This window comes from Aestuarium zhoushanense (genome assembly GCF_056431045.1).
Map to the genome: position 1 here is coordinate 48,824 of NZ_JBWKMA010000012.1, position 53,677 is coordinate 102,500.

General features: G+C 59.1%; 63 protein-coding genes and 1 tRNA gene (1 of these 64 only partly in view). 18 read left to right on the plus strand and 46 right to left on the minus strand.

Going from position 1 to position 53,677, the window contains the following annotated elements; translation table 11 throughout:
* The first annotated feature begins 87 nt into the window (after nucleotides 1-87).
* The 3 genes from pdhA to AC07ED_RS04870 are packed head-to-tail and all read left to right on the plus strand — an operon-like array spanning nucleotide 88 to nucleotide 3,774.
* Nucleotides 88-1,077: a pyruvate dehydrogenase (acetyl-transferring) E1 component subunit alpha gene (gene pdhA, locus AC07ED_RS04860; protein WP_067545602.1), complete on the plus strand. Its 990-nt coding sequence runs from the start codon at nucleotides 88-90 to the stop codon at nucleotides 1,075-1,077.
* Nucleotides 1,078-1,098: 21 nt separating this feature from the next.
* On the plus strand, nucleotides 1,099-2,463 hold the full coding sequence (locus tag AC07ED_RS04865; protein WP_105234872.1) for a pyruvate dehydrogenase complex E1 component subunit beta: 1,365 nt from the start codon (nucleotides 1,099-1,101) through the stop codon (nucleotides 2,461-2,463).
* A gap of 12 nt (nucleotides 2,464-2,475) precedes the next feature.
* Nucleotides 2,476-3,774 (plus strand): pyruvate dehydrogenase complex dihydrolipoamide acetyltransferase, encoded by a 1,299-nt coding sequence (locus AC07ED_RS04870; RefSeq protein ID WP_105234871.1) that lies wholly within the window; start codon nucleotides 2,476-2,478, stop codon nucleotides 3,772-3,774.
* Nucleotides 3,775-3,822: 48 nt separating this feature from the next.
* Here the strand turns inward: AC07ED_RS04870 and AC07ED_RS04875 are convergent, their stop codons facing one another.
* Complete coding sequence (locus tag AC07ED_RS04875) at nucleotides 3,823-4,329, minus strand: GNAT family N-acetyltransferase (RefSeq protein ID WP_105234870.1); 507 nt, start codon at nucleotides 4,327-4,329, stop codon at nucleotides 3,823-3,825.
* A gap of 148 nt (nucleotides 4,330-4,477) precedes the next feature.
* On the opposite strand from AC07ED_RS04875, the gene AC07ED_RS04880 reads away from it, so the two are divergent.
* Nucleotides 4,478-4,825, plus strand: coding sequence for a carboxymuconolactone decarboxylase family protein (locus tag AC07ED_RS04880; RefSeq protein ID WP_105234869.1), 348 nt, complete (start codon nucleotides 4,478-4,480; stop codon nucleotides 4,823-4,825).
* Here AC07ED_RS04880 and cysE read toward each other — a convergent pair.
* From cysE to fabF, 21 genes are all read right to left on the minus strand, one after another.
* Nucleotides 4,822-5,640, minus strand: a complete 819-nt coding sequence (gene cysE, locus AC07ED_RS04885; RefSeq protein WP_105234868.1) for a serine O-acetyltransferase — start codon at nucleotides 5,638-5,640, stop codon at nucleotides 4,822-4,824. The two genes, AC07ED_RS04880 and cysE, sit on opposite strands and share 4 nt — an antisense overlap.
* Nucleotides 5,641-5,720: 80 nt before the next feature.
* Nucleotides 5,721-6,011, minus strand: coding sequence for a DUF7742 family protein (locus AC07ED_RS04890; RefSeq protein WP_105234867.1), 291 nt, complete (start codon nucleotides 6,009-6,011; stop codon nucleotides 5,721-5,723).
* Nucleotides 6,011-9,847, minus strand: a complete 3,837-nt coding sequence (locus tag AC07ED_RS04895) for a baseplate multidomain protein megatron (protein WP_105234866.1) — start codon at nucleotides 9,845-9,847, stop codon at nucleotides 6,011-6,013. Before AC07ED_RS04895 ends, AC07ED_RS04890 begins: the two co-directional genes overlap by 1 nt.
* Nucleotides 9,847-10,281, minus strand: coding sequence for a C40 family peptidase (locus AC07ED_RS04900; RefSeq protein WP_105234865.1), 435 nt, complete (start codon nucleotides 10,279-10,281; stop codon nucleotides 9,847-9,849). Before AC07ED_RS04900 ends, AC07ED_RS04895 begins: the two co-directional genes overlap by 1 nt.
* On the minus strand, nucleotides 10,278-11,147 hold the full coding sequence (locus tag AC07ED_RS04905) for a DUF2163 domain-containing protein (RefSeq protein WP_105234864.1): 870 nt from the start codon (nucleotides 11,145-11,147) through the stop codon (nucleotides 10,278-10,280). The genes AC07ED_RS04900 and AC07ED_RS04905 overlap by 4 nt, the downstream gene beginning before the upstream one ends.
* Complete coding sequence (locus AC07ED_RS04910) at nucleotides 11,144-11,776, minus strand: DUF2460 domain-containing protein (protein ID WP_105234863.1); 633 nt, start codon at nucleotides 11,774-11,776, stop codon at nucleotides 11,144-11,146. Before AC07ED_RS04910 ends, AC07ED_RS04905 begins: the two co-directional genes overlap by 4 nt.
* A 10-nt stretch (nucleotides 11,777-11,786) precedes the next feature.
* Complete coding sequence (locus tag AC07ED_RS04915; protein WP_105234862.1) at nucleotides 11,787-12,446, minus strand: phage tail tape measure protein; 660 nt, start codon at nucleotides 12,444-12,446, stop codon at nucleotides 11,787-11,789.
* On the minus strand, nucleotides 12,443-12,628 hold the full coding sequence (locus tag AC07ED_RS04920) for a rcc01693 family protein (RefSeq protein WP_105234861.1): 186 nt from the start codon (nucleotides 12,626-12,628) through the stop codon (nucleotides 12,443-12,445). Before AC07ED_RS04920 ends, AC07ED_RS04915 begins: the two co-directional genes overlap by 4 nt.
* Nucleotides 12,629-12,943, minus strand: a complete 315-nt coding sequence (locus AC07ED_RS04925) for a gene transfer agent family protein (protein ID WP_105234860.1) — start codon at nucleotides 12,941-12,943, stop codon at nucleotides 12,629-12,631.
* On the minus strand, nucleotides 12,943-13,359 hold the full coding sequence (locus AC07ED_RS04930) for a phage major tail protein, TP901-1 family (RefSeq protein WP_105234859.1): 417 nt from the start codon (nucleotides 13,357-13,359) through the stop codon (nucleotides 12,943-12,945). The genes AC07ED_RS04925 and AC07ED_RS04930 overlap by 1 nt, the downstream gene beginning before the upstream one ends.
* Before the next feature lie 23 nt (nucleotides 13,360-13,382).
* Nucleotides 13,383-13,778, minus strand: coding sequence for a DUF3168 domain-containing protein (locus AC07ED_RS04935; RefSeq protein WP_105234858.1), 396 nt, complete (start codon nucleotides 13,776-13,778; stop codon nucleotides 13,383-13,385).
* Entirely contained in the window at nucleotides 13,775-14,113 is a 339-nt protein-coding gene (locus AC07ED_RS04940; RefSeq protein WP_105234857.1) for a head-tail adaptor protein, read from the minus strand. The genes AC07ED_RS04935 and AC07ED_RS04940 overlap by 4 nt, the downstream gene beginning before the upstream one ends.
* On the minus strand, nucleotides 14,110-14,703 hold the full coding sequence (locus AC07ED_RS04945) for a head-tail connector protein (RefSeq protein WP_105234856.1): 594 nt from the start codon (nucleotides 14,701-14,703) through the stop codon (nucleotides 14,110-14,112). Before AC07ED_RS04945 ends, AC07ED_RS04940 begins: the two co-directional genes overlap by 4 nt.
* A gap of 132 nt (nucleotides 14,704-14,835) precedes the next feature.
* Nucleotides 14,836-16,017 carry a phage major capsid protein gene (locus AC07ED_RS04950; protein WP_105234855.1) on the minus strand — a complete coding sequence of 394 codons (1,182 nt, stop codon included), beginning with the start codon at nucleotides 16,015-16,017 and terminating at the stop codon, nucleotides 14,836-14,838.
* Nucleotides 16,018-16,041: 24 nt separating this feature from the next.
* Nucleotides 16,042-16,572, minus strand: a complete 531-nt coding sequence (locus AC07ED_RS04955) for an HK97 family phage prohead protease (RefSeq protein ID WP_105236332.1) — start codon at nucleotides 16,570-16,572, stop codon at nucleotides 16,042-16,044.
* Between the two features lie 4 nt (nucleotides 16,573-16,576).
* Nucleotides 16,577-16,765 (minus strand): hypothetical protein, encoded by a 189-nt coding sequence (locus AC07ED_RS04960; RefSeq protein ID WP_105234854.1) that lies wholly within the window; start codon nucleotides 16,763-16,765, stop codon nucleotides 16,577-16,579.
* Nucleotides 16,755-17,933: a phage portal protein gene (locus tag AC07ED_RS04965; protein WP_105234853.1), complete on the minus strand. Its 1,179-nt coding sequence runs from the start codon at nucleotides 17,931-17,933 to the stop codon at nucleotides 16,755-16,757. The genes AC07ED_RS04960 and AC07ED_RS04965 overlap by 11 nt, the downstream gene beginning before the upstream one ends.
* A gap of 105 nt (nucleotides 17,934-18,038) precedes the next feature.
* Entirely contained in the window at nucleotides 18,039-19,412 is a 1,374-nt protein-coding gene (locus AC07ED_RS04970; protein ID WP_105234852.1) for a DNA-packaging protein, read from the minus strand.
* Nucleotides 19,318-19,647 (minus strand): hypothetical protein, encoded by a 330-nt coding sequence (locus tag AC07ED_RS04975; protein WP_067545653.1) that lies wholly within the window; start codon nucleotides 19,645-19,647, stop codon nucleotides 19,318-19,320. The genes AC07ED_RS04970 and AC07ED_RS04975 overlap by 95 nt, the downstream gene beginning before the upstream one ends.
* 133 nt (nucleotides 19,648-19,780) lie before the next feature.
* Nucleotides 19,781-20,935 (minus strand): endolytic transglycosylase MltG, encoded by a 1,155-nt coding sequence (gene mltG, locus AC07ED_RS04980; RefSeq protein WP_105234851.1) that lies wholly within the window; start codon nucleotides 20,933-20,935, stop codon nucleotides 19,781-19,783.
* Nucleotides 20,935-22,194: a beta-ketoacyl-ACP synthase II gene (gene fabF, locus AC07ED_RS04985; RefSeq protein ID WP_067545659.1), complete on the minus strand. Its 1,260-nt coding sequence runs from the start codon at nucleotides 22,192-22,194 to the stop codon at nucleotides 20,935-20,937. Before fabF ends, mltG begins: the two co-directional genes overlap by 1 nt.
* A 133-nt stretch (nucleotides 22,195-22,327) precedes the next feature.
* Here fabF and AC07ED_RS04990 point away from each other — a divergent pair, with 133 nt between their 5' ends.
* Nucleotides 22,328-23,263 carry a PilZ domain-containing protein gene (locus tag AC07ED_RS04990; protein ID WP_478241906.1) on the plus strand — a complete coding sequence of 312 codons (936 nt, stop codon included), beginning with the start codon at nucleotides 22,328-22,330 and terminating at the stop codon, nucleotides 23,261-23,263.
* On the opposite strand, the gene AC07ED_RS04995 is transcribed toward AC07ED_RS04990, so the two are convergent.
* From AC07ED_RS04995 to AC07ED_RS05015, 5 genes are all read right to left on the minus strand, one after another.
* On the minus strand, nucleotides 23,264-23,497 hold the full coding sequence (locus AC07ED_RS04995) for an acyl carrier protein (protein WP_067545664.1): 234 nt from the start codon (nucleotides 23,495-23,497) through the stop codon (nucleotides 23,264-23,266). It abuts the gene before it with no gap.
* 160 nt (nucleotides 23,498-23,657) lie between these two features.
* On the minus strand, nucleotides 23,658-24,248 hold the full coding sequence (locus tag AC07ED_RS05000; protein WP_105234849.1) for a TetR/AcrR family transcriptional regulator: 591 nt from the start codon (nucleotides 24,246-24,248) through the stop codon (nucleotides 23,658-23,660).
* A gap of 123 nt (nucleotides 24,249-24,371) precedes the next feature.
* A complete protein-coding gene (fabG, locus tag AC07ED_RS05005; RefSeq protein ID WP_105234848.1) occupies nucleotides 24,372-25,109 on the minus strand; it encodes a 3-oxoacyl-[acyl-carrier-protein] reductase in 738 nt (245 codons plus the stop codon).
* Between the two features lie 39 nt (nucleotides 25,110-25,148).
* Entirely contained in the window at nucleotides 25,149-26,087 is a 939-nt protein-coding gene (fabD, locus tag AC07ED_RS05010) for an ACP S-malonyltransferase (protein ID WP_105234847.1), read from the minus strand.
* Nucleotides 26,088-26,209: 122 nt separating this feature from the next.
* A complete protein-coding gene (locus AC07ED_RS05015; protein ID WP_105234846.1) occupies nucleotides 26,210-26,797 on the minus strand; it encodes a hypothetical protein in 588 nt (195 codons plus the stop codon).
* Between the two features lie 291 nt (nucleotides 26,798-27,088).
* On the opposite strand from AC07ED_RS05015, the gene rpsF reads away from it, so the two are divergent.
* From rpsF to rplI, 3 genes are read left to right on the plus strand one after another with little or no spacing between them, the layout of a single operon-like run.
* Nucleotides 27,089-27,469, plus strand: a complete 381-nt coding sequence (gene rpsF, locus AC07ED_RS05020) for a 30S ribosomal protein S6 (protein ID WP_105234845.1) — start codon at nucleotides 27,089-27,091, stop codon at nucleotides 27,467-27,469.
* A 25-nt stretch (nucleotides 27,470-27,494) separates the two neighbouring features.
* Entirely contained in the window at nucleotides 27,495-27,722 is a 228-nt protein-coding gene (gene rpsR / locus AC07ED_RS05025; protein ID WP_067545682.1) for a 30S ribosomal protein S18, read from the plus strand.
* A 12-nt stretch (nucleotides 27,723-27,734) separates the two neighbouring features.
* Nucleotides 27,735-28,316, plus strand: a complete 582-nt coding sequence (gene rplI / locus AC07ED_RS05030) for a 50S ribosomal protein L9 (protein WP_067545686.1) — start codon at nucleotides 27,735-27,737, stop codon at nucleotides 28,314-28,316.
* A gap of 63 nt (nucleotides 28,317-28,379) precedes the next feature.
* Here rplI and AC07ED_RS05035 read toward each other — a convergent pair whose 3' ends face one another.
* The 3 genes from AC07ED_RS05035 to AC07ED_RS05045 form a co-directional block, all read right to left on the minus strand.
* Nucleotides 28,380-28,853 (minus strand): hypothetical protein, encoded by a 474-nt coding sequence (locus tag AC07ED_RS05035; protein WP_105234844.1) that lies wholly within the window; start codon nucleotides 28,851-28,853, stop codon nucleotides 28,380-28,382.
* Nucleotides 28,854-28,998: 145 nt separating this feature from the next.
* Nucleotides 28,999-30,324, minus strand: coding sequence for a trigger factor (gene tig / locus AC07ED_RS05040; protein ID WP_105234843.1), 1,326 nt, complete (start codon nucleotides 30,322-30,324; stop codon nucleotides 28,999-29,001).
* 239 nt (nucleotides 30,325-30,563) lie between these two features.
* Nucleotides 30,564-30,648, minus strand: a tRNA-Leu gene (locus AC07ED_RS05045).
* A gap of 207 nt (nucleotides 30,649-30,855) precedes the next feature.
* Here AC07ED_RS05045 and AC07ED_RS05050 point away from each other — a divergent pair.
* Nucleotides 30,856-31,320, plus strand: coding sequence for a Hint domain-containing protein (locus AC07ED_RS05050; protein WP_105234842.1), 465 nt, complete (start codon nucleotides 30,856-30,858; stop codon nucleotides 31,318-31,320).
* Between the two features lie 51 nt (nucleotides 31,321-31,371).
* Here the strand turns inward: AC07ED_RS05050 and AC07ED_RS05055 are convergent, their stop codons facing one another.
* On the minus strand, nucleotides 31,372-32,916 hold the full coding sequence (locus AC07ED_RS05055; RefSeq protein ID WP_478241910.1) for an NAD(P)H-hydrate dehydratase: 1,545 nt from the start codon (nucleotides 32,914-32,916) through the stop codon (nucleotides 31,372-31,374).
* A gap of 142 nt (nucleotides 32,917-33,058) precedes the next feature.
* On the opposite strand from AC07ED_RS05055, the gene AC07ED_RS05060 reads away from it, so the two are divergent.
* From AC07ED_RS05060 to AC07ED_RS05070, 3 genes are all read left to right on the plus strand, one after another.
* Nucleotides 33,059-33,397: a P-II family nitrogen regulator gene (locus AC07ED_RS05060; protein ID WP_067545695.1), complete on the plus strand. Its 339-nt coding sequence runs from the start codon at nucleotides 33,059-33,061 to the stop codon at nucleotides 33,395-33,397.
* Nucleotides 33,398-33,432: 35 nt separating this feature from the next.
* Nucleotides 33,433-34,839, plus strand: coding sequence for a type I glutamate--ammonia ligase (gene glnA / locus AC07ED_RS05065; protein WP_105234841.1), 1,407 nt, complete (start codon nucleotides 33,433-33,435; stop codon nucleotides 34,837-34,839).
* Between the two features lie 155 nt (nucleotides 34,840-34,994).
* A complete protein-coding gene (locus tag AC07ED_RS05070; protein WP_158664498.1) occupies nucleotides 34,995-35,177 on the plus strand; it encodes a hypothetical protein in 183 nt (60 codons plus the stop codon).
* Here AC07ED_RS05070 and AC07ED_RS05075 read toward each other — a convergent pair whose 3' ends face one another.
* Complete coding sequence (locus tag AC07ED_RS05075; RefSeq protein WP_105234840.1) at nucleotides 35,178-35,903, minus strand: heme-dependent oxidative N-demethylase family protein; 726 nt, start codon at nucleotides 35,901-35,903, stop codon at nucleotides 35,178-35,180. It lies immediately after the preceding gene.
* 8 nt (nucleotides 35,904-35,911) lie between these two features.
* Nucleotides 35,912-36,796 carry an endonuclease/exonuclease/phosphatase family protein gene (locus tag AC07ED_RS05080; RefSeq protein WP_105234839.1) on the minus strand — a complete coding sequence of 295 codons (885 nt, stop codon included), beginning with the start codon at nucleotides 36,794-36,796 and terminating at the stop codon, nucleotides 35,912-35,914.
* A gap of 197 nt (nucleotides 36,797-36,993) precedes the next feature.
* Between AC07ED_RS05080 and purB the strand changes: the two genes are divergently transcribed.
* The 3 genes from purB (at nucleotide 36,994) to AC07ED_RS05095 (ending at nucleotide 40,414) form a co-directional block, all read left to right on the plus strand.
* Nucleotides 36,994-38,298 (plus strand): adenylosuccinate lyase, encoded by a 1,305-nt coding sequence (purB, locus tag AC07ED_RS05085; RefSeq protein WP_105234838.1) that lies wholly within the window; start codon nucleotides 36,994-36,996, stop codon nucleotides 38,296-38,298.
* Nucleotides 38,299-38,388: 90 nt separating this feature from the next.
* Nucleotides 38,389-39,420: a FliG C-terminal domain-containing protein gene (locus AC07ED_RS05090; protein ID WP_105234837.1), complete on the plus strand. Its 1,032-nt coding sequence runs from the start codon at nucleotides 38,389-38,391 to the stop codon at nucleotides 39,418-39,420.
* A gap of 67 nt (nucleotides 39,421-39,487) precedes the next feature.
* Nucleotides 39,488-40,414 (plus strand): lysophospholipid acyltransferase family protein, encoded by a 927-nt coding sequence (locus AC07ED_RS05095; protein ID WP_105234836.1) that lies wholly within the window; start codon nucleotides 39,488-39,490, stop codon nucleotides 40,412-40,414.
* Here AC07ED_RS05095 and AC07ED_RS05100 read toward each other — a convergent pair.
* Together AC07ED_RS05100 and AC07ED_RS05105 are read right to left on the minus strand one after the other, a co-directional pair.
* Nucleotides 40,366-41,070, minus strand: coding sequence for a DUF1223 domain-containing protein (locus AC07ED_RS05100; protein WP_105234835.1), 705 nt, complete (start codon nucleotides 41,068-41,070; stop codon nucleotides 40,366-40,368). The two genes, AC07ED_RS05095 and AC07ED_RS05100, sit on opposite strands and share 49 nt — an antisense overlap.
* 133 nt (nucleotides 41,071-41,203) lie before the next feature.
* A complete protein-coding gene (locus AC07ED_RS05105; protein WP_105234834.1) occupies nucleotides 41,204-42,295 on the minus strand; it encodes a Hint domain-containing protein in 1,092 nt (363 codons plus the stop codon).
* Nucleotides 42,296-42,514: 219 nt separating this feature from the next.
* Between AC07ED_RS05105 and AC07ED_RS05110 the strand changes: the two genes are divergently transcribed.
* Entirely contained in the window at nucleotides 42,515-42,979 is a 465-nt protein-coding gene (locus AC07ED_RS05110; protein WP_105234833.1) for a DUF7684 family protein, read from the plus strand.
* Here AC07ED_RS05110 and AC07ED_RS05115 read toward each other — a convergent pair whose 3' ends face one another.
* The 9 genes from AC07ED_RS05115 to yajC all read right to left on the minus strand — a co-directional run bounded on the left by AC07ED_RS05115 (nucleotide 42,980) and on the right by yajC (nucleotide 49,041).
* Nucleotides 42,980-43,519, minus strand: a complete 540-nt coding sequence (locus tag AC07ED_RS05115; protein ID WP_105234832.1) for a DsbE family thiol:disulfide interchange protein — start codon at nucleotides 43,517-43,519, stop codon at nucleotides 42,980-42,982.
* Nucleotides 43,512-43,661, minus strand: a complete 150-nt coding sequence (gene ccmD, locus AC07ED_RS05120) for a heme exporter protein CcmD (protein WP_105234831.1) — start codon at nucleotides 43,659-43,661, stop codon at nucleotides 43,512-43,514. The genes AC07ED_RS05115 and ccmD overlap by 8 nt, the downstream gene beginning before the upstream one ends.
* Entirely contained in the window at nucleotides 43,658-44,389 is a 732-nt protein-coding gene (gene ccmC, locus AC07ED_RS05125) for a heme ABC transporter permease CcmC (protein WP_105234830.1), read from the minus strand. Before ccmC ends, ccmD begins: the two co-directional genes overlap by 4 nt.
* A gap of 19 nt (nucleotides 44,390-44,408) precedes the next feature.
* Nucleotides 44,409-45,065: a heme exporter protein CcmB gene (gene ccmB / locus AC07ED_RS05130; protein WP_105234829.1), complete on the minus strand. Its 657-nt coding sequence runs from the start codon at nucleotides 45,063-45,065 to the stop codon at nucleotides 44,409-44,411.
* Nucleotides 45,062-45,679, minus strand: a complete 618-nt coding sequence (gene ccmA, locus AC07ED_RS05135; RefSeq protein ID WP_105234828.1) for a heme ABC exporter ATP-binding protein CcmA — start codon at nucleotides 45,677-45,679, stop codon at nucleotides 45,062-45,064. Before ccmA ends, ccmB begins: the two co-directional genes overlap by 4 nt.
* Nucleotides 45,679-46,032, minus strand: a complete 354-nt coding sequence (locus AC07ED_RS05140; RefSeq protein WP_105234827.1) for an Mth938-like domain-containing protein — start codon at nucleotides 46,030-46,032, stop codon at nucleotides 45,679-45,681. Before AC07ED_RS05140 ends, ccmA begins: the two co-directional genes overlap by 1 nt.
* Before the next feature lie 78 nt (nucleotides 46,033-46,110).
* Nucleotides 46,111-47,079, minus strand: coding sequence for a protein translocase subunit SecF (gene secF, locus AC07ED_RS05145; RefSeq protein WP_105234826.1), 969 nt, complete (start codon nucleotides 47,077-47,079; stop codon nucleotides 46,111-46,113).
* A gap of 3 nt (nucleotides 47,080-47,082) precedes the next feature.
* A complete protein-coding gene (gene secD / locus AC07ED_RS05150; RefSeq protein WP_105234825.1) occupies nucleotides 47,083-48,744 on the minus strand; it encodes a protein translocase subunit SecD in 1,662 nt (553 codons plus the stop codon).
* A gap of 15 nt (nucleotides 48,745-48,759) precedes the next feature.
* The gene (gene yajC / locus AC07ED_RS05155; RefSeq protein ID WP_105234824.1) at nucleotides 48,760-49,041 is read right to left on the minus strand and encodes a preprotein translocase subunit YajC; all 282 of its coding nucleotides are present in this window, start codon (nucleotides 49,039-49,041) and stop codon (nucleotides 48,760-48,762) included.
* Between the two features lie 261 nt (nucleotides 49,042-49,302).
* Here yajC and serS point away from each other — a divergent pair, with 261 nt between their 5' ends.
* Both serS and AC07ED_RS05165 read left to right on the plus strand, forming a co-directional pair.
* Nucleotides 49,303-50,595, plus strand: a complete 1,293-nt coding sequence (serS, locus tag AC07ED_RS05160; protein ID WP_105234822.1) for a serine--tRNA ligase — start codon at nucleotides 49,303-49,305, stop codon at nucleotides 50,593-50,595.
* Between the two features lie 40 nt (nucleotides 50,596-50,635).
* Nucleotides 50,636-51,340: a tryptophan-rich sensory protein gene (locus tag AC07ED_RS05165; protein ID WP_105234821.1), complete on the plus strand. Its 705-nt coding sequence runs from the start codon at nucleotides 50,636-50,638 to the stop codon at nucleotides 51,338-51,340.
* Here AC07ED_RS05165 and der read toward each other — a convergent pair.
* Both der and AC07ED_RS05175 read right to left on the minus strand, forming a co-directional pair.
* Nucleotides 51,318-52,790 carry a ribosome biogenesis GTPase Der gene (gene der, locus AC07ED_RS05170; RefSeq protein ID WP_105234820.1) on the minus strand — a complete coding sequence of 491 codons (1,473 nt, stop codon included), beginning with the start codon at nucleotides 52,788-52,790 and terminating at the stop codon, nucleotides 51,318-51,320. The genes AC07ED_RS05165 and der overlap by 23 nt on opposite strands.
* 48 nt (nucleotides 52,791-52,838) lie before the next feature.
* Nucleotides 52,839-53,677: the 3' portion of a PQQ-like beta-propeller repeat protein gene (locus AC07ED_RS05175; RefSeq protein WP_105234819.1), read on the minus strand. Its footprint extends 469 nt past the window's final position; the window shows 839 of its 1,308 coding nt (coding positions 470-1,308); its start codon lies beyond the right edge, outside the window; the stop codon is at nucleotides 52,839-52,841.

Here is a 53,677-nt window from a genome sequence, read left to right on the forward strand (position 1 = left end):
TGACCGATATTGACACTCGCTTTATAAATCCCAATCCTGTATAGATAGTTTAACACTAAACTATCGCCATCACAGGACGGAGGACCTATGGCCGCTAGAAAACCAGCCGCACAGGCAAACGTGTCCAAGGAAGAGCTGCTGAGCTACTACCGTGACATGCTTCTCATCCGCCGCTTCGAAGAAAAGGCCGGCCAGCTTTATGGCATGGGTCTTATCGGCGGCTTCTGTCACCTCTACATCGGTCAAGAAGCGGTCGTCGTCGGCCTCGAAGCTTGCACCAAAGAGGGCGACAAACGCGTCACCTCCTACCGCGACCACGGTCACATGCTCGCATGTGGTATGGATGCAAACGGTGTGATGGCAGAACTTACCGGCCGCGAAGGTGGCTACTCCAAAGGTAAGGGCGGCTCCATGCACATGTTCTCCAAGGAAAAGCACTTCTACGGCGGCCACGGCATCGTTGGCGCTCAGGTGCCGCTTGGTGCAGGTCTGGCCTTCTCGGACAAATACCGTGGCAACGACAACGTCACCTTCGCCTACTTCGGCGATGGCGCTGCGAACCAAGGTCAGGTCTACGAGACCTACAACATGGCGGAACTCTGGGACCTTCCGGTGATCTTCGTCATCGAAAACAACCAATACGCTATGGGCACATCTGTTGCTCGTTCGACCAAATCGACCTCGCTCTACGGTCGCGGCGAAGCTTACGGCATCAAAGGCGAAGAAGTTGACGGCATGTCCGTCCTCGCCGTCAAAGAGGCTGGCGAACGCGCTGTTGCGCACTGCCGCGCAGGCAAAGGCCCCTACATCCTAGAGGTCAAAACCTATCGCTACCGTGGCCACTCCATGTCGGACCCTGCGAAATACCGGACCCGCGAAGAAGTGCAGAAAATGCGCGAAGAGCGTGACCCGATCGAACAGATCCGTGCGATGTTGCTCACGGGCAGCCATGCTTCCGAGGACGATCTGAAAAAGATCGACAAGGAAATCAAAGACATCGTGAACGAGTCCGCCGAATTCGCGAAAACCAGCCCGGAACCAGCTCTTGATGAGCTGTGGACCGACATTTACGCGTAAGATCGAGAGAGGACATCACACATGGCAACCGAAATTCTCATGCCCGCCCTCTCTCCGACGATGGAAGAAGGCACTCTGGCCAAATGGCTGAAAAAAGAGGGCGACACCATTTCTGCGGGTGACATCATCGCAGAGATCGAAACCGACAAAGCTACGATGGAGTTCGAGGCCGTCGACGAAGGCATCATGGGCAAAATCCTGATCGCTGAAGGCACCGAAAACGTCAAAGTGAACACCCCTATCGCTGTTCTCGTTGAAGAAGGCGAAGAGGTTCCTGCGGACGCTGGCCAATCGGCTCCTGCGGCTGAGGCTGCTGCCCCTGTTGCAGCGGCCCCTGCCTCTGCGGCGGCCGCTCCTGCGGCACCCAAGGTCGACCAGTCCCCTGACTGGCCCGAAGGCACCCCAATGAAAACCCAAACCGTCCGCGAAGCTCTGCGCGACGCGATGGCCGAAGAAATGCGCCGCGACCCCGACGTATTCCTCATGGGTGAAGAAGTCGGCGAATACCAAGGGGCTTATAAAATCTCCCAAGGTATGCTGGACGAATTCGGCTCTAAGCGCGTCATCGACACGCCGATCACCGAACACGGCTTTGCAGGTATCGCGACGGGTGCTGCATTTGGCGGTCTAAAACCGATCGTTGAATTCATGACCTTCAACTTTGCGATGCAGGCGATCGACCACATCATCAACTCTGCTGCTAAGACGCTCTATATGTCTGGCGGTCAGATGGGTGCGCCGATGGTCTTCCGTGGCCCGAACGGTGCAGCGGCTCGTGTGGGCGCGCAGCACTCGCAGGACTACGCAGCATGGTATGCGCAAATCCCTGGCCTCAAGGTCGTCATGCCCTACTCGGCTGCTGACTACAAAGGTCTGATGAAACAGGCAATCCGCGATCCGAACCCTGTGATCTTCCTCGAGAACGAAATCCTCTACGGTAAATCGTTCGAGGTTCCTGTGCTCGACGATTTCACCATCCCGTTCGGCAAAGCCAAAGTCTGCCGCTCTGGTAACGACGTGACCATCGTGTCCTTCGGCATCGGCATGACCTACGCCCTCGAAGCCGCTGAAAAGCTGGCCGAAGAAGGCATCGACGCTGAAGTCATCGACCTGCGCACCCTGCGTCCGTTGGACTACGACACCGTGCTTGCATCGGTGATGAAGACCAACCGCATGATCACCGTCGAAGAAGGCTGGCCCGTTGGCTCTATCGGCAACCACCTGTCGGCATATGTCATGACCCACGCGTTCGACTACCTCGACGCGCCTGTCCTGAACTGCACCGGCAAGGACGTTCCGATGCCCTACGCGGCAAACCTCGAAAAGCACGCTCTTGTCACCACGGCTGAAGTCATCGACGCCGTGAAGCAAGTCACCTACCGCTAAGGAGACAGAGAAATGGCTACAGAAATTCTCATGCCCGCCCTGTCCCCCACGATGGAGGAAGGCACGCTGGCCAAATGGCTGGTCAAAGAGGGCGACGAAGTAAAATCGGGCGACATCATCGCTGAGATCGAAACCGACAAAGCCACCATGGAATTCGAAGCCGTGGACGAAGGCATCGTCGGCAAGATCGTCATCGCTGAGGGCACCGAGGGCGTTAAGGTCAACAGCCTGATCGCAATCCTCGTCGAAGAGGGCGAAGAGGTTCCAGCAGCGGGCGCATCTGCACCTGCTGCGGCCCCTGCGGCGGCGGCTCCTGTCGCGGCGACGGCTCCTGCGGCTGCGGCACCTGCCCCAGCAGCACCTGTCAAAGACGGCAACCGCGTCTTTGCATCGCCACTCGCGCGGCGCATCGCAGGTCAAAAAGGTCTCGACCTGTCTGCCATCGCTGGCTCTGGCCCGCGTGGTCGCATCGTGAAATCGGACGTTGAAGGTGCAACCGCTGCACCCAAAGCTGCCGCTCCTGCTGCCGCTGCGACCGAGGCTCCCAAGGCTGCGGCTCCTGCTGCTGCCATGGCCCAAGGTCCGTCCACCGATGCCGTGCTCAAAATGTACGAAGGCACCGATTTCGAGGAAGTCAAACTCGACGGTATGCGCAAAACCATCGCTGCCCGCCTCACCGAGGCAAAGCAGTCGGTTCCGCACTTCTACCTGCGCCGCGACATCGAACTGGACGATCTGCTTGCCTTCCGTGCTCAGCTCAATGCGAAACTCGGCGACCGTGGCGTCAAACTCTCGGTCAACGATTTCATCATCAAAGCCTGCGCATTGGCCCTGCAACAAATCCCAGAAGCCAACGCCGTTTGGGCTGGCGACCGCGTGCTGAAGTTCAAAAACTCCGACGTGGCTGTGGCTGTAGCCATCGAAGGCGGCTTGTTCACTCCAGTTCTCAAAAACTCGGACAGCAAATCGCTCTCGGCTCTGTCGGCAGAGATGAAAGACCTCGCCAAACGTGCCCGCGACCGCAAACTCGCGCCGCATGAATATCAGGGCGGTTCGTTCGCAATCTCGAACCTCGGCATGTTCGGCATCGACAACTTCGACGCCATCATCAACCCGCCGCACTCTGGCATCCTCGCCGTTGGCGCGGGCGTGAAGAAACCTGTGGTTGGCGCTGACGACCAGATCAAAGTGGCGACCGTCATGTCCGTCACCCTCTCCGTTGACCACCGCGTGATCGACGGCGCACTGGGCGCACAACTCCTCGAGGCAATCAAAGCGAACCTCGAAAACCCGATTGCGATGCTGGCCTAATCAGCAGCCTTTCAAAACGAAAACGCCCCCGATTTCGGGGGCGTTTTTTTATGGCGCGAGCCGATCATCCAAGGTCAGTTGCAGGAACAACATATCCAGCCATCGCCCGAATTTCTTACCGACTTGTGGCATCCGCGCGACCTCTACAAATCCCATGCGTTCGTGCAGACGCACGGACCCTGTGTTTCCCGCCTCAACACTCGCGATCATCGCATGAAGCCCCTGTTCCCGTGCCCGATCAATGATCGCCTGCATAAGTTTCGGCCCCAGCCCCTGCCCTTGATACTCTGGCAACAGATAGACCGAATGTTCGACGGTCAGATCATAGCCATCCTTGCCGCGAAACGTGCCGTAAGTCGAATATCCCGCCGCCACGCCATCGACCTCTCCGATAAACACAGGGAACCCCGCCGCGCGTCGTTCCGCCAGAAACGCAAGACGGTTCGCCTCGTCCACAAGGATATCCGTCCAGAGCGCGGTGCCGTTCAGAACCTCATGGTTATAAATCTGCGTGAGAAAGCCCGCATCGGCATCGGTGGCGTCGCGAATGATCATCTGGTGTCTCCGTCTTTTGCCCGAACTGAACCCCGTTTTCACCGCCCCCGCAAGGGCCGTTGAAAAACATTCCAACTCTTTGATCTATCGCAAGGTTTACCCCCACCAGACTGCTATGCATCGGGTGACCAATCAAAAGAGGCGCGACATGGACTGGAAAGACTACCTAGCCAATACCACCAAACTGACCAAAGACTTCCGCAAGGCCCAACCCGACGTGGGCAAGGCCTTTACCGATATGCACCGCGCAGTTCTGCATGACGGCGCGTTGTCGGTAAAACATAAGGAATTACAAGCGATTGTCGTGGGCATCGTGACCCATTGCGCCGATTGCATCGGGTTCCACCTACAGGGCGCCGTCCGCGCAGGCGCCACCCGCGCAGAGCTTGAGGAAACCATCGCCACCTGCATCCTGATGGGCGGCGGACCTGCATATATGTATGGGATGAAGGCGCTAGAGGCCTACGACCAGCTGGTGGGTGAAGGAGAGGGTTAACCCTCTCCCATGCATTTTTTCAGCAGTTGATCCATAGAGACGGAGGGCTGGTCACATCCAGCTTCTCCGACGATCTTGGCGGGGACACCCGCCACGGTCTTGCAGCAGGGCACATCGTTCAGCACGACCGACCCCGCAGCGATACGGCTACGATCCCCGATCTTAATGTTGCCGAGCACCGACGCACCAGCGCCGATCAACACGCCATCACCGATTTTCGGGTGACGATCTTCGTCCTCTTTGCCCGTGCCGCCCAGCGTCACAGTGTGCAGGATCGATACGTTATCACCAACGACCGCCGTTTCACCGATCACGATGGAGTGGGCGTGGTCGATCATGATCCCGCGGCCGATACGGGCCGCAGGGTGAATATCGACGCCAAAGGTTTCAGAGATGCGCATCTGTAGGAAATACGCCATATCCTTGCGCCCCTGCTGCCAGAGGTAATGGCCCAAACGATAGGCCTGAACCGCCTGATACCCCTTAAAATAAAGGAGAGGATGCAGGAAACGGTGGCAGGCTGGGTCGCGTTCGTAGGTCGCGACAAGATCCGCACGCGCCGCAGCGGTCAGATCGGGTGCAGCCTCATAGGCGTCATCCGCAATCTCACGCAGCAATTGTTCCGACATCTCAGCCGAGGCAAGCTTCATCGACACGCGGTAGGCCAGCGCGTCCTGAAACCGATGATGGTGCAGGATACATTGGTGCAGCAGGCTCCCCATCAGAGGTTCGGTTTTGATCGCGTCCTCTGCTTCCGAACAGATACGGTCCCAAACGGGATCGATTTCAGCCAGTTTTGTTTTCGGGTTTGCCATGGTCAGGCTCCTGCGTTTTCTCGCGTCAGACTACCCTACTTAGGACATTTCGTCCAAGAATAAACCCGTGATCGTTTATATCACCGATTTTGATGGCGCGAGGCGATATAGGTTTGAAGCAAAACACTTAGCGCGTTGTGAAACCCTTCTGGGGTCGGGTAACGGATGGGTGCGCGGGGCAATCGGATGGCGCGGTCATGGAGCGTCCCATTACCCCAGTCAGGATGCGCCCGCCCCGTGCGTTTGCGGTATTTGTCGGCAAGCCGCGCCTGCGTGATCATCATAGCCGCGAGGTCTGGCCAATCGCGGTCAGGGCGCGCCAGCAATGCCCGCGCCCCCTGTTCCAGATCAGCCAGCAACACCGCCCGCATCACGCCACCCAAAGCGACCGATACGGCCCCGCGCCATAGCGGTCCGACAGTTGCGCGACCTGCACGGTGTAGTCCCCTGTCACACCATCCGCCGCTTTGTCAGCCGCTGAATAGGTGAACTCTGGCACAGCTACGATCACCTCGCGTTTCAGGTCGCCAGAGCCAAAGATCCGCACCACATAGGCTTCGCGATCCTCGCCCAAGGGCACCTCTGCCGCGTCCCAGCTATCGCCATCCACCCGCGTTCGCCGCACCCAGGTCGTCACCTCTCCCGTCGAGGTCAGATGACACACGGGATAAGGCCTCAACCCCGCGCCCGCGAACCCGCTGGTCACCGTCTGATAGGTCGGGTCATCATAGCCACGGGTCGCAGGACCAAAGCGGTAGCTGCGTGTGACACCGCGCAGGGTGCTCGGGTAATCAGGCTGAACGAGCGCCCCGTCCAAGAGCACCACCATTGATCCCGCAGGACGGAATAGCGCCTCCGTTCCCTGCTGCCCCCTCAGCCGCAACCGCAGGTCATAGGTGTTTGGCGCAACGAGCACGGCCTCTTGGAACTGGAACACCTCCCAGCCGTCCGCGCTGCCATCCCCAATGGCAATCGCATTGCGGCCCGACAGAACGCCAAGGCGATCCGTCGACGATAGCGCCCCCCGCACCAATCGCACCCGAAGCGCGGCCCCATGATCCCACCGTCCGGCCATCGCGGGGTCAAGCGGGGTCAACGTGGTGCCAATCGTGGCAGGCCGCTCTGCGGTGACGGCGAGCCTGTAATCACTGTCGGTTTCCGAATGATAGAGCGCGACCGCCCCCGGCCAATGGACCGCCGTCGCCGCAAAATGCGGGGCATGGGCGACCTCTGTTCCCGTGAGCAATGGCAGGTCAAGGAACACGCCCGTCACTGGCAAAGGCGCCGTGATCGGTGCAACCGTCTCTGCCAGATCATCGACCAAGGACGGGATATAGGCGTCGGTATCAATCCGCGTCGCCTCTGCCTCTTGGCCCAAGGATTGTGTCATCCGATCAATACGATAGCTGTCACCGTTCAACGTCACCACATCCCCCGCAGCGACATCAATCCGCGAAGGTGGCAGGGCAAATGTCACCGTGTCCCGCGCCATACGCTGTTCGGTCAACCAACGGTCGGTGATCTGGCTCGCCTCGGCTGAGGTCAGGACAACGCCCGCCTCGGACCGCGCAACGGACTGCGCCCCACCCGCAAGGCTCGCCTCGGCCAGACGAGTGTCATAGCTGCCGTCGGCACCCACGTAGGACAGACGGATTCTACCCGCAACTTCGGCCTCGGGCGCGCGAATGTGTTCCATGGCAGAGAACCGATCGCCGATCACCAGATCATCAGGGGAAAGCCTCACCCCATGCGTTGGCGTGCGGGTGACAAAGGTCAGTTTCCCATCCCGTTCGGTCACATCAAACCCATAGGCCAACATCAACGGCTGCAAAGCGGCCCGCGCCGTGTCGGTCTGGTCGATCATATAGCCACGGAGCACACCATAAAGGCGGCTCACATCGACCTCTGCCACCCCTGCCCGCTGGCAGATGTCAGCCACCGCTTGGGCGAGGCTACGGGCCGACAAACGACCGTTCATCCAATGTCCGCGCGCATAATTCGCCCCATCCGACCAGAGGTCGCGATTGTTGGGAAACGCAGGATAAGGTCGCGCGTCCCATGCCCAAAGGCATGCCAGCGACATATCCACCATCGCGCCACCGTAAACGGGCGACACGGGGTTCGCGGCAGGGTCCGCATAATGGTCGTGGATCGCTGTGATATAGGCCGCTTGCAGGGCATCATCGCGGCCCCCGGTCGAATAATACGGCAGGCCCGACTCCGACGATTTCGGGTCGAGGAATTTGTTCGGCTGGTTTGTCCCCTTATCAATCGCCGCACAGCCGTATTCGGTAAAGACGATGGGTTTCGACATGGGCACCCAATCGGTCGGAGTCTCCTGCTTAACACCGCCAATTCGGTTGTAGTGGGGGTTGGACCACCAATTGCGAATGTCCTTGGGTCGCCAAATCCAAGGCTCGCCCTCTCCATCGGTGATCGGTGTGCGGATTTGCGCGGCGCGGGCCTCGGGCGAGTGGTAATACCAATCATAAAGCTCTCCGCCTTCGACGTTGGAACGCAGGTAATCGAGGTTGCGAATATCGCCCCACTCTGCGTCAAGGTGATCCAACCCATCGCGCCAATCAGAGAGCGGCAGGTAGTTATCAATCCCGATGAAATCGATATTCGGGTCAGCCCAGAGCGCGTCGAGGTGAAACACCTTATCCGCCGTGCTCGCAGGCTGCATCCCGTGATATTCGGACCAGTCGGCGGCATAGGTGATCTTGGCATTGGGCAGGATCGCTTTGACATCGGCCGCAAGTTGGCGCAATTGGTCGACCGCTGGGAACCCGTTTGTCCCGCGAATTTCGGTAAGGCCTCGTAGTTCAGAGCCGATACAGAACACGCCGACACCGCCTGCCGCCGCACAGAGGTGCGCGTAGTGGAGGATGAAGCGGCGGTAGCTCCATTCCGCTGGACCAATGTAGGTGACCGACGTGCCGTTGATCACGAAATCGCTGGCTTGCGCGGTGCCGAAAAACGCCGCAACCTCGGCCTCTGCGAGGGCGGTTTGATCGGGCGTTCCGGATTGTGTGGGCGCAAGCGACAGAGTGATCCGACCGCGCCAAGGTAGCGCGGGTTGGGTGGCAGAACCCCACGGATCGGGCAGAGTGTTATCCAACAATTGCTCCATCAGAACAAAGGGATAAAACACAGGGCTGATGCCACGCGCGGTCAAAGATTGGATCGCTTGCACCACGGATTGGTCGGTGGGCGTGCCGCCGTAAACGGGGCGGTCATCGGCATAAGGCACGAGGCCAGCGGTGGCGCGGTCGGCCCCGCTCACTTGCCACGGCATGTCGATTGGATCGGGACCAAGCGTCTCTGCCCGCGGGCCGATCCGACAGGACCCACAGCGCAGATCATCGCCAAACCACGACACGATGAGAGAGGCGGTCGAGAGGTTCGGGGCCTCATCCGTCAGGGCATCGAGAGACACCTCAATATCCGCCTTGCCCGCCGCCGTATGGACGTTAAGCGACCGATAGGACCCCAGCCCGTCGTTCACCGTCACGGGCGTTGTGGCCAGCGCGTATTCCCCCGTCCCAGGGATGAGGGCCACGCCACGGACCTTTTGCGCGATGTCGTCGGCACTGGTTTTCACCACCTCGAACGAGAACTGCGGGATGCGGTTGCCGAATAGGCCAAGGGGCAAGTCTTCGATCACCACATAGGCGGTGCCGCGATAGGCGGGCGCGTTGCCTGTGCCCTCGACCGCTTCAATCTTCGGATCGGGGAGCTGGTCTTCGCCGCCCTTATAAACCCGCAGGGTCAGGTCATCGGCGGCGATCTCTACGCCGTCAGCCCAGATGCGCCCAATGCGGGTGATTGGCCCCTCGCAGACCGCGATGGCGAGGCTGACGGTATAGGCGTAGTTTGTCACGCTAGGCTGACGGGACCCTTTGCCGCTGCCGCCAGTGGTGGTCGTGCTCTCAATGAACCGCGTGGCCCAGATGACCTGACCACCCACACGCATTTGCCCGTGGATTTGCGGGATGGCAGAGCCCTCGGACGCGCCTGTCAGACGGAAACGGTCGATGCGGCCTGCTTCGACCGCATCCGATCCGCCCATCACGCGCTGGTCGATGACACGGCCCAAGGTCGCACCGATGGCGCGGCCGATGACCGCGTTCGACAGGCCAAGCGTGGTGCCACCGATGGACCCACCCAGCGCCATACCTGCCGCAGAAAGAACAATCGTCGCCATCAAAGCCCCCTTTCAGGAAAGGAAAACCGCGCCGCAATGCGACGGGCCCATGGTGGGGTCAGGCGGCTCTCGATCACGCCGTGGCCCGTGTAGGAATGGATAAATGCAGGACGCGCCCCGATCTGCGATTGCAGACCGAGGTGTTTGGCAACCGATCCGTCGCGCATCCGAAACAGGATCAGATCGCCAAGCGCGGCGTCAGTTACAGGTTTCGGGGTGAAGTGGCGCAGGGCCGCGTCAAAGAGATCCTCGCGCCCTTGGGGTTCGGACCAATCCGCGCTGTAGGCAGGCACGGGTTCGGGCAGCGGGCCTATATGCGCACGCCAAAGGCCTAGGATCAGCCCCAGACAATCGCAACCCGCCCCCTTGCACGAAGCCTGATGCCTGTAGGGGGTGCCGATCCAATCGCGGGCGGTGGTGACAATCGGGTTCATCGCAGGCTCCCCCCATCGTTGCTGCCAGCACGGCGTGGGGTGGAGACCAGCCAGTCTTCGCCCGGAATGTCAGGGAAGCCACGGAAATTCAAAAGGTTGTCGAACTTTGCCTGACAGGTCGCCATGCGTTTGTCGCAGCCCGCCTCAAGGCGGATTAAATCGCCCGCCGAGATCTCTGCCCCAAGGGGCTGCCATAGTTCGATCAGGTGCCGGGGACCGTCGATACGGTTCGCCTTGATCAGACCAGAAAGGCCCGTGGCAGCCCCCGACATGACCGTCAGACGCCCCTTTTCGAACCACCGCTCTGCCTGTGGCAGCGGGTCGGTCCAAAAGACGCGGTTGCGTTTGACGGCATAGGCTGGGATTTCATGACGAAATGCGGGCGTGTTGAGGTCAACACCACAGGCAGCGTCGCCCAAGGTGGCGGCACAGGCCCGCTGGAACACGCGGCCTTGAGGCTGGTTGAGGGCCTCGGCCAGCCCGCGCAGTTCGGCGCGGAACTCTGGCCCGTTGCGGCGCATTTCCCCTATGCTGCCGCGAAACCGCAAGAGCCGCTCTGAGGTGTCCGCCCAATTGACGATCCAGAACCGCACCTCTGCCCCGTCATAGCGACCCGCGATGATGTCGGCCTCTGTGATGGCGGTGTCGGTCAAGGTGCCGATCGCCTCTGTGTTATCAACGGACAGACCCGTGGACTGTTCGATGGCCTGTGCAGACAGCCCCGTATCGGCGCGGAAGGTGATCCCGTCAAAGGACAGGTCGCGGTCGTGGTCGGTAAAGCCCAAGGTCACGCCATCGCCCCGCGTCACGGCCCATGCGCGGCAGGTGGTTGTGGTGCCTGTGGCCAGGTGCGTGAGGAGCGTCATTGGCGCACCTCCACCACTGGGATATCAGGCACCTCGCCCGCGTTGAAATTCGCAGCCGATATGCGGATCGCGTCCGTGTCAAACCGCACAGGCACGTCGAATTCAAAGCCCGCACGAATGTCCACGCCAATGTCTGGCGGGTGGGCAAAAGTGATCTCTCCGTTCATGTAATCGACGGTGTAGTCGATGCTTTCTTGCTGGGGGATATTGCCCAGCGTCACCAGCACCGTGCCAAGGACGGGTTTCGTGATCGGACGCTCATAGCTGCCTGCGCCAGAGGTATAGAGTTTGCGCAGGGCAAAGGTCGATGTGACCTCATCCCCGATGCCAAGCAGTTGGTCGATGCCAGAAGGCGCACGCGAGGGCGCGCAGGATTTGTAGTCGGCCCAGTCCTTCCAACGAAAGCCATAGAGCTGCCCTTTGCGGCCCTCAAAAAACGCGATCAGCGCGTCGATGTCATCCATCGAGCGCAGGCCCAGCCCCGCGTCATAGCGCCTGCGCGAATGGGCCCACGGCGCGTTGCGTTCCTCGTGACCATTGGCGAGCGTGACGATTTCGGTGCGCCGTTCTGGCCCGCCGACAGAGCCGAAGGACAGCGAGACGGGAAAGCGGATATCATGAAACCCCATTGTGGCCTCCTTAACGATTGCGTTGGCCACGGCTCATCACCCGTGACATCTGCGCGGCGATCTGGCTCTGGCTGCGTTGGAACCCCTGCACGTCGGGGGTGGTGATGTTCATGGTGACGTGGACCGTGCCGCCGCCCTGCGCCTGAACGCCCAGACGACCATCTGCGGAACGGGTCAGCGGCATGATCGCCTCTGGCCCCGCCTCACCCATGAGGCCCGTGGAACCGCGCATGGGGAATGTGGTCGGGCTGGTTACAACGCCGCCCTTGGCAAAGGGCATCACGCGGCCTTGGGTAAAGGCACCGCCCTGCGCGTAGGGCATGATGGACGACACAAGCGCGTTCAACCCGCCCGCGAGCATCCCACCAAAGTGATCGGTCACGGGCTTCATCGCGGCGTTGTAGACGGTGTTCGACATCGCCTTGCCCAGGGTAGAGAGCGCGTCCGAAAGTTTCATCCCGTCAAAGACCACGCCATCAAAGGCCTTGCGCAACCCACGCGAAAACCCCGCATCCAGATTGCCCAGATCGCGGGTCGTATCGCCCAAGGTTTGGCGGATGTCGCGCAGTTGTGCATCAAAGGCGGCAGTCATCGTGGACGCCTCGCCCATGCTGGTTTCCAGCGATGAAAGCTGCGTGTCCAGATCATCCAAGCGGTCGAAATCGCTCATCTCGTGGTCCTTTCGTCAGGATAAAGGGAGGCCAGTTCGGCCAAACGGGCGCGGCCCATGGCGGGCGATGCAGCATCCAGCCCCGCGATGAGGAGGAGCTCTGCTGGTGTCAGCGCCCAAAATTCGCGCGGGGACAGGCGCAAACCGCGCAGGCCCAACCGCATCAGACCCGCCCAGTCCATTCAGGCCACCGGCGTGAACGCACGGGCGAGCATGAGGGCCGCAGCCTGTGCCGCCCCCACGGGCCCACCTGCGATATCGGCGGTGAGGAGGTCGGCGCTACTGCCGCTCCACCCGCCCCCACGCAGGCCCGCTACGCACAAGGCCAACACATCGCGCGAAGAAAACGCGCCCGTGTCAAAGCGGTCGATCAGGTCGATCAGGGTTCCGGTCTGCAACTCTGCCTCAAGTTCAGCCAGCGCACCGAGCGTCAGTTTGCACGGGTATGCGGTGCCGTTGAGGGTCAGGGTCACCTCGCCTGCATGGGGGTTCGCCATCAGACCGCCGCCGTAAAGGTCAGCGCACCCGCAGAGGCGAGCGAAAGCTCATAGGTCGCCTCGCCGTTATGAGTGCCTGCATATTCGATGGCGGTGATTTGGAACGGGCCTTCGATGGTGCCAAAATCGGGGATGATCACCTGAAAATCGGGCATCTGACCGTCGAAAAAGATCTGGCGGGCGCGTTCGTCGGTGGCGTCATCTTTGAACACGCCAGAGCCAGAGAGGCTCGCCGAACGGACACCAGCGCCCGCAAGGAGTTCGCGCCAGCCGCCTTGGCTGTCGAGGTTCGTCACATCCACGGTTTCCGCGTTGAAACTGATGCGCGTGGCCCGCAGGCCAGCGGTGGTTTGGAACTGACCGTCGCCAGTCATGTCCATCTTGATCAATAGGTCTTTGCCGTTTTGGGCTGCCATGGGATTTCTCCTGTCGTGAGGGGTCAGAGGTCTTCGACGCGGGCGCGGAAGATCAGGGTGATTTGGCGGACGCTGCTGCCGTCCACGCGGGACGCGTTCGCCCGCAGGAAATTCAGCGCAACGATGCGGCCACGGGTGAGCGTCAGCGCTGTATCGAGGAGCGCATCAGACACCTGCGCAGCGGCCAGTTTCGCGGCGGCAAAGCCTGCGGTTTCCGTGGCAATCGTGACGCTGAAATCATGATCCGCACCGTGGACCGTTTGATCAGAGCGATCCTTGACCACTTCGGGACCGAGCGTGATGTAGAGCGCGGGCAGCGTGCCAGTGGGCAGCGCATCATAAACGGGCGTGTCGGTGATCTGGTCGGTGAGCCGTGCGTAGACCGCCGATTGCAGCGCGGCAGAGAGGGCGTAGGTCATACGGCGACCTCCTCTGTCACATAGCATGTCAGGAACCGCGCATCCGCGTCGCGCTCCACCACAGCATCAATCGCAAAGAGGCGGGTCGCATCACGGAACCGCTGTTCAGGACGCGGGCGCGAGGGCGATCCGATGGGGGCAGCACGCACGGTCATGGTGAACCGCGATTTCGACAAAGGGACCGCGACGCCTGACCCTTCGGCACCAGTGCGGGCCTTTACCTCGGCCCAGAGCGTGCCCATGGGTTGCCAGTCGATGCTGTAGCCACCTGCCCCGTCCGCCACGCGGATCGGCGTTTCAAGCGTGAGTTTGCGCGAAAGGATCGGCAAGGTCATTCCATGCCTCCCAACCGCAGGGTGCGATAGCGTTCCACGAGCGAGGCCACCATCGGCGGCATCAGGTCACGGCCAGCGGTTTCGCCGTGGCGGAAGTCGTAGAAATGGGCGGCGAGCATGAGGACGGCTTGGGCTAGGTCATCGGGGATGTCGGACCAGTTCGGGCCGTAACCCGCAACGAAATTCATCCGTGCAGAGCCACCCGTTGCGATCATCGGCAAGGCCAGACCCAGCGCCACGAGGCGCGGACGATGGAGGTCGGCGACCAGCACCCACGACGACTGCGACACCGGCGTTTCAGCGCCCAAACGGTCGAACAAGGTCAGCGATGAGACGGCAGAGACAGGCCCCACAGGGAGCACCGCGTCAGAGGTCGACCGCCAGCGATAAACCGTCCAGCTAAAGTCGCGCTGGATCAGGATCTTCCCCGTGCGGGCCTCAATCGCGGCAAGGGCCGCACGGAGCGCCGCGACCAGCACGCCGTCTTGCAAACCATCGTCGGCAAAGCCCGACCCCAGTCGCAAATGGTCTTTGAATTCAGCGACCGGAAGCGCCGCGAGGGGCGCCGTGGTCTGTTCGACTAACATCATCACATCTCTCCGAAATTCCGGTCGGTTGAGGTCCGCGCGGTCACTGGCCCTTCTCGGGCGGGGACATGCTAGTGGGGTCAGTTGCCCCGCGCGGACCGTGGGGCGGCCTCCGCCGCCCGTGGATCAGCCCGCTTAGGCGGTGCCGAATTTCAGCAGTTTGATCGCGTTAAAGTCGCTCACCGCGCCGCCCACACGTTTGGTCGCGTAGAAAAGGACATGCGGTTTCGCAGAGAACGGATCGCGCAGCACGCGCACGTCAGGGCGTTCGGCAATGGTGTAACCGTTCGCAAAGTCACCAAAGGCAATCGCCATTGCGTCCGCAGCCACATCTGGCATGTCCTCAGCGATGAGCACAGGATAGCCCATGAGACGCGCTGGTTCGCCTTGGCTCAGGCCATCGGACCAGAGGAAACGACCGTCGGCGTCTTTGAGTTTGCGCACGGTGCCCGCGGTTTTGGAGTTCATCACAAAGGTCGCGTTGGCGCGGTATTCGGCCCCCAGCGCATAGACCAGTTCGATGATCGGATCGCCGTCATCAATCGCGCCAGCGGTGCCTGTGACCACGTAACCGATGTTGCCCCAGGTCCAGATCATCTCGTCCACGGTCGGGTAGTCGAGAAAGCCTTTGGGTTTATCCACGCCGTCACCGTTCACGAACGCCGATGCCTCGGAGCGGGCGAATTTGTCGGCGATGCGACCTGCGAGCCAGCCTTCGATGTCAAAGGCGCTGTCGTCGAGGAGTCGTTGCGAAATCTTCGGCATGGCCGAGAGTTCGTTGACGGGAATGGTGATGCGGTCGATCTGCGGAGTGGCCGTCTCGGACAGGTTCGCGGCCTCATTCGCCCAGCCAGAACCCATCTCTGTGTGGTCGATCAGCACGTCATAGGAGGTCGATTCCACGGTGACGATGCTGGCAATCGCGCGGATCGATGCGGTCGCGGTGAGCGCCGATTTGATCGTGTCAGAGGTCTGTGGATCAACGAGGTAACCACCGTCTGCCGCAACAGCGGTCGACATCGCCTTGCCCTCGAGCGGCAAGTCGCGAAGGCCCTCGTCCTCGCCCGAACGGAGGTACGCGGCAAAGGCCTTTTGGTGCGGGGCCTCGATCATCTCAGCGCCCGAAAGCGCGGGGCGCGACGCCATCAGGGATTTACGGTCATATTTGGTCATGCGGTCTTCCTGCTGCTGAAGTTTGGCGTGAACGCCGTTAGAAAACTGTTTGAATTCACTTACGAAATCGGTGATCGCCGATTTCAGGTCTTGGACCGGAGACATGTCTTCTCCGGCCCGAGGGGTGGCCTCGGGTTTGGTCATTTTCGGTCCTCTCGGATGGGTCGGTTAGTCGGGGATCAGCGCGGTGCGAGCCTGCCGAAACGCATCGGCCAGATCGCGCAGATCAGTGGTCAGCGCATCGTCGGATTTGCCTGCAACGCGCGCCTCTGGCAGCATCGGAAAGGTGACGAGCGACACTTCCCACAGCTCCACCTCGGTCAAGAGGCGCTGGCCGTGGTTGGTTTTCGTGGATTTCACCGTGCGATAGCCGATAGACAGCCCGTCAATGGCCCCCGCTGCGATCAGCGCAGCGGCCTCGCGGCCCTTTTCAACGTCGGTGAGGATACGGCCTTTGACCCAAAGGCCGCGGTCGTCCTCCCGGATCTCGTCCCAGATGCCGATGGGCTGCGCGGGGTCATGTTGCCAGAGCATTTTCACGCCCGACCGTTTCGCCAGCGACGCGGCATAGGCGCCACGGGCGACCACATCGTTGCCCTGATCGACGGCATCAAAGAGGGATGCGTAGCCTTCGATGATATGGCCATCTTTTAGCGCAATATCACCCGATAAGCGGCTGAATTTATGTTCTAATTCCATCATTCTATCCTGTCACAATGCGGATGAGTTCCAGCCCAGAGATCAGCGCGAAAGACGCGATGACCAGCCACAAGAGGCCTTCGACTTTGGCGACGATGGCCTCAATTCGGCTCAGGCGGGCTTCGAGTTGGGCGAACCAAAAGTCGTTCACGGGGGCGGTGCGATTGGGGAGCGGCACGATGTTATCCTGCATCGCCGACCTCAATCGCGGGCAGACCCAAGAGCGCCCGTTTTTCCGCCGCCGTCAGAAAGGTTGCTTCGCCAACGCGCCGCCATGCGGCTTCGCGTTCGGTGGCCAGAGCGGGGATCTGGTCGAGGTCGGGGCGCAGGTCGATCCGTTCGCCCGTAAAATCCGACAGCCAATCGGCAATGACCGAGGTCATACGCGTAGCGAGCGGTAGGACGGTCAGGCGATAAAACGCGCGGTTGGCCTCTTGGTAATTGGCGTAGGTCGCGTCACCAGGGATACCGAGCAGCATCGGCGGCACTCCAAAGGCAATCGCGATCTCGCGGGCGGCGGCCTCTTTGGTTTTCTGGAACTCCATATCCGAGGGGCTAAAGCCCATCGGTTTCCAATCGAGCCCACCCTCTAGCAACATCGGACGGCCAGCATTTCGCGCGCCTTGGTGCATGGTTTCCATCTCGTGCAAGAGGCGGTCGTATTGATCGCTGCTGAGGCTGCCCTGACCGTCCGCCCCTTTGTAGACAATCGCGCCAGATGGACGCGCCGCGTTATCAAGAAGCGCCTTTGACCAGTTCGACGCGGCGTTATGCACGTCGATGGCCGAAGCCGCGGCCTCGAGCGGGGAAAACCCGTAGTGATCGTTTTGCGGGTGAAAGGATTTGATGTGGCAGATCGGGCTTGCGCCCTCGCCCACGGTGAAACGGTGTTTTTTGCCCGCGACGGTGTAGTCGTAGCCGATGGGCCAGCCGTCCGTGCCTTGGACAATGGACATGCGTTCGGGGCGCAGGGCGTGCAGTTCCACGGGGAGGCTGCCATCGCCCACGGCCTCTAGATAGGCGTCGCCCGACAGGAGGAGGTAGCCATAGACCGCCTCGAGCAGTTCTGCGCGGCCTTGGGCTGCGTTCGGGCGGGCAAGGAGGTCAGCAACAGGATGCACATCATAGCGGCGGTCGCGGTCTTGCAGGATCAAGGGCAGCGCGGCGGCAGCCTCTGCGATCATGCGCACCGCACGAAACCCCACAGGATTGCGGGTAAAGCCCGATTTGGTCAGCGTCACCGTATCGCGGGCGGACCAGACAGCGCGGCCAGCGCCCATCGCCAGCACCTTGCCCGTGGCCGAGGCTTTGGCCTCAACAGGGGCGTCCTGCGCCGTGCCACGCTTTAGAAAGTCAAACATCCATCGCTCCTTCGTTTCAGCCCCATTTGCGTCGTTGGAGCCAATATGCAGGAAAGGTGTTCACATCCCCCCAACGCAGCGTGCGCAGGGGGGCGCAACAGGACGTCAAAGGTGACGCACACGGGGGGCTTGCCATGTTGCGGCGGGGGCAATCATCAGATCAAAGAGCGCCCAAACGAGGGCGTCGACTCGGTCAGGAGAGCCCTGCCCCTGAAACCCATTGGCGGTCATCAGGCACATCTGATCCTCGAGCGCACCCAAAGCACGCCCATGATGCACCCGCCCCTGTTCGTAGAGGGCAGCGACAGGTTCGGCGCGGGCGACCTTGCACTTTGACGCACGAACGGGGCGATATGGGACGAGCGGGTCGATCTGGCGCACGACCTCTTCGACCAAAGCGCCGCCTTGGTTCACCTCGGCCACCATACGGTCCGCCCCATGACGGTGGAGCGCATCGACCGCCGCCTGCGCCCATTGCGACGGTGAGGCCGCAGAGACGGTTGCGTCCTCAATCACAAAGGCGCGCCAATTTTGCGGCGGACCTTCGGTGACAACGCCCGCCACGATGATCCCGCAGTCGTCCGATCCCTTATGCCCCGTAACGGGAGGATCGACGGCCACGACAACGCGGTCGCACTGTGGAATACGATCCACCCGCGAGGTTTCGAGCATCTGCGAGGTCCAGAGCGCCCCTTCGGCATCGGCCAAGAGCACGCCGTCCAATTCTTGTCGACCAAGGCGGGTGCCCGCATAGCGGCGCTGCACTTCGTCCAGAAACCCCACGGCGAGGTTCGCGCGGTTGGCAGAGGTCGGCGCGTGAGTGACCACAGTGCTATCGCGGTCGAGTATCCCCCGCAGCACGGACGCATTGCGCGGCGTGGTCGTCACACAAGCCCGAGGATCATCGCCCAGACGCAGGCCGAATTGGATCATGTCCCATGTTTCCTGCCCCTTCTTCCATTTCGCGACCTCATCCGCCCAAACGGCGTCGAATTGCGGGCCGCGCAGGCTCTCTGGATCAAAGGCGGAAAAGACCTGCGCGATGGCACCGTTGGGCCATTGCAGCATCTTGCGCCCCGCGATCCATGTGGGGCGGCGGTCGGGGGGCGAACAGGCCATGATCCCGCTGTCGCCAAAGATCATCACCTCGCGGGCCTGATCGTAGGTTTCACCCACGATGGCGACACGGGCGGCGCGGCCCTTATCCATCGGGCGCGAGCCTTCGACTTGGGACCTCACCCATTCGGCCCCCGCCCGCGTTTTGCCAGCCCCTCGCCCGCCAAGGATCACCCAAGTGCGCCAATCGCCCGAAGGCGGCACCTGATGGTCCAAGGCCCAGAAGTCGAACAAAAAGGGCAGAGCGCGAAGCTCTGCCTGTGTGAGTTTATTCAGAAACAGCGTCTGCTCTGTGGGCGTCCCTGATGCGATCAAGTCTGCACCCGAGTGACACCCGCACGGCGTCAAAGTCGATTTCTCCATTCTCTGGACCCTCTTTGTATTTGTCGTGGAATGCCTCTTCGGCTTTGCGGACCCGCACGAACATCTCTTGCAAAACAGCAAGCTGTGCGGTGGCCTTTTTCGGCGCGTCGGTGTTGCCGACCTCTGCCTCTGCGATCAATTCGTGCAGCAATTTCAGGGTGCTGTCGTAGACCTCGCTCACCTCTGAGAGGCGTGATCGCTTTTGGTCTGCCTGTTGTTGGTCCCGATTTATCATTGGTTGTTCCCTATCGGTTGCCCCGCCAGATCGAGAAACGACAAAGGGCGGCCCAAAAGGACCGCCCTGCGTCTTCTAGCCTGTGATGACTTTACCCGAAGGGTGCAAAGGACCGGTTAACCGACCGTTCGCATCAGTTCGCTGCACGCTCCAATTCGCGGTAAGCGGCAACGTTGCGGTTATGCTCGTTCAGAGTGGCCGCAAAGACGTGACCGTCCGCGGGGTTCAGCGTTTTGGCGACAAAGAAGATGTAGTCGCTCTGTTCAGGGTTCAGGACCGCCTCGATGCTGGCCTTGCCGGGGTTGGCAATTGGGGTCGGCGGGAGGCCGTTGATAACATAGGTGTTATAGGGCGTTTCGCGCTGTAGTTCGCTCTGGCGCAGACCACGGCCCAAGGTGCCTTGGCCTTTGGTGATGCCATAGATCACGGTCGGGTCTGTTTGGAGGCGCATGCCCTGTTCCAGACGGTTGATAAAGACCGAAGCCACCAGCGGACGTTCCGACGCAATGCCAGTTTCCTTTTCCACGATAGAGGCAAGGGTCAGCGCCTCTTCGGGGGTGTCGAACGGCAGGTTATCAGCGCGGTTTTCCCATGCCTGTGCAAGGATGGTCGCCTGTGCGGCCTCCATACGAGACAGGATGTCAGCAACGCTTGCGCCCTTGGTGAATTCATAGCTGTCAGGCGACAAAGAGCCCTCAGCTGGGATCACATCCACATCACCGTCGAGCGTATCAATCGCGTTGAGGCTGGTCATGATCTGCCAACTGGTCACACCTTCGGCGATGGCAATACGGAAACGGGTATCGTTTTGGCCCGCCACAGTGGTGTAAATCTCTGGCACGTCAGAGCCGAGTTCAAAATCCGCGACCTCGTCGTAACGGGCGGTTTCGGGGTCCATCTGGCGGACCTCTACGGTCGCTGCGTTCACGCCGATACGGTAGAGGATTTCGGTGCCACAGGTGCTTTGCCCGCCGCGGGTGATGATATCGATGATCGATTCCATCGAGGCCGCTGCTGGCACGATAAAGCTGCCCGCCTTTAGCTGGCTGCCCGCACCTGTGTAATCCACACCCATGTTGAAAATCATCTTGGACGAAATCGCGCCCTGCTGATCCAGATTGTCCGCAACGCGACGGAAGTTCGTTCCGCTCGGCACCTCAAGGCAGATCGCCTGCTCCAGAGGGCCTTCAGCGCGATACTGCGATTTGCCCCAGAGGACGATGCCCCCCAGAACAAACAGCAGAACAATCAGGAACGACAGCGCGTTGGACGCGATGTTACGCCACATTAGCTGATTTTCCCGAAGATCACGCTCGCGTTGGTGCCGCCAAAGCCGAAGGAGTTCGACAGAGCCACGTCAATCTTACGCTCGACTTTCTTGTTCGGCGCGAGGTCAACAGGGGTCTCTACAGCAGGGTTATCAAGGTTGATCGTCGGCGGTGCGACCTGATCGCGGATCGCAAGGATCGAAAAGATCGCTTCAATCGCGCCAGCAGCACCCAAGAGGTGACCCGTCATCGACTTGGTCGAGGACATGGTGACGTTGCCAGCGTGATCGCCAAGCATACGTTCGACCGCGCCCAGTTCGATGGTGTCCGCCATGGTCGAGGTGCCGTGTGCGTTGATGTAGTCAATCGCCGAGGGTTCCAGACCTGCGTCCTTGAGTGCGGCAGCCATACAACGGCCAGCGCCTTCGCCATCCTCGGATGGTGCGGTGATGTGATACGCGTCGCCCGACATGCCGTAGCCCAGAACTTCAGCGTAGATTTTCGCACCGCGCGCTTTGGCGTGTTCGTATTCTTCGAGAACGACGATACCTGCGCCCTCGCCCATGACGAAACCATCACGGTCAGCGTCATAAGGGCGGGATGCTTTGGTCGGTTCATCCGCACGTTTGGTCGACAGCGCCTTACACGCGTTGAAACCCGCGATACCGATTTTGCAGATCGCAGCCTCCGCGCCACCGGCAACCATCACGTCAGCCGCGCCGTATTTGATCAGGCGAGCCGCGTCACCAATGGCGTGAGCACCCGTGGAACATGCTGTCACGACAGAGTGGTTCGGACCCTTAAAGCCGTATTTGATCGACACCTGCCCCGAGATCAGGTTGATCAGTGCACCGGGGATAAAGAACGGAGACACGCGGCGCGGGCCTTTTTCTTCGATCATCACGGCGGTGTCGGCGATGGATTTCAGACCGCCGATGCCAGAGCCGATCAGAACGCCAGTGCGTTCTTTGTCGGCATCAGCCTCAGGTTTCCAGCCCGAATCCTCGACCGCTTGAAGCGCGGCAGCGTAGCCAAAGAGGATAAAGTCATCGACCTTACGCTGCTCTTTGGGTTCCATGTATTTGTCAGCGTTAAAGGTCGCATCAGAGCCGTCGCCGCGTTTGACTTCGCAGGCGTAGGTGGTGCCCAGCCCTTCGGGATCAAAGCCCGTAATACGGCCAGCGCCAGACTGTCCGTCCAACAGACGAGTCCAGGTTTCTTCAACCCCATCCGCCAACGGTGTGACAAGGCCCAATCCGGTTACGACGACACGGCGCATTTTCTGCCCTCAACTCTTGTTCTCAATTCCACTCCAAATAGCGCGTTCCGCCCCCTTTGGGCAAGGCAACTCGCGCCATTCAGACCGCGTTATTTACTAAAACTTGGGGATTGAGGCGTATTTGATCAATATGATGTTCGTTTTCCGCCTCTTCTGCGTGGTCTTTATCACCTTGGCGCCCCTCCGTTCGGCCTATGCGGCCGAGGATGGGGTGGATTGCCGTGCGGTTCAGGATCTTGCGACGATCATCGTAGCGCAGCAGATCGCGCTCTCCGACCCGACCCAAGCGCGCGTGGCGCTGGATCATCTCGCCCGAAACGGCGGGCGGTTCGATGCGGCCTCTGTTCGGTGGATGATTGGGGATCGGGTGAATTCCGATGCGCAGGCGGCGCTGGCCAATGCAGCGCAACTGGGTGCCGTGATCGCTGCTCGATTGCAGACCCAGACAGAGGCACAACGGGAGCGGATCGGTGGCGCGCTGCTATCGCAGAACGGCGTGGTGGTAGAGGCCGCGATTGCCACCCTGCCCCGCCTCACCGACCTCTGCGACAGCCAAGTCCACGCGCAGTCCTTTTCAACCATGGACGAGCCGCTGATCACCCCACGCACGGCGGCGGTCAACGGCGGTTTGGGGTTTCTCGCGCTGATCACGGCTGGCGTGTTTTTCGGGCGTATCATCGCGCTCCGCCACGCCAAGGCGCGACGGTTCACTTGCAGCATTGAGACAACAATCCTCCATCAGGGCAAGGTGATTCCCGCGCGGATCATCGACATCAGTCGCTTGGGCGCAAAGATCACGCTGACTGATACGCCCCCGTTTGAACGGCGTCAGAAGATCACGATCATGGTAAACGGGCAGCCTCTTCCCTGTCGGGTGGCGTGGTCGAATACACATGTCAGCGGGATCAAGTTTCGCCGCGCTCTGACGGCGGCAGACCTCGTGGCAGCGTTGGGTCGTGGGCCGAGGGTCGAACAGACGCGCAAACGGTCCCAACGTGGCAAACCGATGCGCCAAAACGAAAACGGCACCCCGAGGGGTGCCGCAATCAATACCTTGAAATCCAGTTAATTACTGAGCTTCAGAGATGAATTTCACAGCGTCGCCGAAGGACTGAATGGTCTCTGCAGCGTCGTCCGGGATTTCGATACCGAATTCTTCTTCGAAAGCCATAACCAGCTCTACGGTGTCGAGGCTGTCTGCGCCGAGGTCATCGATGAACGATGCATTCTCGGTCACTTTTTCCTCTTCAACACCCAGGTGCTCAACTACGATTTTGCGCACACGATCAGCGACATCGCTCATATCAAGTCCTCACGTTCAATAGGGCTTTCGGCCCGTTCTTTTGTGTGCCCCGCGGGGCGGTTAACTGCCCGCAGGGGGCGCCCACGGACGTAACGTCATCGGTCACATCCTGCAGGTATCACAGGGCCTATAGCAGAGAATTCCGCAGAGGCAAACGCTTTCAACTGTCATCTTCATCTAGCGTTTGCAAAGGATTGTTCAGGATCGCGCGACAGGATTTTCGCGCATAGCCCTCTGCAGCCGCAGGAATATCACCGCCAGGCAGGTATTTTTGCGCGATCGCTTTAGGAATCTGGAATATCCCGAGCTCAACTGACATCGCATCCACGCCAAACCGTTGGGCGTAATCGTTGATAGCAGCGTCCATTGCCGCCTCTTCGGTGACGACCATATCTTGAACACGGGCGCTGATCCCACTTCGCACAAGGAACCGTTTTGAAACGGAATACATCAGAACCGCAGCGCGTGAATCTGTATGTGCAAACCGAAGCGCCCGAACCGCAGATCGCAACCCGCCCGCAAGTCCGTCGAGCTCCAACGTGACCTGAACGGTTTCTCGGTATTTCCGATGCGCCCAAACCCATGCTTCGGCGAGGAGATCCTCCATCGAACCAAAGCGGTGGTAGATCGAACCCACAGATACTTTCGTGCCTTTTGAAACTTGTTGCACCGTTACCCCCGGTGCTGTGGCGAGATGATCCGCCAACCACACAAAAACATCCTCATCGGTAAAGCCCGATTTGCGCCCCATCCAGAAATCTCCGTCCACGTTTTTTATTGTTGTGACAAGATTCTAATAAAAAGGGGCAGCCAATGGCTACCCCTATACGTGAAAATGGTGAGTTTACTTTACGTAAAGTTGCAAAGTGTCTTCTTAGAGCATCGCCATGCCGCCGTTGACGTGAACAGTCGCACCAGTGGTGTAACCGGCCTCGTTCGACGCGAGGTAGAGAACCGCTGCTGCGATCTCTTCTGGGGTGCCCATGCGAGCGGCGGGGATCTGAACGTTGATCTTTTCTTTCTGATCGTCGGTCAGTTTGTCGGTCATTGCGGTCGCGATGAAACCCGGTGCAACGCAGTTCACGGTGATCCCGCGGCTTGCGACTTCGTATGCGATGGATTTCGACATGCCGACCATGCCCGCCTTAGACGCTGCATAGTTCGCCTGCCCCGGGTTACCTGTCGCACCAACGATCGACGAGATGTTCACGATGCGGCCCCAACGCGCCTTCATCATGCCACGGATCACGCCTTTGCACAGGCGCATGGTCGAGGTCAGGTTGACCTCAAGTACGCTCGACCATTCGTCGTCGGACATGCGGATAAAGAGGTTGTCTTTGGTGATGCCAGCGTTGTTGATCAGAATATCAACCGAACCCATCAGATCAGCGGCTTGTTTCGGCAGCGCGTCAACGGCAGCCGCATCGCTGAGGTTACAGGTCAGCACGTGAACGCGGTCGCCGAGTTCTGCAGCCAGTTCATCTAGAGGCCCCTGACGGGTGCCCGACAGAGTGACAGTTGCGCCCGCACCATGTAGTGCCTTTGCAATTGCGCCACCGATACCACCCGAAGCGCCAGTGATCAGCGCATTTTTACCTGTGAGATCAAACATATTATATCCTTTCTTCCGCCCGCGTTGGGGCAGGTTCAATTAGCTTTTGAGTGCTTCAACAGCGGCAGCAACATCGTCAGGGGTGCCGACGTTGTTGGTCGCGACGTCCTTGCTGATGCGTTTGATCATGCCCGAAAGCGCCTTGCCTGCGCCGATTTCCCATGCCTCGGTCACGCCTTGATCGGCCATCCAAAGCACGCTTTCGCGCCAACGCACGGACCCTGTGACCTGCTCGACCAGGAGCGAACGGATCATCGCAGGATCAGTGACCGAAGCGGCGCGCACGTTTGCAACAACAGGCACAGCGGGCGCATTGATCTGCACGTCGTCCAGCGCCTCTGCCATCACGTCAGCGGCGGGCTTCATCAGGGCACAGTGGAACGGTGCAGACACAGGCAGGAGAAGCGCACGTTTCGCACCTTTTTCCTTGGCGATGGTCAGAGCGCGTTCAACGGCCTCTTTGTGGCCCGACACCACGACCTGCGACGGGTCGTTATCGTTTGCAGCCTGACAGACTTGGCCTTGGGCTGCTTCTTCGGCGACAGCGGTCGCAGCTTCGAAATCGAGACCGAGGAGAGCGGCCATAGCGCCAACACCAACAGGAACAGCGTCCTGCATCGCGGTGCCACGGGTGCGCAGCAGGCGGGCGGTATCCGCGACCGAAATCGCCCCAGCCGCAGCCAACGCAGAATATTCACCGAGCGAGTGACCCGCGACGAAATCAGCCGCAGTGATCGACACGCCTTCAGCCTCGAGCGCGCGCATCGCCGCCAAAGAGGTCGCCATTAGCGCGGGTTGTGCGTTCTTGGTCAGCGTCAGGGTCTCAATGTCCCCGTCCCAGATCAGCGACGACAGGCTTTCGCCGAGAGCGTCATCAACTTCGTCGAAAATGGCTTTGGCTGCCGGATAAGCATCGGCCAGTGCCTTGCCCATTCCAATGGCTTGGGCGCCCTGCCCCGGAAATACGAATGCCCGCATGTGTCACTTCCCTTTGGTAACGTTTTCTCTGCCTTAGCGTGTCGCGGGCCACATCACAAGAATTCGTAAACGTGAAAAAGGCGACCCAATGGGCCGCCCGTTTAAGGAAATGGCTTAAAATATTAGGCAGGAACGGCGATGAGGTCTTTGCCCAGACGATCGCGCAGCGCCTCAATCCGAGGGAGCGGACCATAGGCGACCTCTAACAACGTGGTCGAATTGCGATAGCGGAGCATGAGTGCACCGTGACCTTTTTCGCCACGTTCACGGTCGATGAATAGACCGCTAAAGGATTTGAAATCATAGCGCCCGATCAATGACGGACGGCCTGCGTGATTGCGGACAACCTCGCGCAGTTCGCGGACATTGGTGTCGAATTCAAGCTCGACCTCAGCGCCACGGGTCGCGTAGCGGAAACAAAAGGCAGACACGACGGCCAAAAATACCGTCAGGCCGATTTTGATGACCTGCACACCGTCTGACACAATGCTAGACGGCATCAGCCACAGACCCACCGCAGCCAGAGCAAACACGGCCCCGATAAACAGCGCAACGGCCTGTAGGGTTTTCACCAGCGGCGATGGCCCCTCAAGCGACCGAATGACATAACCCCAATATGTATCAGCGAGCATAAAACCAGCCTTGCTATAGCCCATCGGAACCTCAATTGCCCCGTTGTGGAATAATCTATCAGTTGTCAGCGCGTTCATTGTAGCACCTTTTTACCCTATGGTTGTAACCTTGCGGACCAAACATGGCGAAAAACAGGCGATGCCCTGACCTTGTTTTGACTTTCTCATATTCACCCCAGACACGATCTCGGTGCCCCGCGCTGGTGCATATATATAGAGAGTGTCATTCCACACTTGCCTTTGCAGGCGCGGCATGTATAAGGCCCCATCTTTCCGCAATTCGTTAGAACTGCGCAGTCTCTCGTGGGTGGAGGCGGAAAGATCTCATTGCCACCCTATGAAATGCGCTGAACAAAAACAGGAGTGCACATGCCGCTATACGAGCATGTTTTCATTTCGCGTCAGGACCTGTCGAACGCACAGGCTGAAAGCCTCGTCGAACACTTCTCGACAGTGCTTGCTGACAACGGTGGCAAAGTCATCGAAAGCGAATACTGGGGCGTCAAAACGATGGCCTACAAGATCAACAAAAACCGCAAGGGCCACTACGCTTTCCTGCGCACCGATGCACCGTCGTCGGCTGTTCAAGAGATGGAACGCCTGATGCGCCTGCACGACGACGTTATGCGTATCCTGACCATCAAGGTCGATGCACATGAAGAAGGTCCGTCGGTTCAGATGCAAAAGCGTGACGACCGCGGTGACCGTGGCGAACGCGGTGACCGTGGCGAACGCCGCGAACGTCGCTAAGTTGATCAGGAAAGGACATTAAGTCATGGCTACCAAACCATTTTTCCGTCGTCGTAAGTCCGATCCGTTCGAGGGCGAGAACGCTCCGAAGATCGACTACAAAGACACTCGCCTTCTGCAGCGCTACATCTCTGAGCGCGGCAAAATCGTTCCCGCACGCATCACCGCTGTTGGATCCAAGAACCAGCGCAAACTGGCACAAGCCATCAAGCGCGCACGTTTCTTGGCTCTGCTGCCCTACGCTGTGAAGTAAGGAGTCATATCAATGGACGTTATCCTTCTCGAACGCGTTGCCAAACTCGGCCAGATGGGCGAAGTCGTATCCGTGAAAGACGGCTACGCTCGCAACTTCCTTCTGCCTACCGGCAAGGCTCTGCGCGCTAACGAAGCAAACAAAGCGAAATTCGAAGCTGACAAAGCTCAGCTCGAAGCACGCAACCTCGAAACTAAAAAAGAAGCCGAAGCACTGGCTGCAACCCTCAACGGTCAGCAGTTCGTTGTGATTCGTTCCGCTTCGGACTCGGGCGCTCTCTACGGTTCTGTCTCCCTGCGTGACATCGCCGAAGTTGCGACCGCTGGTGGTTTCTCGATCGACCGCAAGCAGGTTGTCCTGCAAGGCGCGATCAAAGAACTGGGCCTGCACAGCGTAACTGTTGTTCTGCACCCTGAAGTTGAAGCAACCATCACCATCAACGCTGCACGCTCTGCAGAAGAAGCTGAGATCCAGGCATCGGGTAAATCGATCCAGGAACTGGCTGCTGAAGAAGAGCAAGCTGCAGCTGACGAGATCGCCGAACTGTTCGACGACGTTGGTGGCGCTGCTGCGGACTCCGACGAAGACCTCTAAGGTTTCCGTCAGACCAAATAGAAAGGCCGCAGAGAAATCTGCGGCCTTTTTCTTATGTGGCGATCAGCGGCGGAAGGTTTCCAACTCGAGGATCGCATCGCAGTAATCCCCGTCGTAAGTGCCAACCCAAACGTCGAGATAGCCGTCGATCGGTCGCGTCAGAACGATCTTGGGGTCCATGTTGCCGTTGTCGTCGTCATCGTAATACCAGTTGGCCGACGCGGTGTTGATCAACAGCGCACTGTCGCATTTGCTGATAACGCTGATTTCCAGCTTCAGCCCCGACATCCCGCTCATATCAAAGGTGAAATCAGGCGCTGTGGTGAAATACCCTGCCCCCTGATCCGTTCCAGGGCGAACATTCGGACAGTTCCAGATGTAGTTTTCGCCACCAGCGACCACGTTAAAACGAACAGGACTGCGCATCTGGGGACCAGTAACCGAATAGCTGTCCCCCCACTGAGAGTAATCAGGGCATGCCATCGCAGCCGTCGACAAACCAAACACAGCAAGAACAGATAAAATAATGTGCTTCATGGTTTAACTCCTCGGTTGAGACTTCACTGCCTTAAGCCTAGGCCTGTTATACCAATGGATAAACCTTTTTCGGTCGGGGTGTTTCGTCGCACAAACAAAAAAGGCGCCCCAAAAGGGCGCCTTTCGATCAGGGATGAACCGCTGATTATTCTTCTTCCAGAGCCTCGACAGCCTTCTGGAGATCTTCTTTCGATACTTCTTTGTCAGTCACAGAAGCGACCGAGAAGATGTGATCAACTACTTTGTCTTCAAAGATCGGAGCCTGAAGCTGCTGACGGAACTGAGCGTTCTGCTGAACGAATTCAAAGAACTGACGCTCTTGGCCCGGGTACTGACGTGCTTGGTTCATGACCGCTTGGGTCAGTTCAGCGTCAGAGACTTTCACTTCTGCTTTGTTGCCGATTTCAGCAAGGAACAGACCCAGTTTCACGCGGCGTGCAGCGAGAGCTTTGTGCTCGTCGGTTGCTTCGATCGAACCGTGGTTGTGATCGTGCACTTCTGGGTTTTCTTCGTGCCACAGCTGGTGAGCGATCTGGTCAGCTTCAGCTTTAACCAGCGATTCCGGCAGGTCGAATTCAACTTTGCCGTCCAGCGCGTCGAGGAGCGAACGTTTCGCAACTGCGCGTGCTGCACCTTGGTATTCAGCTTCAAGACGCTCAGCGACTTGTGCTTTCAGCTGAGCGAGGTCTTCGGAACCGAATTTCTTAGCCAGTTCGTCGTCGATCGCTGCGTCTTTCGCTGCTTTAACAGCTTTGATGGTGCAGGTGAAAACAGCCGCTTTACCAGCGAGGTTTTCAGCGCCGTATTCTTCAGGGAAGGTTACGTCTACGTCTTTCACGTCGCCAGCTTTTACGCCAACGAGGCCAGCTTCAAAGCCAGGGATGAAGGAGTTCGAGCCGAGAACCAGCGGGTAGTCAGATGCTGCGCCGCCGTCGAATGCTTCGCCGTCAACTTTACCGAGGAAGTCCATGACAACTTGGTCGCCGTCTTCTGCAGCGCCGTCTTTTTCTTCGTAGGATTTCGCAGTTTTCGCTAGGTTTTCGAGAGCTTCGGTGATCGATGCCTCGTCAGCCTTAACAACCAGACGCTCCAGTTTCACGTCAGAGAAGTCGACTTCTGGAATGTCCGGCAGGCGCTCGTAGGAAACTTCGACAACAACGTCGTCGCCTTCTTTCCAGTTCTCGTTGGTCATTTTCATTTCCGGCTGTGCTGCCGGACGGTCACCCGAAGTTTCGAGGTGGTTGTTCATCGCGCCGTCGATTGCGTCTTGCATCGCTTCGCCCAGAACACGCGGGCCGAACTGTTTTTTCAGCATAGCCATCGGGACTTTGCCCTTGCGGAAACCCTTCATTTCAATGTCGGGCTGAGCTTCGATGAGCTTTTCGTTTACTTTTGCGTCGAGCTCTGCAGCGGTTACAGTGATTGTGTAGCCGCGCTTGAGGCCTTCGTTGAGGGTCTCGGTGACCTGCATCGTATGCGTCCTTTTACGTCTCGTTCAGGCCGCACGACGGCGGCCACCCTAAATCAGCCGTCCTTCTATTGGGGCATAGCGCCCCATGCAAGGCGAAATGGCACATTCCCCCCTATTCCATCAGGATGTTTTTCGGGTCCATTCTGGGGAAGCGCGTCGAATTCGGGAAAATATGGCCCCGAACAGGCTGAGAGGACCGGCCAATGGCCAATCTAAATCGTCAGTGCATTCAGGATTTGTGGTGCGGGTGGAGGGACTTGAACCCCCACGCCTTGCGGCGCTAGAACCTAAATCTAGTGCGTCTACCAATTTCGCCACACCCGCTCTGATGGGCGGTCTAGCAAAGCCTTGCGCGGGCTTCCAGCTAAAAATGCACACGCATTAAATGTATGTAAACACGCATAAAGTGTGTCCAAAAGGTTAACAATCGGCGCATATGGGCAGTCGGGGGTGCTTTTTGACTGGTGTTAACCCAATGCTTGCTTAACCTGCCTAGCAATTGAGGCAGACACAGCAAGAGCGGGAACCGCCATGCACCCTGATATCGAGATTCGCCCGGCGCAAGCCGTGGGCGTTCGCAATTTGACTGGCCTTGTGGCCGCCACCACCCTCTTGACGCTGGATGGGGAACTCCCTGTTGAGACGCTTGCTGCTGGCGATCGTGTGATTACGCGCGATTCTGGCATGGCGATCCTCCGCGAAGTTCGTGCGTTCACCGTCACCGCAGAGTTGATCCGCATTAAGGCTGGCACGCTGGGCAACACCCGCCCTGACCGTGACATGGCCGTTTTCGCGCAAACCCCGATCCACATCCGCGATTGGCGTGCACAGGCTCTCTATGGTGAAGCGACCGCGATGGTCAGCGCAGAGCGTTTGATCGATGGCGAATACATCACTCGGTCCGAACCCCAGTCGGTGATGATGTTTGAACTGGTGTTTGACCGTCAGCACATCCTTTACGCAGACGGGATGGAGGTCGGATCGGCGGCTGTCTGATCCACGCTACATCGTTTTGATGCGCCGCCCCTTTCGGGCGGCGTTTTCGTTTTAGAGGCCTAAGGCGCGAAATACGGCGGGCAGCGCCTCTGGCAGATCCTCGGCAATCAGCCCTGCCCCAAAATGACGGGCAGCGGCGGTGTGGAGCCAAGCAGCCGTCTCTACATCCTTGATCCCCGTGATAAACCCCGCGAGCACATCCCCCGCCCCCGCCGTCGCGAGCCAAGGGGTCGCATTATCATACGTCGCCGCATTTAGGACAGTCTGGCGATGGGGCGCCGCAATGACGGTATCGCGCCCTTTGTATAGAACGGCGCAGCCAGTGCGGCTCGCGGCCTCCTCTGTCGCGGTGACTTTCGACGGGTGATCGATGAGGTCAGGGAACAACCGCGCAAATTCGCCGCCATGTGGGGTGAGAACGCATTGGGGGTGGAGCGCGCCCATCAGCGCGTCATCCAACGCCAAAGCCGTCAGCGCATCCGCATCAATCACTGTAAACCGTTCGGCCGCGAGGATCGTAGGCAAAAACGCCGCCGCGCGGTCGACGCCAAACGCGGGGCCGATGCAGAGGCGGTCGTAGCGTTTATCCTCTAAGAGCGCCGCGAGGTCTTCGGGCGTGTCGCAGGGCACCAGCATCACCGCTGTTTCGTGGGCGGCGTATTCCGAGATGGCGTCACGTGGCACCGCGATCGTGACCAACCCTGCACCCGCCCGCAGCGCAGCCCGCGCCGCCAGTCGCGCCGCCCCCGTTTTGCCCGCAGGACCACCGAGGATCAGCGCGTGACCGTGGCTATATTTATGCGTCACCCGCCGCAGCCCACCTTTCAGCGAGGTCAGACGTGGTTCGGACAAGCGCACCGCCTCTGGACAAGGCGTCGTGATACCAATGTCAGCTACCACCAGATCGCCGGACAGATTAGGGCCAATGTTCAAATGATGACCCAGTTTGGCGCGGTGAAAGCTCACCGTGAGGTCATAGAAAATCCTCGCATCCTCGGTCAGGTGTGATTGGCCTGTGTCCGCGTCCAATCCGCTCGGCAGATCGACGGCGACCCATTTACCGCCCTCTGCATAGGCCAGATCGGCAGGCCAGACGGACAAGGCGCGGAAGCCTTCTGCAATCTCACCCGTCACCGCACGTGACAGGCCCGTGCCGAACACCGCATCAATCCAGAGCGCGGGATGATGCACATCACCCCAGCCCCGCAAGGCCGCACCCAAGTCAGCCCATGGCCGCACCTGCCCCATTGCAGCCCAACGGTCGTAATTGGCGCGGGCATCGTTTGACAAACGCGCCGCGTCACCCGCAAAGAAACAGGCGACCTCCCATCCCCGCTCTGCCAAAAGCCGCGCAACGACGAATCCATCACCGCCGTTGTTGCCTGGCCCGCAGAGCACAACGGCAAGGTCAGGCGCGGTGGCCATCACGGGCCATTTGTCTAAAATGGCATCAACAACGCCCTGCCCCGCACGCTCCATCAACTGGAGGCCCGAGACACGGCCAGACGACATCGCAGCACCTTCAACGGCGCGCATTTGGGCAGAGGTCAGGACTTCGATCATCGTTTCAGCACCAAAAGTTTTCAAACTGCACACCAAGCGCGCATATTGCACAATTTTTAATCACACCCTATGGAATCATCCCGAAGGAATAGCCTGCGTCAGCCTACCCGATTGTGCCTGCCGTGCAGACATGGTCTGACGCCGAAGGAACACCAAAGCGAAGGGAGTCGCGTCAGTGAAAAAGATCGAGGCGATCATCAAACCGTTCAAACTGGACGAGGTCAAGGAAGCCCTGCAGGACGCTGGCGTACAAGGTCTCTCCGTGATCGAAGTCAAAGGCTTTGGTCGTCAGAAAGGCCACACAGAGCTGTATCGCGGCGCTGAATATGTTGTGGACTTCCTGCCGAAAGTAAAAATCGAGGTCGTCCTTGCTGACGATCAAGTCGATGCCGCCATTGAGGCCATCATCGGCGCTGCCAAAACCGACAAGATCGGCGACGGTAAAATCTTCGTATCGCCTGTCGAACAAGCGATCCGTATCCGCACCGGTGAATCTGGCGACGACGCGCTTTAATTCACTGACAAATTTCACCTCAAGAGGAATCAGGGATGAACAACCAAGAATTTCTTAAACTTATCGCGGACGAAGGCGTAGAATACGTCGACGTACGTTTCACCGACCCGAAGGGTAAGCTCCAGCACGTGACGATCGTCTCTGACCTCGTTGACGAAGACTTCCTCGAAGAAGGCTTCATGTTCGACGGTTCGTCGATTGCTGGCTGGAAGTCGATCGACCAGTCCGACATGAAACTGATGCCGGATGCGTCCTCTGCTTACATGGACCCGTTCTACGCTGAGAAAACCATCGCGATCCACTGTGACGTTGTTGAGCCGGACACTGGCGAAGCCTATGACCGTTGCCCGCGTCAGATCGCGAAAAAAGCAGAAGCTTACCTGAAGTCCTCGGGCATTGGTGACGCTGCATACTTCGGCCCTGAAGCTGAATTCTTCCTGTTCGACGACGTTCGTTACTCGGTTACTCCGGCGAAAGTATCCTACCAGATCGACGCTGAAGCAGCTGCTTGGAACACCGACGCAGAAATCGAAATGGGCAACCTCGCACACCGTGCAGGCCACAAGGGCGGCTACTTCCCTGTGAACCCGATCGACGAAGCGCAGGACATCCGTGGCGAAATGCTCTCCACTATGAAGCGCATCGGCATCAAAGTTGACAAACACCACCACGAAGTGGCGACCTGTCAGCACGAGCTGGGCATGATCTTTGGTGGTCTGGTCGAGCAAGCCGACAACATCCAGAAATACAAGTACATCATCCACAACGTGGCTGCGTCCTACGGCAAAACCGCAACCTTTATGCCCAAGCCGATGGCTGGCGATAACGGTTCTGGCATGCACGTAAACATGTCCATCTGGAAAGACGGCAAGCCGCTCTTTGCAGGCGACAAATACGCTGACCTGTCGCAGGAAGCTCTGTACTTCATCGGTGGTATCCTGACCCACGCAAAAGCACTGAACGCGCTGACCAACCCGTCGACAAACTCCTACAAACGTTTGATCCCGGGCTTCGAGGCTCCTGTTCTGCGCGCGTTCTCGGCACGCAACCGTTCGGGCTGTGTCCGTATTCCGTGGACCGAATCGCCGAAAGCAAAACGCGTAGAAGCTCGCTTCCCAGATCCGGCAGCGAACCCCTACCTCGCTTTCGCAGCTCTGATGATGGCTGGCCTCGACGGCATCAAAAACAAAATCGATCCGGGCGCTGCTTCGGACAAAGACCTCTACGATCTGCCGCCAGAAGAACTGGCAGCAATCCCGACCGTATGTGGTTCGCTGCGTGAAGCTCTGGAAGAGCTGGAAAAAGACATGGACTTCCTGCTTGCAGGCGACGTGTTCACCAAAGACCAGCTTCAGGCTTACATCGACCTGAAATGGAACGAGGTTTACGCTTACGAGCACACCCCGCACCCGGTCGAATACCAAATGTACTACAGCTGCTAATCGTAGCAGTCGTCAGACAAACGAGAGGGCGCCCCATTCGGGCGCCCTTTTCGTTTAGTGGAACGGCCCCACGACAACTTCATGTCTTTGCCCTGATTTTGCCATTATAAGTTGAGATGTTGTCGCTGAGTGAACCAGTTTTCAGGTCCAGTATCATGTTTAAGAGTGCCCAAGATTACCTCGCCCCCAAGCCGAGCCATATTCCAGTTTCTGCACAGCCAAAGCCGCAGATGCGCCTGCCGCATCAGGCTAGCCTTGTGTCTCGGCAAACGCCGACCTCTCATAAAAATTGGGTGTCCGCGCTGTTGGAGCGGGTCAAATCGACCCTCAACCCCTGATCAAATCGCAACCATCGTGGTGTGGATCGCAAAGAGAACCGCACCCGTTTTCGGCAGCCGCATGACGGTCTGCCGTTCGCTGCGTTCATAGAGCGGATTGATGTCCGTATAGGGACGCGGGTTCGATTCGCTGCGGACATGGAACAGCGTCGCGTCCTCATAGCTGTGCAAATTCGCCCTCCACATCGGCCGTAGCGGCTGCGCCCCGTCAAACAAACGCTGCACGCGCTTACCGATATCCTCAGTGTAGGACGGCACGGGCACATGGATGCGCAGGAGCGGGCGCCCGATTTTCTCGGCCAAGGTCCATGCGGCGGGGAAACACAGCAACGCCGCCGTCAGCACATGTTCGTCGCCCTGCTTTTGCAAAAGGCATAAGTCCTCTTGGACCAGTTGCGACAGGGTGAGGAAGGGATCACTGCGGTCAATGGTCACGATCTGCCCGTCAGGACGCGTCACCTGATCCACCGTCACCGTGAACCCCACCGATGGCAATTCGGCCAAGATCACGTCGAGAAGTTCCGCAACCGCCTCTTCTGCCTCGGGCAGGACACCGCAGACAGCCGCGCGGTGATCACGCATCAGACGGGCCTTTTCGCCCAACTGCCCCGTGTATGCGCTATCCACAGTGATCCACGGTCCCGTCACAGGTCGCATCGCGGGCAATCGGGCCGCAGCAACAGCGCGTTGTTCGTCGGGCAAGTGGTCTTGAAGAATGGGCGTCATGGCAGGTCCTACGGTCCGAATGACAGCACCAGACCATAATGATCCGACCCCGCCAAGGGGCGAATATCGACGGCACCCTGCCAACCCTGTGGGATCAACGTATGATCAATCGCAAAGGGCAGATGAGCGCCAAATCCGGGGAAGGTCGACAGATAACCACCGACCCGCACAGCGCCCGCCGTTTCCGCGATCCGCCGCACCGAACTGCCCCACGGGATCATGTTGAAATCCCCTGCAATCACAATCGGACCGTCGAGGCTTTCCAACCCATGCAGGATTTTCGGCACCTGAGAGGCTTGGGTGAACGGATAGGGCCAATTGAGGTGGACCGATCCGATCCAGACCTGCCCGATCTCTGGCACCTCAGCTTGGGCAATAACGATCCCGCTGCCCAGACTACAGCCCGCACCCGATGGCGTCAGAGGATAGCGGGACAGAAGGGCAATACCCCCATTTCCTTGGCTCGCGCAGGCAAGGCGATGGGGAAACCGGTCCTCTAGCCCGTCGAGCACGAGTTGATTGATCGATGAGGTTTCTTGCAGTGTCACGAAATCCGCGTCCGTCGACAGGATATCGGCCAAGATGGCCTCGGGCGTGGCACCGTTCCACAGCATGTTCTTTTGATAGAGCCTCAGCGGCCCCGTTCCACGCACCGCGCCGCCCGCAAAATCGCCCCATGTGACCACGCCAGAGGCAATCACCGCGACCAAGACGCCAGCCGCCCACCGCTTTAGGCCAAAAAACAACAGGGCGATGACAATGACCAAACCCGCAGCCAGCAAAATAGGGCGCCCCAAAGACAAGGAATCGGCCAGCGGAATCCACGTCCCAAGGTGCGTAAACGCCAAGAGCGCCACACCTAGAAACGTTATGAATTTCAGAACACTACGCATCGATCCTCTCGCCCCATCTCGGCGGGTTTCGCCTATAGTCCTGACGCATCATTCCCCCGAGTTCAATGCGCCAAGGGCATAGCCCCCACACCCTAGCGGCCTTTTGCCCACCAGTTATGGCTGTGCTGCTCTTGTTACGACACGTCATGCATCGTATGAGGCGCGTGAAACTTTCCACCGACGAAAGGCCGCTGCCAATGATCCCTCGCTATTCCCGCCCTGAAATGGTCTCCATCTGGGAACCTGCAACCAAATTCAAAATCTGGTACGAGATCGAGGCACACGCCTGTGACGCCATGGCCGATCTGGGCGTTATCCCCCGCGAAAACGCGGATGCGGTTTGGAAAGCCAAAGACGTAGAGTTTGATGTCGCCCGCATCGACGAAATCGAAGCCGTTACCAAACACGACGTGATCGCGTTCCTGACACACCTTGCTGAACATGTAGGCAGCGAAGAGGCCCGTTTCGTTCACCAAGGTATGACGTCCTCGGACGTCCTCGACACCTGCTTGAACGTTCAGTTGGTTCGCGCATCCGACATCCTTATCAAGGATATGGAAGCCCTGCTCGCGGCGCTGAAAAAGCGCGCGATGGAGCATAAAAACACCGTTCGCGTTGGCCGCAGCCACGGTATCCACGCAGAGCCGACCACTATGGGTCTGACCTTTGCACGCTTCTACGCTGAGATGGACCGCAACCTTGCGCGTCTGAAACTCGCTCGTGAAGAGATCGCAACTGGCGCAATTTCGGGCGCTGTTGGCACCTTCGCAAACATCGACCCCCGCGTCGAAGAGCACGTCTGCGCGAAACTCGGCCTGAACCCAGAACCGATCAGCACCCAAGTTATCCCGCGTGACCGTCACGCGATGTTCTTTGCAATGCTCGGCGTGATCGCGTCCTCGATCGAAAACGTAGCGATCGAAATCCGCCACATGCAGCGTACCGAAGTTCTCGAGGGTGCAGAGTTCTTCTCGATGGGCCAAAAAGGCTCGTCCGCGATGCCGCACAAAAAGAACCCTGTTCTGACCGAAAACCTCACAGGTCTGGCGCGTTTGGTTCGTATGTCGGTCATTCCTGCGATGGAAAACGTCGCCCTCTGGCACGAGCGTGATATTTCGCACTCCTCTGTTGAGCGTGCGATTGGCCCAGATGCCACCATCACCCTCGACTTTGCCCTGAACCGTCTGACCGGCGTTATCGATAAAATGCTCATCTTCCCGCAGAACATGCTGGATAACATGAACAAATTCCCTGGTCTGGTGATGTCGCAGCGCGTTCTCTTGGCCCTGACCCAAGCAGGTGTATCACGCGAGGACGCATATTCCATGGTTCAGCGCAACGCGTTGAAAGTATGGGAAGACCGCGTTGATTTCCGTGAACAACTCCTCGCGGATGAGGATGTTGTGAACGCGCTTGGCGTTGATGCGATCAACGAAAAGTTCGACATGGACTACCACACCAAACACGTGGACACGATCTTTAAGCGCGTGTTCGGCGCATAATCGGATCGGGGGCCTTCGGGCCCCCTTTTCATTTGGGGCTAACGGATTTTTCACCTTTCCAACCGATACTTAGGCGGAAAGGACACCACTATGCCCGATGGATCACAACTCCCCCCGATTGCGCATCTGACCCGCCGTCAAAAGGCGGCGCTGTTGGTGCAATATCTGATGGCGGACGGGCAGACATTGAACCTCTCTGACATGCCAGAGGACGCGCAAATCGCCCTCACCCGCGAGATCGCCGATATCGGCATGGTGGATCGGGCAACGGTGGATCATGTGGTGATCGAATTCCTAGACGAGATGGACCGCCTCGGCCTCACGGGGCCCGGTGGTATCTCTGCCGCTCTTGATGCGTTGTCAGGACAACTCAGCGCAGGGACTACTGCGCGGCTCAACGACGAACTCTCTGGCACCGACCCGTGGCGGCAGATTTGCAAGCTAGACGTCGATCAGATCGTCCCTCTGGTCAATGCAGAGGCAATAGAAGTCTGCGCGATCACACTGTCGAAGCTTCCCGTTGATAAGGCCGCCCAAGTGCTAGGCCGCATTGCGGGCGAACGGGCGCGGCGGATCACCTATACCATGTCGCTGACCACGGGCGTAGCGCCCGAAACCGTCCTGCGGATTGGGACCGCGTTGATTGGCGATTACGGCAAACCGCGCGAAACGGCCTTTGCCCAGCCTGCCCCACGGCACCTCGGTGCGATCCTTACGGCCAGCGGCGCTGACCTGCGCGACAGTCTTTTGTCCGATCTGAATGACGATGACCCTGTGTTCACCGCGCAGGTTCGGCAGGCGATCTTTACCTTTGCCGATATCCCTGCCCGCCTGCCCCCGCCCGACGTGCCCAAGGTCCTACGTGCTGCGGATCAGGCGGATGTTGTGACGGCGCTCGCCCATGCGATGGCGTTGGGTGGCGCGCTAGAGGCTGGGGCTGATTATCTCCTTGCGAACCTGTCGCAACGGGTGGCGGACCAGATCAAGGATGAGATGGCGGAGCGCGGCACCCCACGCAAGGCCGACGGCGAGGCCGCGCAAACCCGCCTGACCGCCGTGATCCAGAAATTGGCCGAAACGGGCGATATAACGCTCTTTTCTACGGGAGAGGACGCTGCGTGATCCATCCTGCTGCTTGAGATTGCGGAGCCAGCCCTTTATCTGATGGGCAGACCGCACAGGATGGCACATGGCCCAAACTCAAGAGACCGACCTCGGCACGCGCGCCGATTGGATCATTGACCGCATTTTGCGCGGCATGATCGGTGGGCTAATGCGTCTGCCTTACGAGACGCGCCTGGCGCTCATGGGGGCCGTCACAAAGCGGGTCATCGGGCCTATCGCGGGCTACCGCAAAAGGGCGCTGGCTAACCTGTCGTTGATTTTCCCTGACATGTCAGACGCCGAAAAATCTCGCATTGCTGACGGCGTGCTGGACAACGTGGGTCGCACCCTGATCGAAAATTATTCGTGGCAGGAGTTCGGTCAACGCCTTGCTCGGACCGAGATCAGCGGTGGTGGCATGGCGGCCGTCGAAGAGGCCCGCGCCAATTGCCGTCCGATCCTCTTTATCACGGGGCATTTCGGCAACCACGAGGCACCCCGTCAGGTGCTCACGAACAAAGGTTACATCATCGGTGGTCTCTACCGTCCGATGAAGAACGCCTATTTCAACGATCACTACGCCAGCACGATGACCGAACTCTCAGGCCCCGTCTTTGCCCAAGGGCGGCGCGGCACGGCAGGGTTTGCGAAACACCTACGTGGTGGCGGCATGGGCACGTTGTTGTTTGATGTGGCGGTGCCCGATGGGGTGCTGTTGGATTTCGTCGGACATCCAGCGATGACCGCGACCTCAGCCGCTGATATTGCGTTGCGGATGGATGCGCTCTTGGTGCCCTATTTCGGGATCCGACAGGCCGATGGTGTGAGTTTCGACGTGGCCGTTGAGACGCCCATCGAACACACGACCCCTGAACAGATGATGGCAGAGGCGACCGCCCGTTTAGAGGCCCGCGTCAGGGCCAACCCCGAACAGTGGTTCTGGGTGCATAACCGTTGGAAGCCTCAGCGCACGCGCCCTGCCGATACGATCAACCCTGGCCCTGGCTCCTGAAGGATCACGACCGCTGGCGCGTCGCCTTCGATGGTCACAGAGAGCGACAGCGGCGTGCGCGTGTCCCATTCGCCCAGATCGTCCCACGACGTGACGATATTCGTGTAATCAACGGTTTTTCCAGCGTTTTCACCGCGTTCAATATCGACCTGCGCATTGGGTTGATAACGAACGAGCTGCACCGTCAGCGGCGTTGCAAAGCTCTGGAGGGACTCGGCGGTTAGGGTCAGCGTATTGCCCGACCGCTCAAGGTCCAGATCAATGCCATCGGCCATGATGATGTGACGGCGCATCAGCTCCATCAGTTCCATCGGGTGTGCGCCAACCACATGATCCACGCCGCCAATCACAAACTGCGGCGTGTAGATGGTCCGCTCGCCTGCTTGGGCGGCGTAGCGTTTCTGGCGTTCGGTAAAGGCCGGATTGGCAAAGCTATCAGCCCAACCGATGTAATCCCAATAGTCCACATGCAGCGCCAGCGGGATCACATCATCGCTCTGCGCCAGTTCTGCGAGAATTTCATCGGCAGGCGGACAGGACGAACAGCCCTGAGAGGTGAACAATTCAACAATAATGGGGGGATGATCATCCGCGTGGGCAACTGCAGGCAGGGTCATAGCCAAGCCACACATCACCGATCCCAAAAGCTGTCGCATGTTTACATCCGTGTTCGTTTCCTAAGACCGATTTAGCGCAACACGCTCACACTCTCCAATCAATGAATTGCGAGACTTTGACATGATTGCACAGAGGACACGTTTTTTAAGGGCAACGTCTGTGCGAATACGCTCAGGCGGTTTCACGTTCCGGCCGACGGGACAGAGGCGATTTTCGGTCGAGAAGCCCCTCGCGCTCCATCGCCCACCGCAAAAGCTCCGCCTCGCGCGCGGTCAAGCACATACGGGCCGCAGGGCCATAATGTTCCCACCCGCCACGCAGCACAGGAAACACATCGAGGAGCGCGGCACGGTCGGCCTCTGAAATGGTTTTGATCGCTTCAGGTCCGGGCAAGAGGCTTTCGCTCAGCAAACCGTCCGCCATCACAATATCGTGCTGGTCGAGCGCGAAGTGGACGTAATGCGCGAGCGCCCGTGGCTCTGACCGAATGAGGTCGCCATCAATTAAATGTTTCGCGGCGACGAGCACGTCCTCTTCGCCAAAGAGCAGTTCAACAAAGGGGCCGTGGATCATCAGACGGTGATTGGGTGAGACGTAGACTGGCACTTCGTTGTCCAAGACACCCGTTGCGATCCGAACAGGGGCATTTTTCCCGACGCCAAGGATCGTGTTTTGCCCAACCCAGCGGATCGGTTGCAACCCGTGGTCCATGGTTTCGACCAGATCACCCACGCGCAATTGCTGTACAGGCACCCAACCTCGCGCCGTCTGGATCGTTGTCCCCGCGAGGTAACAGACGAACATCTGATCAACGCCGGCGGTATAAATCCCTGTGTATTCAACGCCGTTCCATGTGCCTATGGTGACAGAGGAGACGGCGGAATAGTGACCCTGCGGGATCGACGTATCCATGAGGCGGTAACCCCATGTGCCATCAGTGAACAACGTGACCTCAATATCGAGGCCCGTGATCACCTGGCCGTTCATCACAATAGACGAATTGGTGTAGAGCGCGATTTCCTGCGGATAGAGGGTCGTCGTCGGGCCAATGATATAGTCGCCCGCGTATCGTAACGGCCCGCCGTCTAGGTCATCGTCGTTGATGACGCCGTCATTGTCGCCATCGCGAATGGTGTATTCGATGTAGTATGGGTTGTTGATCGTGTAGCCGTTCAGGCTCTCATCAAGAACGTCTTGAGAGAGAAACTCTGGGAAAGGGAACGACGTTGGAAAATACCAACCCCAACTGAGCGTGTCGACCATACCGCAAAAACCTCGTGACTACACATGATCTGTAACGGCAGCATCAGTGGCAAATTTAGTGCCAAGTTCAGCAAGAAGCCCGAATGAGGTGCGCTTTGCGGTCGCAGCGTTGAATACACAAATTATCCACAGGGTTGCCCACCCCTAAGTGGTTCTATCCACAGGCTTACCCCCTGAATCCGATTTGCCGAATCCACAGGGGGGTGGTCGATTTGGGGGATGGATATTCAACTCTCCCACCTGCGTCTTTCTGCCGACGACGCCTACCCGCCCCTGCCGGAAAACCGCGCCTACGCGCTGGTCATCATCGCGCATGAGGAAACCTCGGCCTACTGGCGTCGGGGTCTGGCGGAAAAGATGGCTGTGGGGGCCTGCGTTCAGGCGAATATCTGGGGAAGTGACGCCGAAGAGTGGTGCGCAGACATCGACGCCGCCAACGCGCTGTCAATCATGACCGAAGAAAGGGCCGAATATTTCCCCGACATAGAGGTCTCCAGCCAGTCGTCGCGCGTCATTGACGATGTGTTCGACTTTGCCACCGCGCAGATGCACACGTCGGAGGCCGAAGAGCTCAGCCTCTTGATCGTGTTGGAAATTGGTGAACCTGCGTGGCGCTATGATCTGTCGGGCATGGCCTGCCGCGCCGCCCGCGATTGGGGCGCCATGGCGGCCTATGCCTGCTGATCAGTTCCCCAGCGCCTTTTGCAACTCTGGTAAAAACCGTTCTTCGTAGTCAGTGCCGATCAGCGGCCCTGCAAAACGGTAGAGAACCGTTCCGTCCCCATCGACGATGAAAGTCTCTGGCGGGGCGGTCACACCCCAATCGATGCTGCCGCGCCCTGTGGCGTCAAACCCCGTCGCAAAGAACGGATTGCCCAGTTCAGTGAGGTAATCGCTGGCCGCACCTTGGGTGTCGCGGAAGTTCACGCCAGCCACGCGGTAGCCCTGTTCCGCCAGTTCATGCAGCACAGGATGTTCGGCACGGCACGGCGGGCACCAGCTTGCCCAAAAGTTCACCAGCGTCACTTCGCCCGACCGCAGCATCTCTGGCGTCAATTGGACGGTGCCCTCTAGCGCCTCTGTCGGCAGGGCCGGAGCCTCTTTGCCGATAAAGGTCGAGGGGAGTTTGTCGTCGTTGCCAAAATACATACCGCTGAAAAACAGCCCCGCGATCCCTGCAAAGATCACAGGGGGTAGGATTGCCAATACCGGAACCTTAGCCATGTTTCGTCTCAACCTCTTCAAGCCGTTTCTTTGCGGCGCGGCTTTGTTTCAGGCTCACCAGTGCGAGGGCGGCCAAAAGGCCGATCGTCACGCCGTAAGACAGCCAGATATGAAGCGTGTGTTTACCGAAATCGACCATCATGCAGCCCTCCGAGCCCGCGCCTCGAGCGCATCAGCGCGCCGTAGACGGATATGTGTGTTGGTTCGGATCAAAACCAATGCGACAAAAAAGAGCCCAAAGCCCAGCATCGAAATCACCGCAGGCCACCAGAACGACGCGTCGATGTTGGTTTCGCGGTCGGCAGAGAATGTCGCGGTTTGGTGCAGGCCCTTGCCCCAGAACATCGCCGCATAGCGCGAAAGCACCGCAAAGACCGACCCCACGATGCAGAGGACCGAGGTCAGGTCGGCTGCGGTGTCGTTGTCTTCAATCGCGGTCCAGAGGGCCATGTAGCCGATGTAGAACAGGAACAGGATCAGGAACGATGTCAGGCGCGGCTCCCATGCCCACCATGTTCCCCATGTCGGCTGGCCCCAGATCGCGCCCGTTGCCAGTGCAATCACGGTCATGATCGCGCCAATCGGTGCCGCCGCCCGTGCCGCAAGCGCCGAGACGTGATGACGGCGGATCAGCCAGATCAGGGAGGCGACCAGCATCATCATCCAGCCGTTGATCGCCATCAGCGCGGAGGGCACGTGGACGAAGAGGATTTTGACCGAGTGTTCGAACTGGTCGGCTGCGGGGGTCGCGAACAGGCCCCAGAGCAAGCCAACCATGATCAGCACCATCGACCCGCCAAAGATCCACGGGATCAATGGCGAGGTGGTTGCCATAAATTTCTTGGGGTTTGCATATTCCCAGATCGACATGATGTCCCCTTTTGTTGTCTTAGCGCAGGTTGACCCGCAGTGCCGCAGCACTGGCGAAAGGCAATAGCGCAAAAGCCCCCGCAGTAATACCCGCCAGCATCACAAAGGGCGTCGTCACATCCATCCCAGCCGCACCACGGCGCACCGCTTCGGCCCCAAACACCAGCGTCGGGACATATAGCGGCAAAACCAGAAGCGACAGCAAGAGGCCACCGCGCCGCAGTCCAACGGTCAGCGCCGCGCCAAAGGTACCGATGATCGACAGCGCAGGCGTGCCGAGCGCGAGCGAGATGAACAGATAGCCATAGGCCTCTGAATTCATGTGTAAAAGAACGCCCAAGAGCGGGGCTGCAAGGGTCAGCGGTAGACCCGTTGTGAGCCAATGGGCAATCGCTTTGATCAGGGCTGCACCTTCGAGCGGCAGCGGCGATGTCGCGAGAAGCGCCAGAGAGCCATCCTCGTAATCCAGCGCGAAAATCCGGTCCAGCGACAGGAGGCAAGCCAAGAGAGCCGCGACCCATAGAATTCCCGGCGCGATGGGCTCTAGCACCGACGCATCAGGCCCCACGCCAAATGGGATCAGCACCACAACGATCAAAAAGAACGCAAGGCCAAGGCCGAACCCGCCCCCTGCCCGCACGGCAAGCCAAAGGTCGCGTTTTAGGAGCGCGATCACAAGAACGCCTCGTCACTGCCGCCAGATTGATCGGCCGAAGCACGGAACGGTTCTAAGTCCAGTTCGGGCGCATCAAGGCCGAGGTCGATATGGGTCGCGATAACCGCGATGCCGCCTTTGGCCAGATGTTGATCACGAATGAAATCCGCAAAGAGGTTCACCGAGAACCGATCAAGCGACACCGTGGGTTCATCTAGGAAAAGCACCTTGCGACCGATCACGCCGAGCCGCGACAGACCTAGACGCCGCTTTTGCCCTGCGGACAGGGTGCCCGCCATGCGGTGGCGCAGATCAACCAGATCAAAGGCCTCGTAAATGGTGTCAGGCACGGGGTTGCCGTAAACCTCGGCCCAGAAGCTCAGGTTTTCTTCGACGCTCAGCTGCGCTTTGATCCCGTCCGCGTGGCTGGCATAGGCGGCCTGATCGTCGGGCAGGTCAATGTCACCGCTCAGTGCAGGTTGCAGCCCCGCGAGCGTCCGCAAGAGCGTAGTTTTCCCGATGCCATTGGCACCGCGCAGAACCAGCGCCTGCCCAGCCTCGACCGTGAAGGACACGCCAGAGAGGACAGGAACCCCACCACGTGCGCAGGCCAGATCAGTGACCGCGAGGCGCATCAGACGGGGATCAAGGCCAGCGCGACGCGGCGGCCTTCGGACAAGAGGACGTTATAGGTGCGGCAGGCGGCGGGCGACGACATCGGTTCTGCGCCAATACCCGCCTCTTCCAACGCGGTGCGAAGGGCGACGGGCAAATGCGCGATCTCTGCCCCTGTGCCGACAAAGACCACATCAACCGTGTCTTTGAGCGCCAAGAGCGCCTCAACATCATCATACCCGCCCCAAGAGGACACGCCCGTCGAGGTCACGACCAGCGGGCCCTCAAAGACCTCACCACCGATACGGAAAAAACCGGGACCATAGCCATCAACGGGCTTGGCATCGGAATAAACGACCTCGTTCAAACGCATGTCTTATCCTCTTTGCTCAGTGCCTGTTACAGCGCCGTGTGTCCTTGGGGTTTGAGATAGCTCAATCCCCAAGAAAAATCAGGCATCAATATCCATGAACTGGTTGCCGGTAGGTTTCTTTTCCTTCGACCAGTCACGTTTCACACCGAGCATAAGCACGATGTTCTTTGCAACATAGATCGACGAATAGGTACCAACCAGAATGCCCCAAGTGATCGCAAAGACGAACCCACGGATCACGTCCCCACCCAGCACCAAAAGCGCGATCAGCGCCAAAAGCGTGGTGCCCGAGGTCATGATGGTACGGCTCAGCGTTTCGTTGGCCGAGAGGTTCAGCACGTCGATCAGCGGCATTTGCTTATACTTGATCAGGTTTTCACGGGCGCGGTCAAAGACAACCACGGTATCGTTGATCGAGTAACCCACGATGGTCAAAAGCGCCGCAATGGTGGCCAGATCGAATTTGAACTGGAACACCGCCCAAAGGCCGATGGTGATCGCAACGTCGTGGATCAAAGCCACAACAGCGCCCACCGCGAACTGCCATTCGAACCGCAGCCAGATATAGGCCACGATCGCGACAAGCGCCGCGAGAACGGCATAAACCGCTTTAGAGATCAGCTCGCCCGACACTTTGGGACCGACGGATTCAACAGATGCAAAGGTCACCGCTGGATCGACCGTTTTCAGAGCAGCCTCGACATTGCCCACGATGTCTTGGGAAATGCTTTCCTGCCCGTCTTGGGCCTGAATGCGGATCATCGCCACGTGCTGATCTGCGGCAAAGGTCGGGTCAAACACCTGTGTGATCACCACATCGCCAAGGCCGAGCGGATCAATCGCCGCACGATACTCTGCAACATCCACAGCGTTCGTGCTGTCTGTGCGGATCGTGGTACCGCCACGGAAGTCGATACCAAAGTTCAGCCCCATCACGAAGAACGCGATGACAGAGGCAATCACCAACACCACAGACGCGCCAAAGGTAGCGCGTGCGACGCGGAAGAAATTGAAGTTCGTGTTGTCAGGGACAAGACGCATCCGCATGGCTCAGACCTCGATGGTTTTGGGACGGCGGCGTTGGAACCACCAGACGATGAAAAGACGGGTCACAAAGAGCGCGGTAAAGACCGAAGTCACGATACCGATACCCAGAGTGGTCGCAAAGCCGCGCACGGGGCCAGAGCCAACGAACCAAAGAATGGCTGCGGTGATGATCGTGGTGATGTTCGCATCCACAATCGCCGACATCGCGCGTTCATAGCCCAACTCAATCGCCCGAGCAGGCCCTTTCGCGGTTTTCAGCTCTTCGCGGATCCGTTCAAAAACCAGAACGTTCGCGTCCACAGCCATACCCATGGTCAGCACGATACCCGCGATACCAGGCAGCGTGAGCGTCGCCCCAAGGACCGACAACGCACCAAAGATCATCGCAACGTTGATGACCAGCGCGAGGTTCGCGATCCAGCCAAAGAGGCCATAGGTCAGCGCCATAAAGATCATGATCAACGCGAAACCAACCAGCGCCGCGATCTGACCCGCCTTCACGCTATCCGCACCCAGTTCTGGGCCGATCGTGCGTTCTTCGAGGAAGGTCAGGCCAACAGGCAGCGCACCAGCCCGCAACAGAACCGCAAGGTTCGTGGATTCCTCAATCGAGAAGCTACCCGAAATGATACCAGAGCCGCCCGTGATCGCCTGACGAATGGTCGGGGCGCTGATCACTTCGTTGTCGAGGACAATCGCAAAGGGCGCGCCCACGTTTTCCGAGGTATACTGGCCAAAGGCCCGCGCACCCGTCGGATTGAAACGGAACGATACAGCCGGCAGACCGTTCTGGTCGAACGACGGCTGCGCATCAACCAGCTCTTCACCCGTGACAACAGGGGTCCGTTCAAGGATGTAATAGCTGCCCTCTTCGTTCAGAGACGGCGCAAGGATGTTACCCACACCCGGATTTGCATTGGCATCCGTGGTGCGACCAACGACCGAGTTAAAGGTCAGTTGAGCCGTCGTGCCAATCCAGTCTTTCAACTCTTGCGCAGATTTCGCGCCGGGAACTTGGATCAGGATACGGTTGTCGCCCTGACGCTGGATCGCAGGCTCACGTGTGCCTGCAGCGTCAATACGGCGACGAATAATTTCAAGCGCTTGTTTGACCACACGGTCGTCAGAGGCCAGCTTTTCCGCCTCAGAGAGCCCAATGCTGATCACTTGCCCCTCAGCAGAGACAGTGATGTTAGATGCGCCCGCGCCTGTCAGGGTCGCCACAGGCTGGCCCAAACCACGCACCAATTCCAGCGCACGATCCATGCCAGCGGCCTCGGAAATACGTACACGCAGCGCATCTGCGGTGGACTCTTCGCGGGTCACAAACCCAACGGTGTCACGTTCTGCAGCCAGCACATCACGCACCTCAGGCCACATCGCGTCGAGCGTGGCGCCATAGGCCTCTTGCACCTGCACTTCAGCGAGCAGATGCGCACCGCCCCGCAGGTCGAGCCCGAGGTTCACCAAATTCGACGGCAGGAACGACGGCCAGAGCGCGACATCCGCCGCGATCTGATCGGAACTCATCCCCGCATCAACCAATTTAACCGCGTCGTTATGAGACTCGACGCGGCCGTAGAAAAAGTTCGGCAAGGTAAAGACAACCCCGGCCAGGCAGGCCAGTAGGATCATCAACTGGCGAAAGCGCGAAATATGCAGCATGTCCGGGGCCTTGTCTTATGCCTTAGCAGGTTCGGTCTTGCTCACAACCTGAGCAATGGTCGAACGCACGATGCGAACGTTCACGCCCGCAGCAATCTCGATCTCGATCTCGTTGTCGTCTTTGACCTTCGACACTTTGCCGATGATCCCGCCTTGGGTGACAACTTGATCACCACGGCGCAGCGCAGCAACCATCGCCTGATGCTCTTTTACCTTTTTCTGCTGCGGACGGATCAGCAAGAAATACATGATCCCGAAGATCAGGATAAACGGTACGATACCTTGAATGGCCTCCATCAGGCGCTCCCCTTCGTGTTAAATATGCAGGTCTCGCCCCGCAAAAGTCGCGGCACGTTAATTCGCAGATGGGGGAATGGCAACCGGACCGCAACCCCATATCTTCGTGATAATGCCGCAGCCTGCCAAAAAATCCCCCTTGCCCCTTTGTGCGACAAATATCCCGGGGGTGAATTGGCGCAGCCAAGAGGGGGCAGAGCCCCCTTTTCACCCTTCCCCACCCATGCCATAAGCACCGCGTCATTAAGAAGGAGAAGCCCCATGCATGACATCCGCTTTATCCGCGAAAATCCGGCCGCATTCGACGCTGCCCTGTCGCGTCGTGGGGCCGAACCTATGTCGTCAACCGTTCTCGCTCTGGACGAGGCGCGCCGCGCTCTGATCCACGCGGCGGAAACCGCGACCGCTGAACAGAACAAAGCGTCCAAAGAGGTCGGTGCCGCCAAAGGTCGTGGCGACGAGGCTGAATTCGAACGTCTCCGCGCACTGGTGGCTGAGAAAAAAGCCGACATCGCCCGCATGACCGAAGAGGCTAAACAAAAAGACGAAGAGCTGAACACGCTCCTCTTGACCATTCCGAACATGCTCTATGATGACGTGCCGGATGGGGCGGATGAGAACGACAACGTTGAGATCAATCGTTGGGGCACCCCCCGTACGTTCGATTTCAAACCCGTGGAACACTTTGAAATCGCTGGTGTTCAGACGGGTATGGACTTTGCCGCGGGCACCAAACTCTCGGGCAGCCGCTTTGTGGTGCTCTCGGGCGCTGTGGCGCGCATCCACCGTGCGCTGGCTCAGTTCATGCTGGATTACCACGTGGACGTTCACGGCCTGACCGAAGCGATCACCCCCGTCATGGTCAAAGAAGAGATGATGTATGGCACGGGCCAGCTGCCGAAATTCGGCGAGGACAGCTATCAAACCACCAACGGCTGGTGGCTGATCCCGACCGCAGAGGTCACGCTGACGAACCTTGTCAATGGCGACATCGTGGACGAATCCACCCTGCCCCGCCGTTACGCCGCTCATACCCAGTGCTTCCGCTCTGAGGCTGGCTCGGCTGGTCGCGATACCTCTGGAATGCTGCGTCAGCACCAGTTCGAAAAGGTTGAGATGGTCACCATTATCACCCCCGAAGAGTCCGAGGCTGAACACGCCCGCATGACCCGTCAGGCCGAAGCGATCCTTGAAGCGCTCGACTTGCCCTACCGCACGCTTAAACTCTGCTCGGGCGATATGGGCGCTGGCATGAAGCGCACCCACGACCTCGAAGTTTGGCTACCTGGTCAGGATAAATACCGCGAGATTTCCTCGGTTTCGACCGCAGGCGATTATCAAGCTCGCCGCATGAACGCGCGTTACAAACCCGCCGACGGTGGCAAGCCACAGTTCGTGCACACCCTGAACGGCTCTGGCCTCGCGGTTGGCCGTACGCTGATTGCGGTTCTGGAAAACGGTCAGAACGCTGATGGCTCGGTCACGCTGCCTGCGGTCCTGCACCCCTACCTCAAAGGCAAGACCACGCTCACCGCTGCGGGCGATCTGGCCTAAGCACTTGATCCAAAGGGCGACTGTGCCACGTATAAGGGTTATGAAAAAATCCCTACCGTGGCTGGTCGCCCTTTTTGCATCTACGTTTATCCTCGCGCCTCTGGTGACAGAGCCGTTCACGGGATATCGCCCTGAACACCTCCCCGTTTTCATGGATCAGCCGCCGATCCAGCCCGCAGGCTATGCCTTTGCGATCTGGGGCGTGATCTATTCGTGGCTTGTGGCCTCTGCGGTTTATGGGCTGGTGAAACGGCGTAATGACGGCGCGTGGAACATCGTGCGAGGGCCGTTAGCGCTGTCGCTCGCGCTCGGCACGCTGTGGCTGTCGATTGCCAATGCCACGGCGATCTGGGCGACGGTGGTGATCCTCATCATGGCGGGCGTCACCGTCTTGGCGCTCTTGCGCTCCCCGACCAAGGATTACTGGTGGCTCAAGGTGCCACTCGGCCTCTATGCGGGGTGGCTGACGGCGGCCTCTGTGGTGTCGCTGTCGATCACCCTCGCGGGCTTTGGCGTGCTGAGCTACGAAGCCGCCTCCATCGCAGGTCTGATCCTCGCCATGACCGCAGCCATTTTGGTGCAACTCATGCCCCCCAGCGGGCCAGCCTATGGCCTCGCTGTGAGTTGGGCGCTCTTTGGGATTGTGGTGCAGAACGGCACAGACATGATCGTGATGTCTGTATTGGCCGGCGCGGGCATTGCCGCGCTCGGCCTGATTAACCTTACTCGCCGCGGTTCGACTTGAGGTGTTTCGCCAGACGTCCGGTCTGTTTCTTCTTTTTGTTTTTATAGGGGTTCTTTTCCCCCTGATCGCGCAAGAAGAGACGGATCGGCGTTCCCGGCATCTCAAAGTCGTCACGTAAGCCGTTGATAAGATAACGGTTATAGCTTTCCGGAACCTTATCAGGGTGCGACGTCATAACGACGAATGCAGGCGGGCGGGCTTTCACCTGCGTCATATACCGCATCTTAATCCGCTTACCCTGCGGTGCGGGCGGCGGGTGCTGCTCTAGCATACCAACCAACCAACGGTTCAACGCAGAGGTCGATACGCGGCGGTTCCAGATCGTGTAGGCCCGCATGATCGCGTTGTGCAAACGATCCAGCCCCTTGCCCGTTTTCGCGGACACAGTGACCATCGGCGCCCCACGAAGCTGCGGCAATAGGCGTTCGAATTTCTCGCGCAGGTCTTTAAGCTTGTCCTGCTTCTCGTCCTCGAGGTCCCATTTGTTGACTGCAACGACGACCGCGCGGCCTTCGCGCTCTGCAAGGTCGGCAATCCGCAAATCCTGCTGTTCGAACGGAATTTCAACGTCGAGAAGGACAACCAGAACCTCAGCAAACTTCGCTGCACGCAGACCGTCCGAGACGGAGAGTTTTTCCAGCTTTTCCTGAACCTTAGCCTTTTTACGCATACCCGCGGTATCAAAGATACGCATTGGGATGCCATCCCATTCGGTCTTAACCGAAATCGCGTCACGGGTGATGCCAGCCTCAGGTCCGGTGAGCAGACGCTCTTCGCCGAGAATTTTGTTAATCAGCGTCGATTTACCCGCGTTCGGGCGACCAACCACGGCGATTTGCAGTGGTTTATCCCACGTGGGCATCGGAACTTCGGGTTCATCACCCTCTTCGAACTCGTCCCACTCTTCGATATCAACGTCGACTTCTGGCGCGTCTTGGGCAGCGCGTTCTTCGAACTGCTCAGAGATTGGTAGGAGAACGTGATAAAGCTCGTCCATCCCTTCGCCGTGTTCCGCAGAAATCCGCAGCGGTTCACCAAGGCCGAGCGAATAGGCCTCAAGGAAACCGCCCTCGCCCGCGCGACCTTCGGATTTGTTCGCGCCAAGGATCACATTCGCATTCTTTTTGCGCAGGATGTCAGCAAAGACTTCGTCCGTCGGCGTGATGCCCACACGTGCGTCGATCAGGAACAGACAAACGTCCGCCATTTCCACCGCACGCTCGGTCAAACGGCGCATACGGCCCTGAAGGCTGTTGTCGGTCGCGTCTTCGAGACCCGCAGAATCGATCACGGTGAATCGCAAATGGCCGAGTCTCGCGTCGCCTTCACGCAGGTCACGCGTCACCCCCGGCTGGTCGTCGACCAGCGCGAGCTTCTTGCCTACAAGGCGATTGAACAATGTCGACTTGCCCACGTTCGGGCGGCCAACAATGGCGAGGGTGAATGTCATGGCTAAAGCCCTTTCAGATCAAGATCGGGGCGATACACCATTCCCGCGTTAACGGAAAGCCAGCAATTGCCCGTTCTTTGACACGACATAGAGTGTATTTCCTGCAACGACGGGCGCAGAGGCCGCACCGCTTGGAATTTCGATTTGTCCAACGAGAGCGCCCGACACGGGATCGAACTGACGGATCAACCCGTCCGACGAGGCCACAATCAGACGCCCGCCCGCAAGGATCGGACCGTAGTGAGCGACGGCTGAGCGGGATTTCCCAGCGCGGCGTTCAATCAGGTCAGGCAGCGCGACGCGCCAGATGACAGACCCGTCACGGTTATCCAAACGCACCAGTTGGTTCAGGTCGTTCACGGCAAAGACCGAACCGCCCACAGGCCAGACAGGACCGACAGCGCCTTCGTGCGCGGACCATTTGCGGTCGCCAGATACCGCGTCCAGCGCAATGGTCATGCCCGAAGAGTTACCGAGGTAGATCGTGTCACCGCTGACCACAGGTCCACCGCTCAGCCCGTCAAAGGCATTGAGCGGACGGCCCAGACGTTCGCCGCCGATAAAGGCCGACCAACGCTGCAACCCACCATCGCGGAAGGCCGCAACCAGTTCACCGCCCGCGAACGGCATCAGCGCAAAGCGATCCGTCACTGCCACGCCCGGACCGCTGCCATAGCTGGTGTTGGACGGTGCGCCATTGACGGTCCATTTGACCAAACCGTTGTCCGACTGGATCGCCCAGCCACGGTTGTCATGGCCCACAACATAAATGAAGTTGCCCGAAACGGTCGGCGTGGTCGCGCCAGAAGCATCCAAGGTCTGACGCCAGATCACGCCACCTGTGCTGCGGTCGATAGAGATGACCTCACCATAGCCCGTGGTCGCAA

What these genes read in the sequence shown, in the direction of transcription:
- pdhA (WP_067545602.1), top strand. Translation starts at nt 88, where the DNA reads ATGGCCGCTAGAAAACCAGCCGCACAGGCAAACGTGTCCAAGGAAGAG.
- AC07ED_RS04865 (WP_105234872.1), top strand. Translation starts at nt 1,099, where the DNA reads ATGGCAACCGAAATTCTCATGCCCGCCCTCTCTCCGACGATGGAAGAA.
- AC07ED_RS04870 (WP_105234871.1), top strand. Translation starts at nt 2,476, where the DNA reads ATGGCTACAGAAATTCTCATGCCCGCCCTGTCCCCCACGATGGAGGAA.
- AC07ED_RS04875 (WP_105234870.1), bottom strand. Translation starts at nt 4,329, where the DNA reads ATGATCATTCGCGACGCCACCGATGCCGATGCGGGCTTTCTCACGCAG.
- AC07ED_RS04880 (WP_105234869.1), top strand. Translation starts at nt 4,478, where the DNA reads ATGGACTGGAAAGACTACCTAGCCAATACCACCAAACTGACCAAAGAC.
- cysE (WP_105234868.1), bottom strand. Translation starts at nt 5,640, where the DNA reads ATGGCAAACCCGAAAACAAAACTGGCTGAAATCGATCCCGTTTGGGAC.
- AC07ED_RS04890 (WP_105234867.1), bottom strand. Translation starts at nt 6,011, where the DNA reads ATGCGGGCGGTGTTGCTGGCTGATCTGGAACAGGGGGCGCGGGCATTG.
- AC07ED_RS04895 (WP_105234866.1), bottom strand. Translation starts at nt 9,847, where the DNA reads ATGGCGACGATTGTTCTTTCTGCGGCAGGTATGGCGCTGGGTGGGTCC.
- AC07ED_RS04900 (WP_105234865.1), bottom strand. Translation starts at nt 10,281, where the DNA reads ATGAACCCGATTGTCACCACCGCCCGCGATTGGATCGGCACCCCCTAC.
- AC07ED_RS04905 (WP_105234864.1), bottom strand. Translation starts at nt 11,147, where the DNA reads ATGACGCTCCTCACGCACCTGGCCACAGGCACCACAACCACCTGCCGC.
- AC07ED_RS04910 (WP_105234863.1), bottom strand. Translation starts at nt 11,776, where the DNA reads ATGGGGTTTCATGATATCCGCTTTCCCGTCTCGCTGTCCTTCGGCTCT.
- AC07ED_RS04915 (WP_105234862.1), bottom strand. Translation starts at nt 12,446, where the DNA reads ATGAGCGATTTCGACCGCTTGGATGATCTGGACACGCAGCTTTCATCG.
- AC07ED_RS04920 (WP_105234861.1), bottom strand. Translation starts at nt 12,628, where the DNA reads ATGGACTGGGCGGGTCTGATGCGGTTGGGCCTGCGCGGTTTGCGCCTG.
- AC07ED_RS04925 (WP_105234860.1), bottom strand. Translation starts at nt 12,943, where the DNA reads ATGGCGAACCCCCATGCAGGCGAGGTGACCCTGACCCTCAACGGCACC.
- AC07ED_RS04930 (WP_105234859.1), bottom strand. Translation starts at nt 13,359, where the DNA reads ATGGCAGCCCAAAACGGCAAAGACCTATTGATCAAGATGGACATGACT.
- AC07ED_RS04935 (WP_105234858.1), bottom strand. Translation starts at nt 13,778, where the DNA reads ATGACCTACGCCCTCTCTGCCGCGCTGCAATCGGCGGTCTACGCACGG.
- AC07ED_RS04940 (WP_105234857.1), bottom strand. Translation starts at nt 14,113, where the DNA reads ATGACCTTGCCGATCCTTTCGCGCAAACTCACGCTTGAAACGCCGATC.
- AC07ED_RS04945 (WP_105234856.1), bottom strand. Translation starts at nt 14,703, where the DNA reads ATGATGTTAGTCGAACAGACCACGGCGCCCCTCGCGGCGCTTCCGGTC.
- AC07ED_RS04950 (WP_105234855.1), bottom strand. Translation starts at nt 16,017, where the DNA reads ATGACCAAACCCGAGGCCACCCCTCGGGCCGGAGAAGACATGTCTCCG.
- AC07ED_RS04955 (WP_105236332.1), bottom strand. Translation starts at nt 16,572, where the DNA reads ATGGAATTAGAACATAAATTCAGCCGCTTATCGGGTGATATTGCGCTA.
- AC07ED_RS04960 (WP_105234854.1), bottom strand. Translation starts at nt 16,765, where the DNA reads ATGCAGGATAACATCGTGCCGCTCCCCAATCGCACCGCCCCCGTGAAC.
- AC07ED_RS04965 (WP_105234853.1), bottom strand. Translation starts at nt 17,933, where the DNA reads ATGTTTGACTTTCTAAAGCGTGGCACGGCGCAGGACGCCCCTGTTGAG.
- AC07ED_RS04970 (WP_105234852.1), bottom strand. Translation starts at nt 19,412, where the DNA reads ATGGAGAAATCGACTTTGACGCCGTGCGGGTGTCACTCGGGTGCAGAC.
- AC07ED_RS04975 (WP_067545653.1), bottom strand. Translation starts at nt 19,647, where the DNA reads ATGATAAATCGGGACCAACAACAGGCAGACCAAAAGCGATCACGCCTC.
- mltG (WP_105234851.1), bottom strand. Translation starts at nt 20,935, where the DNA reads ATGTGGCGTAACATCGCGTCCAACGCGCTGTCGTTCCTGATTGTTCTG.
- fabF (WP_067545659.1), bottom strand. Translation starts at nt 22,194, where the DNA reads ATGCGCCGTGTCGTCGTAACCGGATTGGGCCTTGTCACACCGTTGGCG.
- AC07ED_RS04990 (WP_478241906.1), top strand. Translation starts at nt 22,328, where the DNA reads ATGTTCGTTTTCCGCCTCTTCTGCGTGGTCTTTATCACCTTGGCGCCC.
- AC07ED_RS04995 (WP_067545664.1), bottom strand. Translation starts at nt 23,497, where the DNA reads ATGAGCGATGTCGCTGATCGTGTGCGCAAAATCGTAGTTGAGCACCTG.
- AC07ED_RS05000 (WP_105234849.1), bottom strand. Translation starts at nt 24,248, where the DNA reads ATGGGGCGCAAATCGGGCTTTACCGATGAGGATGTTTTTGTGTGGTTG.
- fabG (WP_105234848.1), bottom strand. Translation starts at nt 25,109, where the DNA reads ATGTTTGATCTCACAGGTAAAAATGCGCTGATCACTGGCGCTTCGGGT.
- fabD (WP_105234847.1), bottom strand. Translation starts at nt 26,087, where the DNA reads ATGCGGGCATTCGTATTTCCGGGGCAGGGCGCCCAAGCCATTGGAATG.
- AC07ED_RS05015 (WP_105234846.1), bottom strand. Translation starts at nt 26,797, where the DNA reads ATGAACGCGCTGACAACTGATAGATTATTCCACAACGGGGCAATTGAG.
- rpsF (WP_105234845.1), top strand. Translation starts at nt 27,089, where the DNA reads ATGCCGCTATACGAGCATGTTTTCATTTCGCGTCAGGACCTGTCGAAC.
- rpsR (WP_067545682.1), top strand. Translation starts at nt 27,495, where the DNA reads ATGGCTACCAAACCATTTTTCCGTCGTCGTAAGTCCGATCCGTTCGAG.
- rplI (WP_067545686.1), top strand. Translation starts at nt 27,735, where the DNA reads ATGGACGTTATCCTTCTCGAACGCGTTGCCAAACTCGGCCAGATGGGC.
- AC07ED_RS05035 (WP_105234844.1), bottom strand. Translation starts at nt 28,853, where the DNA reads ATGAAGCACATTATTTTATCTGTTCTTGCTGTGTTTGGTTTGTCGACG.
- tig (WP_105234843.1), bottom strand. Translation starts at nt 30,324, where the DNA reads ATGCAGGTCACCGAGACCCTCAACGAAGGCCTCAAGCGCGGCTACACA.
- AC07ED_RS05050 (WP_105234842.1), top strand. Translation starts at nt 30,856, where the DNA reads ATGCACCCTGATATCGAGATTCGCCCGGCGCAAGCCGTGGGCGTTCGC.
- glnA (WP_105234841.1), top strand. Translation starts at nt 33,433, where the DNA reads ATGAACAACCAAGAATTTCTTAAACTTATCGCGGACGAAGGCGTAGAA.
- AC07ED_RS05070 (WP_158664498.1), top strand. Translation starts at nt 34,995, where the DNA reads ATGTTTAAGAGTGCCCAAGATTACCTCGCCCCCAAGCCGAGCCATATT.
- AC07ED_RS05075 (WP_105234840.1), bottom strand. Translation starts at nt 35,903, where the DNA reads ATGACGCCCATTCTTCAAGACCACTTGCCCGACGAACAACGCGCTGTT.
- AC07ED_RS05080 (WP_105234839.1), bottom strand. Translation starts at nt 36,796, where the DNA reads ATGCGTAGTGTTCTGAAATTCATAACGTTTCTAGGTGTGGCGCTCTTG.
- purB (WP_105234838.1), top strand. Translation starts at nt 36,994, where the DNA reads ATGATCCCTCGCTATTCCCGCCCTGAAATGGTCTCCATCTGGGAACCT.
- AC07ED_RS05090 (WP_105234837.1), top strand. Translation starts at nt 38,389, where the DNA reads ATGCCCGATGGATCACAACTCCCCCCGATTGCGCATCTGACCCGCCGT.
- AC07ED_RS05095 (WP_105234836.1), top strand. Translation starts at nt 39,488, where the DNA reads ATGGCCCAAACTCAAGAGACCGACCTCGGCACGCGCGCCGATTGGATC.
- AC07ED_RS05100 (WP_105234835.1), bottom strand. Translation starts at nt 41,070, where the DNA reads ATGCGACAGCTTTTGGGATCGGTGATGTGTGGCTTGGCTATGACCCTG.
- AC07ED_RS05105 (WP_105234834.1), bottom strand. Translation starts at nt 42,295, where the DNA reads ATGGTCGACACGCTCAGTTGGGGTTGGTATTTTCCAACGTCGTTCCCT.
- AC07ED_RS05110 (WP_105234833.1), top strand. Translation starts at nt 42,515, where the DNA reads ATGGATATTCAACTCTCCCACCTGCGTCTTTCTGCCGACGACGCCTAC.
- AC07ED_RS05115 (WP_105234832.1), bottom strand. Translation starts at nt 43,519, where the DNA reads ATGGCTAAGGTTCCGGTATTGGCAATCCTACCCCCTGTGATCTTTGCA.
- ccmD (WP_105234831.1), bottom strand. Translation starts at nt 43,661, where the DNA reads ATGATGGTCGATTTCGGTAAACACACGCTTCATATCTGGCTGTCTTAC.
- ccmC (WP_105234830.1), bottom strand. Translation starts at nt 44,389, where the DNA reads ATGTCGATCTGGGAATATGCAAACCCCAAGAAATTTATGGCAACCACC.
- ccmA (WP_105234828.1), bottom strand. Translation starts at nt 45,679, where the DNA reads ATGCGCCTCGCGGTCACTGATCTGGCCTGCGCACGTGGTGGGGTTCCT.
- AC07ED_RS05140 (WP_105234827.1), bottom strand. Translation starts at nt 46,032, where the DNA reads ATGCGTTTGAACGAGGTCGTTTATTCCGATGCCAAGCCCGTTGATGGC.
- secF (WP_105234826.1), bottom strand. Translation starts at nt 47,079, where the DNA reads ATGCGGATGCGTCTTGTCCCTGACAACACGAACTTCAATTTCTTCCGC.
- secD (WP_105234825.1), bottom strand. Translation starts at nt 48,744, where the DNA reads ATGCTGCATATTTCGCGCTTTCGCCAGTTGATGATCCTACTGGCCTGC.
- yajC (WP_105234824.1), bottom strand. Translation starts at nt 49,041, where the DNA reads ATGGAGGCCATTCAAGGTATCGTACCGTTTATCCTGATCTTCGGGATC.
- serS (WP_105234822.1), top strand. Translation starts at nt 49,303, where the DNA reads ATGCATGACATCCGCTTTATCCGCGAAAATCCGGCCGCATTCGACGCT.
- AC07ED_RS05165 (WP_105234821.1), top strand. Translation starts at nt 50,636, where the DNA reads ATGAAAAAATCCCTACCGTGGCTGGTCGCCCTTTTTGCATCTACGTTT.
- der (WP_105234820.1), bottom strand. Translation starts at nt 52,790, where the DNA reads ATGACATTCACCCTCGCCATTGTTGGCCGCCCGAACGTGGGCAAGTCG.